Source organism: Paenibacillus sp. SN-8-1, from assembly GCF_050995535.1.
Lineage (GTDB): Bacteria > Bacillota > Bacilli > Paenibacillales > Paenibacillaceae > Fontibacillus.
Genome location: NZ_CP194782.1, coordinates 4,138,015 through 4,195,685 on the forward strand (window position 1 = coordinate 4,138,015; position 57,671 = coordinate 4,195,685).

Genomic DNA, 57,671 nt, shown 5'->3' on the forward strand with positions numbered 1-57,671 from the left:
ACCCTTATGTCAAGGAAGACAAGCGTAGAGCGGTACTTGAGACCGTTGAACGTCTGAACTATTCCCGCAATATTAATGCCCTGCATCTGCTGAAAGGCAGAACTCAGATTATCGGGGTGATCCTGCCCATGATTAATCACTCTTACTTCGGTACCATGATGGAAGGGATTGCGGAAGAGGCGCTTAAGTCTGGTTATCAGCTCATGGTATCACAGACAAGCTATCAGCCTGATGAAGAGCAGCGAATGCTGGAAATGATGCGGAACAAACAAATTGATGGTGTTATTATCTGCTCACGTGCCCTGCCTCTTGAGCATATCGAGACCTATAATCCGTATGGGCCAATTGTGCTCTGTGAGGACATTGGGGCTCGTCCGATGTCCTCGGTGTTCCTGAACCATTACCAATGCTTCCAGGAGGGGATTCGGTACTTATGGAACAAAGGCTATCATCGGATCGGTTATTCCATTGGCCGCATGGAGGGTACCAGCAGCAGCAAGCGGTATGAGGCTTATTGTGACATTCATGCCGAATTCGGCATTTCAGTTAACCCGAACTGGATTTATGACCATTGTCTGGATATTGAAGATGGAGTGCTTCTGGTGCGCCATATGCTGGAACAGTCGGACCGACCTTCTGCGCTTGTAGTCACCAGCGCCCAGGTAGCTGCTGGAATCCTGCTTGAAGCTGGACGCCAAGGGCTGAAGATTCCTGAGGACCTGGCACTGATCAGCTTCGATAATATGCCAATCTCCGAAGTACTGGGCATTACAACCATGGACAATGGAATTTATACCATGGGAGCAAGCGCAATGGAGATTATTAACGAACTAATTCGCGGTGCTGCCAGCGGTCCCCTGACTAAAGAGATCTCGTTCAAGCTGATCGAAAGATCGACTGTTTAATCAAAAGGCCTTCTATCTCTGCTAAAAGGATAATTCATGGTAACTGACGAAGTTAATATATGATCTTAAAGGAGGTTGGAATAATGGCTAAAAGCATTTCCAAAGTGACAATTAATGCTTCCTCAAGTAAAGTGTGGGATGCTCTTGTGAAACCTGAGTTAGTTAAACAATGGCAATATGGCAGTAATCTCATAACAGATTGGAAGATCGGTAACGAAATTCGTTTTTGCAGCGAGTGGGAAGGAAATGTTTATGAACAATGGGGTAAAGTCTTAGCTTTCTCACCCTATTCTTTAATTAAATATAGCCTTTTTGCACCACGCCCAGGGTTGGAAGATAAGCCAGAGAATTATTTCGTTATGAGTTACCTGCTACATAATGAAGGAGATGCAACGGAGCTTATTATTGAACAGGAAGACAATAGACCCGGAATAAGCAATCAAGAATCTTATGAGGAAGACGATAATTCGATTTTACTTGAACTTAAAAAATTGGTAGAAGCGCAGTAACTTTTCTACAAATAGTGGAACTCAAAAAGTAATACGTTAGTTGCTAAAAGGAGGAAGCCCTGATACAGAAGGCTTCCTCCTTTTAGTAAGATTAAAGTTTTAAAGAACCAACTTTATTTATTTAAATACCTTCACACGCTCTTCAATCGGCTGGAATTGTTTCTCGCCGGGTGGAGCTGCGATTTTGCCAAAAGGAAGCTGGGCTCTTAGTCTCCAGGACTCCGGAATTCCCCATTCAGCTACGATTGCTTCGTCGATAATTGGGTTGTAGTGCTGCAAGGAAGCGCCAAGACCTTCAAGTTCAAGCGCAGTCCATACTACGAATTGAAGCATACCGGAAGATTGCTCAGACCAGATTGGGAAGTTATCCGCATATGATGCGAACTGCTGCTGCAGGCCCGCTACCACATTCGTATCCTCAAAGAACAGAACAGTACCATATCCCGCACGGAAAGATTCCATTTTCTCCGCTGTTGATTTGAAATTCTCTTCATTATTTACAATTTTGCGAAGGATCTCTTCGGTATGATTCCAGAGCTTGTCATGCTGTTCACCAAGCAGGACAACTACCCGGGCACTTTGGGAGTTGAAGGAAGATGGCGTATGTTTTACAGCTTCGTTCACGATTTCTTGAATTCTTTCATCTGAAATTGGGGATTCTTTGCTGATTGCATAGATGCTACGTCTGTTTTTCACCGCGTCGAAGAATGCATTTGACATTTAAATACCTACCTTCTTTTAGTTAGTTATTTACTTTTTAATTGTAACATACGTCTTAAATCAAACACAACACTTTTTCCTGATTTTTCTAAGTCTATACTTTATTGCAACTACTCTAAAATTACCCGATCTTCCTGAATCTATGCAGCAAAAAAGAGCGTACATCCGTATTCATATACGAATAGTACGCCCTTGGTTCAGCAGATTATTGCGATTTTGGCAGCTGGAACGAGCTCTTCAGTGAGACAACCAGGTTGAATACCGGCTCACCCGGCTTGGAATGCTTGCTGTCCACATTGAAGTAACCATGACGGAAAAATTGGAATTTATCCTGTGGCTTGGCATCCTTCAGCTCTGGCTCAACATAACCCTGAACGATGGTCAGGGAATTCGGATTGATTTGGTCCAGGAAGGTCTTCTCTTCCGCTCCCTCTGTCTCAGCCTCTTCTTCACTGTCCTCTTCGAGGATCAGCGGCTCATAGAGACGGAACTCGGCTGGAACCGCTGATTTGGCGTCCACCCAGTGGATAGTTCCCTTGACCTTGCGTCCGGTGAAACCTGTGCCGCTCTTCGTCTCTGGATCATAAGTACAATGAATCTCTACTACATTTCCGGATTCATCCTTGATAACTTCATTACACTTGATGAAGTAAGCATGCTTCAAGCGGACTTCGTTACCCGGGAAGAGGCGGAAGTATTTGCTTGGCGGATTCTCCATAAAGTCGTCTTGTTCAATATACAGCTCACGGGAAAATGGAATTTGGCGGTTACCCATTTCCGGGTTCTCCGTATTGTTCTCCGCTTCGAGCAATTCCGTTTGGTCCTCTGGATAATTCGTGATGACTACTTTAAGCGGATGCAGCACAGCCATAGTGCGCGGCGCCTTGAGCTTGAGATCCTCACGAATGAAATGGTCCAGCATCGCGGTATCCACTTGCCCTTGAGCCTTCGAGATTCCGGCTTCATAGACGAAGCTCTTGATTGCATCCGGGGTGTAGCCGCGGCGGCGAAGACCGGAGATGGTTGGCAGACGCGGATCATCCCAGCCATCGACGATTCCCTCATCCACGAGCATTTTGAGCTTACGCTTACTTGTAACAGCTGAGGCCAGGTTCAGGCGGCCAAATTCATATTGATGCGGCGCATGCGGCATCTCTGTCTCGGCAATAACCCAATCATAGAAAGGCCGTTGATCTTCGAACTCAATCGTACATAAGGAGTGGGTAACCCCCTCGATGGCATCTTCAAGCGGATGCGCGAAGGCATACATCGGATAGATACACCAGGTATCCCCGGTATTGTGATGAGTCGCATGCGAGATCCGGTAAATGACAGGATCCCGAAGGTTGATATTAGGGGACGCCATATCGATCTTGGCGCGCAGAACCTTTTCCCCATTCTTGAACTCACCTGCACGCATACGAGTGAACAAATCCAGATTCTCTTCAATAGAACGGTTACGGTAAGGGCTGTCTTCACCCGGCTCTGTGAGTGTACCGCGCTTCTCACGAATCTCGTCCGCACTAAGGTCGTCCACATAAGCTTTACCCTTATTAATCAGCAGCACAGCGCGGTTGTACATCTCCTCGAAATAATCGGAAGCGAAGCGGAGCTCCTCCCATTCAAATCCGAGCCATTTCACATCTTCCTTAATCGAATTCACGTACTCAACATCTTCCTTGACCGGATTCGTATCATCAAACCGCAGATGCGTTCTACCCCCGAATTCATCTGCCAGGGTGAAGTTAATCCAAATCGCTTTGGCATGTCCGATATGAAGGTAGCCGTTCGGCTCTGGCGGGAAGCGGGTGACTATCTCCTTAACCTTCCCGTTCTTTAGATCTTCCGTAATAATATTTTTAATAAAATTTGGAGGTGTGCTCGCATGGGTCACAGTATCTCCACCTTTCCATCTGGTTTCTCTATCTGTATTTAGTTCATTTCATTTAAATATACCGATAACTGCACAATAGTTCAATGACTTCGCCTTACATGCTATCCCCTAATATGAATCCTTTGATAATCTTTGCAAACTTCGATATAGTGTCAATAAATAGGCAATAATTACGTCATAATGAATTACAGACAAAGGAGTTGGCGCGCATGGTAAAAGTTTTATTCGTATGCTTGGGCAATATCTGCAGATCGCCCATGGCGGAGGCAATGTTCAGACACCTGGTTAAGCAGGAAGGCTTAGAGGGACAATTTCAAATTGATAGTGCGGGAACAGGAGACTGGCATATCGGCAACCCTCCCCATCAAGGCACTTTGGACATTTTGAAGAAGTATCAGGTCAGCTCTGAAGGGCTTTTTGCAAGGCAGATTACCGGTCAGGATATGGAGCAGTTCGATTACATCATTGCTATGGATGAAAGCAACATTCAGAATATGTACAAGGTCTCAGGTGCGCAGGGAGAACATAAGATATTCCGGCTGCTCGATTTCAAGAAAGAGCTTCCGGTCAAGGATGTTCCCGATCCTTACTTCACAGGAGACTTCCAGGAGACCTACGACTTGTTGACTCAGGGCCTCGAGGCTTTACTGTCACATATCAAGCAAGAACAGGCAATTTCATAATTTTGTAAAAAGGGCTATTCCAGTTAGGATAAGCCCTTTTTATTATTCCCATCCTTTAGCTGTATAAGCGGGTACCACATCAGAATGTCATCGACATACCTGCCATCCAGATAGAACTCCTCCACAAGCCGGCCCTGCTCCATAAACCCGCAGCTGCGGTAGAATTCAAGCGCCCTCTCGTTCGTCGCCAGCACACGAAGACAGAGCTTGCGTACCCCCTGTGCGGCCGCATGCTGCTTCATTTCTTCCATCAATGTCCGGCCGATACCTAGCCGCTGATATGACGGATGCACGGCAATATTAATCTCGTACACGTGACAATTGCTTTGAAGAGGCGTAGGACAGGAGAATCCCAAATAACCGCATACGGTCTCCCCTATAACAGCAACCAGCTGTGAACCGGGGGGATTCTGCTGCAAAAAGCTCTCCCGGGTGACAGGCTGCAGCACAGCAGGTGTCGTCTGTGAATTCCATACAAGCTCATCAATCTCAATCAGCTCTGCCGCATCCTTAAGCTCGGATAGGCGGACAGCCGCTTGTCCTAAGTTCATCGTCTCTCGCCCTCCGATCAAGCCCTACTATATAAATTGCACTTTTGAGTTCGAGTTACACGTAAGCAGCCATGCTAATTGCTTCTCCAGTTACAAAGGCGAACGCTTCGCATCTACAGTACCATTACACCCGCATGCCTATCGGTAAATCTTTAACTCAACTAAATAAAAAAAACCAGCTCTTATGGTAAAAGCCGGGTGGATTCCCTGACAACAAGCTCCGCCGGGAAAATTTTATGAGCATGCTTGACCTTCTTATGAATCATATCGAACAATATTCGTATTGTTTCTTCCGCAATTTCTTCCACGGGCTGCCTGATGGTAGTAATAGACGGGTTATAATAGAACGAAATATCCACACCATCAAATCCGGCTACGGAATAATCCTCCGGCACCCTCTTACCGGCCTCCAGTAAGGCTTTGCAAGCCCCAATCGCCATACTGTCTGAAACGGCATAAATGGCTGTGAATTCTTCTTTCGACTCCAACAGCTCTTTCGTAACCGCATAGCCATTTTCCATCGAATAGCTCTCAATATCATCTTTCATACACAGTACCAATTGATCGTTCAGCTCGACCCCATGGTCCTCCAGCGCTTTCTTATAGCCTTCGTACCTTAATTTGCCGATACTTACATCATCCATAGGAGCTGTAATGATTGCTATCTTCTTATGGCCCAAGCCGCATAGGTAATCCACCAGCTTGTAGCTTTCCTTGAAGTCATCCACGGCTACATAAGAATATTCATCCGGATCGAATTCCTCAGTCATCCCTATGGTACTGAGTACGAAAGGCACGGTCAGCTGATTGAGCTTTTCTCTGGGATGTAAGAAGCTACCGCCGAGAAATACAATTCCCTTAAGACGCTTCTCCTTAACCAATTCTATCGCAACCTCGATCTCATCCTGATTCTCATCCACCCGCTGGAGAATGAAGGAGTATTTCTTGGTCTGGATTTCCTTCTCAAACACCTGTATCATCCGGTTGAAAAACGCATTGGTGATCCCCTTAATGAGTACGGCGATCGTCTTTGAAGCGGACCGCTTCAAATTTCGCGCGCTGTTATTAGGGACGTAATGGTTTTCTTTAATCACCTGCATAATCATAGCTTTTGTCTCTTCATTAATGTCAGGATGATTATTAATAGCTCTTGAGACGGTGGTTACACCGACTCCACACATTTTTGCAATATCTATAATCGTAATAGCCATATTTATTCTATCCTTACGTTGTAGTCTCCATAACTCATGAAGCTACATTCTTTGTTTTTTTCAATCATAAATATAGCAATTAAAGAAGCAAATGACAATAAACTGCTAGGGCTTCCAAGGCCTTCTTCCAGCCAAAATAAAAAGCAGGGTACTCTTGATAAACATTATCAAGAAAGCTACCCTACTAATTCATTGTCTTCTGACCTAACCTTTAACTGCTCCAGCCACTACACCTTCAATAATATACTTCTGACAGAATAGATAGAATATGACAATTGGCACAATAGCCAAGACGAGCATAGCCATCATAGCACCCATATCGATCGATCCATATCCACCCTTAAGGTATTGAATCGCGATCGGAATTGTCTTATATTCTGTACCGATTACCAAGTTAGGCAACAGATAGTCATTCCAAATCCACATTACGTTCAGAATTGCCACTGTAATCGCAATCGGCTTCAAGATCGGAAATACTACTTTGAAGAACGCCTGAATCGGACCACAACCGTCAATCATTACAGCCTCTTCTACTTCAAGAGGTATGGATTTCACAAATCCACTGAACAGGAAGACGGATAGACCTGCACCAAAGCCCAAGTAGATAAAGATGAGCCCGATCGGGTTATCAATGTGCAGCATGTTCGCAGTCTTTACCATCGTGAACATAACCATTTGAAACGGAACGATCATCGAAAATACAAATACATAGTACAGCAGACTGGTAAACTTCCCTTTAACGCGGGTAATGTACCAAGCTGTCATCGCAGTCAATAATACGATAACCGCAACCGAACATACCGTAATGAACAGGGACATACCAAATGCACTGAAAAAGTCTGTCTTTCCTACACCGCTGGTATAGTTATTTAAGCCGGCAGACGTCGTGCTTGTAGGTAGATCAAAGGGCGTATCGCTGATAAAGAACTTCCCTTTGAATGAGTTCATCAGAACGATAAGTATCGGAGATAAGAATACAATAGACAGAATCAGCATGATAATGAAAATAATATAATCTCTCGCACGTGTCTTTTGCATTAATTCTCAACTTCCTTTCTTCTGGTTATAACGAGCTGCACCAAGGCAATAAGTGCTACCAGGACAAAGAATACAACTGCTTTCGCCTGACCTACGCCTTCCCAACCTGTCTTACCATAGAAAGTATTATAGATATCCAGAGCCAACATTGAGGTCTGCTTTGCTGGAGCTCCGGCCGTGAGTGCCAAGTTTTGGTCAAACAACTTAAATGAATTGGATAATGACAAGAATAGACATATAGTGATGGATGGCATTACCATAGGCAGCGTTACACTGCGGAGAATTCTAAAGCGGTTCGCTCCATCAATTTGAGCCGCTTCCATTAAGTCTTTAGGTACGTTCTGGATACCTGCAATGTAGATAATCATCATGTAACCGATCAACTGCCAGTTCATGAGAATTACTAATCCCCAGAATCCATAAGTTGCGCTAGACGTAAGCGTAAGATCGAAATGAATCAGGACACCATTAATAATCAACTGCCAGATATAACCTAGTACGATACCGCCTATCAAGTTAGGCATGAAGAATATAGTTCTAAATAGATTTGTGCCTTTTTTGCCTCGGGTTAATAGCAGACCCAGCAAGAAGGCGAATACATTGATCGTAATTACGGACACAACTGTAAATTTAACTGTAAACCATAGAGCATTCAGGAACTCCTGATTAGAGAATGCCTTGACATAATTGCTAAACCCTACCCATTTGGCATCGTTCACCGTTGTGAACTCTGTTAAAGACAAATAAATACCCAGTATGAATGGAATTATAAATGCAATCAAAAAAGCCAGTATGGTTGGTAATGCAAAAAGAGCAAAATATTTTTTTATCGACTTTTGCATATTCCTTCTCCTTATCCAGGATTAATGGTTATGCCACTGTGCCCCCAAAAGGTTCACAGTGGCATAATTAATTATTTCTTTCTATATGGTTTTGTTCATTCCATATAATTATTTAGCTTTTTCGGATTTCCAAGCGTCTTTAACGACTTTCTCTACATCAGCCCATTGCAGGCCGCCTTGTACGTATTGCAGCAATGCATCACCAAAAGTATTCTTGAAGTTTTCGCTTGGGAATGCTGCGAATGTCCAAGGTACAGTGTTAAGGCCTTTGCTCATCCAGCTGCTAACTTCTTTTGCAAGCGGATCTGCTGGTCTTTCATCCTCTTTGAATGTGTTGAAAGGAGCGATGAAACCAAGCTCATTGCTTACATATTTCTTACCTTTCTCACTAGAGAACAACCATTCCAAGAAAGCGATAGATGCTTTTTGTTTCTCAGGAGATACTTTGCTGTTCACTGCGAAATAGTTCTCAGTACCAATTGCCAGACCTTGCTTCTCTTCACCTGGCATACCAGTGTAGATAGGCAGGAACTTAACGTCTTCTGCTTTAACTACGTTGCCGGATACGCCATTGATTTGGCCCCAGCCCCAGTTACCGTTTTGAACCATTGCGGATTGACCCAAAGCAAATTCAGCCATAGAGTCATCTACGCTCTTACTTCCTAGCAAAGTTTTCTTAGTAACAGAGTTGTTTGTGTACAGGTCAAAAACGTTTTGGAAGTTCTTGCCGTACTTGAATGTAATTTCGTTAGCTTGCAATCCTGCTTGAATAGGATCTTTAAATGCAGTATTGTCCTTGAACTCATAGTACAAAGGAATGTTAGCCAAGTGAGACTGCCATCTCCACTGCTCACCTGCAGCCATAGATGTAGATGAGAATACGCCTTTAATGCCGAGTTGATCTTTCTTCGCTGTCATATCTTCAACAACAGCTTTCAACTTGTCAAAGTTATTAATCTCAGCTACAGAAGTGTAAGGAACCGCTTTATCTGCCAATGCGAAGTATTTCTTCATAATCGCATCATTGTAAATGATACCGTAACCTTCTACTACATAAGGAATACCATATACGCCTTCTCCGTCTTTAACAGCCAGGCTGTTATCTGTCAGGTAGCTATACAGCTTGGTATCTTTCAGATCAAGAGTGTAATCTTTCCAGTTCTGGTAACCTACAGGTCCGTTAATTTGGAAGATCGTCGGGGCATCTGATTTCGAGATTTCCCCTTTCAGCGTTGATTCATAAGTTCCACTCGCTGCAGTTACAACTTTAACCGCTACGCCAGTTTCAGCTTCGTAATCTTTAGCGATTTTCTTGTAAGTCTCAGCAATTTCAGGCTTGAAGTTCAGGAAGTAGATCTCTTCTTTAGCCTTAGTCGTACCTGCGTTTGAACTTGATCCTGGCTCATCTTTAGCGCTGCTGCATCCTACTGCCAACCCTGCAAGCAACGTCATGGAGAGCATAAGCGTTAGCCATTTCTTCATCTTCATTCTATTTCCCCCTTATTTATTACATTTAATTCGCGAATTGAATGCGTTTCCGTGAATATTATCAGAAACTCGTGGTAACGCTTCCGATAACCTTATCGGCATCCATTCCGGTAACGTTTTCAATTGCAGAGTTATAGTAACATATTAAAATTTACTTGGCAATAATTTTATTGAAACCACCTAAGTTAATATTGGGTAGATCCCCGTCCGGTACCCGAATGTGTACATATCCTTAACTTGCCCCCTCGAGGGGTTCACATTGGATTTATCCGTTCAACTTAGAAAGATCTCAGATTCTACGAAAGTCTCTTTGCCGGTGTGTCTGCGATTCATCCATGAATGTATGCCAAAGGAACCTACAGACAATGCCGCAATAATTACCGACAACCAGGCTACCGGATTAAGTCCGCCTGAATCATAGAGAATTCCCATGGCATAAGGACCGATCACCCTTCCGGCTACCCCCATCCCGCCTACCAGTCCCAAGTAGAAGGGAGCCGCCTTACCCGTATGATCTGAGATGAAGCCAGGAATCGCCGGAGAGATCAGCATCTCTCCGAAGGTAGTGAGCACCATGGCCATGATCAGAAACGGATAGGATTGTACACTGAGAATACAGGTGTAGCCCAGCATGTAAAATACCGCGCTCCCCATCATTTGCGCCTGTGACGTTCGGGTTACCGTCTTCTTCAGCCAACTAATAAACGGCTGCCCCGCAAAGATTAGAATCCCGTTCAAAGTCCATAGAATACTGTAATTCCATTCCGGCAGTCCTTGTGAAATCGTAAATGGAGCCACGCCATTATTCCAAATGCTGTTCCCCAGCCATATGAAGAGTGAGCCTGTCCCCATGAAGAAATATACCGGATACCTCCGGATTAATCCTGTGACTCCCTGTTCATAATGAGAATCTCTGCGTCTCTCAAGATGGAGATCTCCCTGACCTTTCTCCACCTTATTCAAATACAAATAAAAAAAGACCGCAAATCCAAATGACGTCAGCCCATTCATTACAAAGCTCAAGTCATAGGAAATCTGAGCAAGCACCCCGCTAAGTGAAGTACCCAGAGCCACGCCAATATTATTGGCTACATAGATGACATTGAACAATTCCCCACGCCGATCCGCAAATCGAAAACCGACAAAGGCCTGAATAGCAGGCATGGATAATGCATTGCAAAAACCGACCATTAGCATCAAGAGCATAAATACCCCAAAATGTGCACTTGCGATTGGCAGCAGCCCCAGCGCCAGCGCATTGAGGGCAAGGGAACCTACAATCAGCCTCTTAACACCCACGCGGTAATAGAGGGATCCTCCCAGCACCTGGCCTACAATTCCGCCGAGTGATTGGATCAAAATCACAAGCCCTGCGTCGGTCATACTATGCCCAAGCTCTTTGAATATATACATCGTAATCAGCGGCCACATCAAAGCACTGCCTGCCGCATTAATCAAGCTAGCCAAGAGAAAGATCTTCACTTCTCTCGGGTAAGTCTGCAACCATCTCATAACGGGTAATACTCCTATCTGATTCCTCTTCTTAGATGAGTGAAGTTCTGCAATCAAGCAAAAAGGAGCCCCGCGGGGCTCCTCTCAAGAACGGTCTATACTATATTTCAACTGTTAGTCTTCTGCCCAGGCTATCAGTATCCTCCATAACAAGCGCCCCTGCAAGCACCTACATTGACGCTTTACATCAATAACATTGAAGGGGGGAATGATGGGACAGCTCTTTAGGTTCGCTTTACATCAACTACCGTAGAGAAGAAGGTGGCTCCTCCTGCCATATCTGCCAGACGACTCGGGGTGAGTGCGTTAGCGCGCTGCCTCCCCTGGTCTCCTTCCCACCACAGCCCCTGACTGACCACGGTACCCGGAAGCATTTTATCTACAACCACCGCTTTAACGACATAGCTGCCGCGGTCATTCCATACGATGACCTCATCCCCATCATTAATGCCCCTAAGCTGCGCATCGTCAGGATGAATCTGCAGGGCAGGGCCCTTCTCCAATGACATCAGCTTCGGTACATTCGCGAAGGTCGAATTCAGGAAGCTGTGATTCGGCGGGGAAATGAACATCAGGGGATAGGCCGCTCCCTGATCTGGACGCCTCAGTCCGTCATAACCCTCATGCAGCGGAACATAAGTCGGAAGCGGGGGCTGACCCGCCTCGGCCATCTTGGCGGAGAACAACTCGATCTTGCCTGATGGAGTGGTCAGCCGGTCCAGATAGTGTACCCGTTCCTTCACATTAAGCTGCACGAACCGGTGATCCTTCAGTGCCTCGTAAGTAACGCCTTTGAGATATGGATTATCTTCCTTCCGCAGGGCAGCCTGAATCATCTCGGATTCCGTCTCCTGGAACGCCTCATCGTCAAAGCCCATCGCCTTTGCGAGCAGCTTAAAGGTCTCCACATTACTCTTGCTTTCCCCGATCGCCGGGATTACCGGCTCCTGAAGCTGCACATAAGTATGCCAATACGATGTGTACAGGTCTGTATTCTCAAAGGTAGACGTGGCCGGCAGCACAATATCCGCATATTTCGCGGTATCTGTAATAAAGAGATCGTGAACGACGGTGAACAGATCTTCTCGCAGCAGCCCTTGCTCTACCCTGCCTGTATCTGGAGCCACAACAGCCGGGTTGGCGCAGTAGACGAACAAAGCGTGGATAGGAGGAGCGAGCTGCAGAAGAACATCTCCCAGCTGATTCATGCTGACAGTCCTCGCGTCCGGGTTCGGCCGCAAGTCAGGCCGCTCCAGAGCATCGCTGTTCACCTTGGCATAGGGTCCATTGGACTTGAAAACCCCGCCTCCCTTAACCAGCCACTGACCGGTCAGCGCGGGCAGGCAGGTGATGGTTCTGACCGTCATGCCGCCATTGTCATGATGCTGAAGTCCGTTGCCAATATGAATATAAGCCGGGGAAGTCTCACCGTACATCATGGCAAGCTTCACAATATCTTCCGCGGGCACGCCTGTAATCGAGGCTACAAGCTCAGGCGTGTACTCCCGGACATGCTCTCGCAGCTCCTCATGGCCTACGGTGTACCGGGCCAGGAACTTCTCATTTACCAGCCCCCGGTCAAACAGAACATGCATCATTCCCAAAGCAAGAGCTGCGTCCGTCCCCGGGTACAGTGGAATGAACCAGTCGGCTCGATCTCCGGTCCGGTTGCGGTGAACATCGATCACAACCAGCTTCGCCCCGCGCTTTCTGGCCTTTTCGATAATTGGAATCATATGCATGTTCGTGCTCACAATATTGCCGCCCCATACAATGAACAGTTCAGCCTCAGCAGCATCCTCCGGAATCGTCCCACCACCGAACCCCATTGTATACTTGAATCCTGCATTGCCCGCAGCATTGCAGATCCCCTGCTGGAGCTTGGTTGAACCCATACGGTTAAAGAACCTCCGGTCCATGCCATCGACACTGAGAATCCCCATATTACCGTAGAAACTGTATGGCAGAATGGTCTCTGGCCCGTGCTCAGCGATCAACCGCTTGTAGCGGGAGGCAATCTCCGTAACGGCTTCCTCCCAGGAGATCCGTTTGAAATTGCCCTCGCCCTTCGCGCCTATACGCTTAAGCGGATAGAGCACGCGCTCCGGGTGATACACTCGTTCCGTCATGTTCCGGACTTTGTTACATATAGCGCCTCCAGTAATCGGATGCTCGGGATTCCCCGTCACCTTGACAATCCTTCCATGCTCTTTATGCAGTAATAACCCGCAGGTATCCGGACAATCCAGTGGACACACAGCAGGGAATATTCCATTCTCTTGTTCTATCAAGCTCATCTCTCCCTTTAACCTGATCTAATCTATCATAAAGGGAGAGTCTGCCGACTGCAAAAAAATATTAATTAAAATCCGTTTCAATTTAAGCGGGACGAGGTAATAATGATTAAAGTTCAGCATAAAGCAGGGTTATTCCCCCAAATCCTGCTTTATGCTGAATTTTGTGTTCTTAGGCAAATTTTATACCGCGCTTTTCCGAAGAGGCTCTGCACCCCTTAAGTTCTGCTGCCCTGCTGCCTTCTCTTTGGCACCACGGAGATAGGCCAAGTAATACGCCCCCGCGACGAAGACAGATCCTCCTACAAGGTTCCCGAGCCAGACGGGAATAAAGTTCCCGAAATACTGGGCCCATGTATAATGTCCAGCGAAGATCGCAGCCGGAATCAGGAACATATTCGCGACTACGTGCTGGAATCCAATAGCCACGAAGGACATCGTAGGGAACCAGATTCCGAGGATTTTGCCGCTCATATTATCCGCACCATAGGATAACCAGACCGCCAGCGCCACCAGCCAGTTACACCCGATCCCGGACACAAAAGCCTCTACAAAGGTCGCATCCAGCTTATGCCCAGCCATCTCGACGGTCTTGGCCAGATAAGGACCGGTCTCTGTCAATCCGGCCACATGGCCGAAGAAATAAGCAACGAAAAGAGCCCCGGCAAAGTTACTAATCGTAATGAAGATAATATTAACGGCTCCTTCACGAAGGGTTATTTTCCTGGCCATACCGGCAAGAGGAACCGCCATCATATTCCCGGTCAGCAGTTCACCACCCGCAAGCAGTACCAGGATCAGGCCAACCGGAAATACAGACGCCCCGATAAACGTCGCAAAGCTGCCCCATGCCTTGGGGGCACTGGCAATTACACGAATATCAAGCAAAAATCCAAGGGCAATGAATGCACCCGCCAAAAATCCCAGAATCAACATCGTAACCAGCTTGTTGCGCGCCTTGTGTGTCCCATTCTGAACCGTGATCTCCGCAATTTGGTCCGGTTTATAATATGCCATAGCAAAGGCCTCCCTCAGTAGTGTTATCTCTCACTCCAATCCTATTGTAGTGCGTGCTCCCGGCGTATAAAGTAACAAAAGTCATAGTTAGTGAATATTTTCACATATTGTTAAGAACTATCCTTCCTCCATAAAAAAAGCTCCCTTCCCTTGGGAAGACAGCTTTATAAATGCCAAATTACAGCTTGCTTATATACTTTGTAATTTGCGTCTTAGTTAATTTGGTTCCTTTGTTGTACTCTACAAGTCTCCATGTCTTCTTGCCATTAATTACATTCTCCTTAAGGATTGCATGCCAGCTGCCTTCCTTTTCGACGTATATTCTATCCTTGATGGCCTTACTCCATTTCTCCATTGGCATATGTTCAAAATCACCAAAGGACTGCCAAAGCTTCGGGTCATAATTTACGGCTTCAATGTAATACCGGGTTAGTTCCACGTAATAATATCCTTTACCGAAGGCGTACATCCGCTCAATTTGAGGAGAATCTTCATTGCCGCCTCCAGCTTCCCAGGAGGGAAAATAATAGGCCCCGTTCTCATAGTACGACTTGCTGACTTTCTTCGGAGTTACACCAAATAGGCTCTGGATATACTGCTCCGTGTCCTTCTTCGGAATTTTGTAGTATGGCCAATCATAGGTCTTCCCATCTTGATCGGTAAGGGGACGAACCACTATGCTCTTCATTAGCTTCTTCAGTGGACCGATTCCATATTTGGTCGTATTCGTGGCCGCAATGCGGACAAGCTCATCATCTTTATAGGATTTAATATCGAAGTGCTGAACTTCTTCCGGAAAATTGCCGAGGAATTCCATCATTTGCTTCTTCTCACTCAACGACTTATTAGGATAAATGTTCGTGCCAAGCGGATCAGATATTTTGGCAGCAATCTGTAGATCAGGTACGGATTGCGCATTCGAAGTATGCACCTGATATGTATTTAGGCCCAAGGCTGCGACCAGCAGAGCCGCAACTGTTTTTCTCATTTCCCATTCTCCCTTGTCCATAGATAATCTTAACCCACCTCAATCAAGGAAGCGATTACCAGCAGATCAAAAACAACCGCCTCCCAAAGAAGACGGTTGTCAGAAGTCATATTGTTCATGTTCTAATGAATGTGATGATTATACGTGTGCCGGCTCTCTCGATGGAACAGGAGGAAGCGCCTGAAGCCCGGCCGTATTGAGGAAGTTCCATGGCTTGTTGTAATGCGGCTGGAAGAAGAAATCGATAAAGGCCAGCTGCTCCATCTTCATATTGTTCTGAACGCAGACTGAGATCGTATTGATCGATTGGGTAAGATCCGCTTTCGACATGAGCTGTGCTCCGAGAATGCGGCGGGTCTCTTTTTCAAATACCACCTTAAGCTTAACGGGTTCGTGAGTCGGCATGAACTCAGGACGGTAGTTCTCATTGATGATAACAGCTTCCGCATCAATCCCTGCCTCTTTCGCGGCAACTTCGGTCAGTCCGGTCCCTGCAATGTTGTCCTCATAAATCTTGATCCCCGAAGTGCCTTGAGTTCCCATGTAAGACACGGTAGGCTCCACCAGGTTGCGGGCTACAAGCGTTCCCATCCGAACCGCATTGGTCGCCAGCGGAATATAAGCGTGCTTCTTCGTTGGATTATAGAAGACTGCGCAGCTGTCACCAGCGGCATATACATTCTTCTTGCTGGTCTGCATGAACTCATCCACGATGATCGCACCGTTATCCAGCATATCCACTTGGCCCTTTAGCAGGCCCGTATTCGGACGGAAGCCGATACACATGATGACAAGATCCGCGTCATATTCGCCCTTGGAAGTTACGACTTTAGTGACATTGCCATTCTCCCCTTCGAACCGGGTTACCTTCTCCCCAAGAGCAAGCTTGATTCCATGCTCCTCAAGGTTCTTCTCGATGACATCCGTGAATTCCGGATCGAGGTATTTGCTGAGAATGCGTTCTTCGGCATCAATCAAGGTGACCTGCTTGCCATTCAACTGAAAGGCTTCAACGAGCTCCACGCCAATATATCCGGCTCCTACAACCACGATATTACGTGATTTCTCAGCTTTCTCGATAATGGTATTGGAATGATTCCAGTTCTTCGAGAGAACAATATTGTTAAGCTCACTGCCTTCAAATTTAGGTACGATCGGCCATGACCCCGTAGTTACGATGAGCTTGTCATAGCTGTCTTCAAATTCTTCTCCGGTCTGGAGGTTACGTGCAACCAGCACGCTCCGCTCCGTATCGACACTTACCACCTCATGAAGCATCTTCGTATTCACACCGAGCTCGGCAAGCTGTTCAGGCGAAGAGTAGAACAGACCCTGTGGGTCCTTGACCATACCACCTACATAAAGTGCGATCCCGCAAGACAAGAAGGAAATATTGTCATTGCGTTCATACACGGTGATCTCGGCCTCCGGATACAACTTGGCGGTGTTAACAATGGCTGCGGTTCCTGCATGGGTACATCCGATAACTGCTACTTTCATGATTTCTTCCTCCTCCATATTTATAAGCAAAATGTTTGTTATCAAATTGTTTCTGAGTGATTGTGAAAAAGTTCACTTTTAAAGCTGAAACCTTGTGAATTAATTCACCTTATGCTGTTATTATAGTGTGATTTTTTTCACATTACAATAGGTTAAAACGTTGTTCACGCAATGTTCACAAATAATGGCATTTTTAACCTTAACTTTAATTGCATTATTCAAAAGGCATCATATGGGGAGGTTCATGCTTGCTGCCTTTTGGCCAAAACTTCTGTAGTCCTATTCTCTCCGGGGAGCCTGCGGCCTATCCCGGCTTATATTTCTTTTAAAAGGTGGATTATGCGGGTAATGGAATGCATACAAGGGAAAGCTGAATATAATTATGTGGCGTGAATTCTGAGAAGGAGGCCGGATTCATGAAAACGATTTTTGTTGCCGGAGCACACGGAGGAACAGGAAGGCGGATCGTTCGTGAATTGATCGAAGCCGGTTACCGGGTGCATGGATTGGTAAGAACAGAGGACCAGGCGGCAGTAATTCGGGAGATGGGTGCTGAACCTTACATCGGCGATCTGAATGGGGTATTCTCAGCGGGGCTTAAGGGAGCGGATGCTGTTATCTGCGCGGTGGGCGCAGGGGCCTCAGGCAATCCGGAAGAGGTCGATCATCTGGGCACTGTACGGCTAATTGAGCAGTCTATACTAGATGGGGTGGAACGGTTCATCCTGATCAGCTCGATCGGTACCCTTGCGCCTGATCAAATGCCGGATTTACTGAAGCCCTTCCTGCTTGCAAAAAAGCGGGCCGAGAAGGTACTTGAAGAAAGCAAGCTGAATCATACCATTATTCGCCCAGGCGGGCTAACGAATGATCCCCCAACAGGCCGGGTTACCGCCTCTATTGGAGTTACCCAGCATGGGCGGATCTCCAGAGATGACGTGGCCAGGGCAGCGGTACTCGCCTTGACCCTTCCTCAAACGGAATCTTGCGAGTTCGAGATCGTTGAAGGGAACATCCCTCTGGATGAGGCACTACAACAGCTTAGCTCAGCTCAGAAGGACCGCTCTGGAATGAAATAATTCTTCTCCTACGACAAATAAGCCGTCCCCCCTTAAGGGGAACGGCTTATTACTTGATACAAAGCAGCACAAGCATCCCGTTCAACGGCCCCTGTGCTTATCCTTGGCCTTCTGCCTCGCAATTTCCCGCTTACGTTCCTTCAGCTCTTCACGCTGCGCCTTGCCAATTACCCGCTTCAGCTGCTTGCGCTGCTCCATCTGCAGCTTAATCGCCTGTTCGGCATAGGTTCCAACGCCATGGGATCTGCTCTCCTCGGCTGCAAGCCTCTGTAGCCGCTTGGGATTCACCCGGCGTGTGGGCATCCGCTTACCCTCCACTTCGGCTGTCATCGATTCCATAAGTGAAGCAAGATGCTCGCTGATAAATTCAAGCACTTCGGCATCAGCCGGTTCGGAGCCGAATACGAATCGGCCAGCCCGGACCCTGCCCTCATCTTCGTCCTGCACCACACCTACCCAATACGGACCTTCGTAATACACTGTTAACTTCATGCTTGTTAACCCCCTCTATTCATCCGAAAGCGAAGGACATCCCGAGGGGGAAGGTTACTGCTCTCTTACGGGCGAAGCGGATGACTCGCTTCCTCACCGCAGAGAGGCCCGGACTACCAACCGGACTGTGTTTTTACGCCTTCCTTATCATGATACGAAAAAGCGTGCACAGCTGCAATCCGGGTATGCAAAGAAAAAAGGATCGCTGCTGCGCAGTCAGATCCTTCATGTGGACTTCGCCGCAGCCCTGATGGATGCGGCCTTCTCTTCCCGCTGCTGACGGGTTAATTTCGGGCAGGAATAGCAGTAGCCATGGCCCGTATCGGTCCGGTAAGCCAAGCAGCAGGTTGGCTTCATCTGCGACTGCTGGCCAGGATTATAAAGATCATCAATCCACTTCGGCTTATAATGAAATGGATTTCTGCTTAGACCGAAGACAGAGGGATCCACGTTCTTAACCAGATACTCATGATCCTCCTGCAGGCGGATGCGATCCGGTTCCTGTTCCAGCTTACCGCTAATATGTCTTATGTAATATGCAACGCCAAGCGGCAGCTGTCCCCAGATCTGAGCGGCAGGCAGCCCGGATATGCCTGCGAGTACCCCGAAGACGGGACGAAGGGTCTCCTTGTAGAAACCCTCGATAGCCTCTAATCTCCGGCTGTCCCGGTCCTGGTCGGGCCAGGGATGCTCGGCCGCGTCCCGCAGCCTGAAGAATATGGACGGATACCCGTTCTTCCTGCTGAGATGCAGGGTCAAATTGGTCAATGAGAAATCAAGCCTGACATCACTCAAAGAGATCATATATTGAAGAGTGACACATATTCCTCTCCATGCCGAAGCGAAATAAGTGGCAGCGACCTGCAAATCCTGCCCCTTAATTTCGATTTGATAGGCCTTAAGGAAAGAAATTGCAGCCTCCTCTTTAAGGATGTCAGAAGCCGGAATGCTTAGAACCGCATCATGCGGATCTTCCCTCACAATGCAGAACAATTGCTCAAATAGCTCATAATTCAGTTTCACGAATGTCCCTGCCTTCCTGTAACCTGGCTTATATTCCCGGCTATATAAGCCGCAGTTAAATGTTCACATTTGTGTGTACAGTCGTAACTACGGGGAATGCTTGGACTTTCGGCCGCTGCCCGCCTCCAGATTTCTTGATTTATACCGCAAGGCGGATGAAATCCGGAGACAAAGCTTATGCTTCCGATGTAGCTTTCTTTCAGAAAGCTTGTAGGCGATCGCTTTCGCTCCTACAGTTCCAAGCTTCCCCTCCGTTACGCCTTTACCCTCAAGTCAATTTTTAACTGCGTCTTATATAGCTTGAAGATGCCACTCTCATTCCCGAATTGCCCTGCTGTGCAAAGGCTCTCTTGGCTGGCCGAGATTCATGGGACCGGAAAGCAAGATCATACGGCAGGCACAGGGGAACACCGCTGCGAGGGTCCCTCACAATATCAGCCTCAATTCCAAATACTTCTCGAAGCACATCCTGCGTGACCACTTCCTCCGGAGTGCCCTCGGCTATCGCCCGGCCCTGCTTGATGGCAATGACATGATCGGCATAACGGGACGCATGGTTCAAATCATGAACCACCATAACGATCGTACGATTAGCCTCTGCGTTCAGCCGTTCAAGCAGATGAAGAACCTCAAGCTGATGGGCCATATCCAGGAAAGTAGTAGGTTCATCAAGGAACAGAATCTCCGTCTCCTGGGCCAGAGCCATCGCAATCCAGGCACGCTGGCGCTGTCCGCCAGACAGCTGATCGAGCGGCCGGTCTGTGAATTCCAGCATGCCTGTGGCTTCAATCGCCCATTCAATCACCTGCTTATCCTCACTTCTCAAGCTGCCAAATCCCTTCTGGTAAGGGAACCGGCCATAAGAGACAAGCTCATATACGGTCAGGCCTTCAGGAGCGGTCGGATTCTGCGGAAGAATGGCTAGCTGCTTGGCTACTTCACGGGTGGATTGTTTATGAATAGACTTGCCGTTCAGGATAACACTGCCGCCTTTAGGCTGCATGATGCGGGCCATGGTCTTAAGAATTGTCGATTTGCCCGAGCCATTCGCTCCGACAAGGGCTGTTATCTGGCCGTCAGGAATTTGTATATTCAGATCTTCTACGATTAATCGATCTTCGTAAGCTATATCCAAGTGTGAGGTCTGTAAAGATACCATAATTACTCTCCCTCTCCGGTAAGCTGTAGTATATATCAGGACAACTGATAATCATTATCAATATATGTTAAAGATACTGATAATCATTATCAGTGTCAATGGGATTCTTTTCATCTGATCTTCAATTAACTCCATACATCATAGACAAAGTGCCCTTTTCAGATCATCATAGAAGCTGGTACTACAAACCCCCAAGATGCAGCCCCAGCGCTAAGAGCAGGATCCCGCAGGTTACGATATAATGTCTGCCATGGTTCTTCCCGAACAGAGCGATCCCATTCATAACACGGGAACCAACCACAAATGCCGCACTTCCCAGTAAGATTCCCAAGGGGATGCTCTTGCTCAATTGAATCAGCCCAAGCAGCAGCAATACAGTGTGAGCAATCATGAATAATGCGAGAGACCACCTTCGGGACGGGGTGAATTCTAAGGAGGAATTCCGGGTTCCGTCATACTTCCTTCGAACAATTACGGTACCCCCTCCAAACACACTCAATCCGCCAAACAGGATAAATATAAGACTACTGACCACGATACCTCAGTCCTTTCAACGATTTGGGATCAGCTTATACCGTGGGGTCAACCCCATAGCAACCTTTATATTCGGATGAGATCAAATCAGTTTGTCTGGACTGGAATTAAAGGAGTGGAGAAACTTTGAGAATAAGCGAATATATCAAGCAAGCAGGAACTACCAGGGACACCGTACGTCACTATGAAGAGCTCGGGTTAATCAAGCCGGATTGGGTTCAAGGCAGAAGAGATTATACGGACAAGCAGCTAAGAGATATGGATGCAATTAAAGAAATGAAGTCCATGGGACTTGATCTGAAAGAAATTCAAATGATCATCAGCCTTAAAAGCGACAAGGGCTGCGGGTCGGAAGCTTTAATCGAGGGGGTTATTCAAAAGCTGACAGCTCAATTCATGGTCCTGCTCCAAGAGGAAGAGAAGCTGCGAGAATCAAGGCAGGCCATCGGAGCCGTTCTACACGAACTTAGGAAGAGGCACCCGCAGAATGCAAAAGAGCAGCCTTCTCCTGAATAAGGAAAGCTGCTCTTGAGTTGAATATGTGTTAATGGATTAGCTCGCTGCTTGTGCAAGACGAACGAGCAGATGCGCAAGCTTATGGCGCTGATCCTGATCGCCGACTTTCCAGAGCTCCTGTAGAAGCTTCTCCTCGCGGTTGCGCGGCTCCTCGTTCTCTGCTAGGTAACCCGCAATTTTCTCAGCGGTCTTAGCCATCGTTTCTTCGCTAAGCCCGATATTCTGAGCGAGTTCAATTCGTTCAGAAAGATATTTTTTGAAGGATTGGAAGTTACTCAAAATCTCATCCTTCTGCTCTTGATCCATCCGATCCAACGCATTATCGACCTTATTCAGCGCAACTTCGCCTTCCTTGTTAACAGCATGTTCTAGTTCAGACATGGTACTGCCTCCTTTGGCTGATTGAATGAGTTGTGCGTGTACATACCTTCATAACCCATAGGTTTGATGGATGAATCATTTTCCCGTTATGGAGTCTTATGGAGTCCCCGATACCTTTACAGCATCATAGTACTCTTCGAGCGTAATTCCTTTGCTGGTCACATCCTGGGCAATTTCCTTACCGACATAACGGATATGCCAAGGCTCGTATTTGTATCCTGTAATGGACTCTTTGCCTTCCGGATAACGGATTATAAAGCCATACTCCTGAGCATGCTCCTTCAGCCATTCGGCTTCTTTGGTTCCTCCAAAACAAGATTCAGCCGCACACTTCCCATCGCTTCCGGACACGTCAATAGCCAGGCCCGTCTGATGTTCACTGTAACCGGGGACTGCACTGTAGGTTTTGGCCTTCTCCAAGCCGTCCTTCTTCACATAACGGTTAAACAGACTGGTCTGTGTCTTCTTGGAACGGTATGCCGATACCCCAGCCAGATAGACGCCATCCTCCTTGGCACCAGCGAACATCTCCTCGAGAGCTGCTGCTGCCTCTTTGCGCATCTTGCGCTTGTCAATCTTCTCACTGAACGTGAACGGCACATTCGGATATACCAGGTCCTTCGGCTCGTAATCGTCCGGCAGGCCAAATTGTTTGTTAACGAGAACGGCTTCGCTTTCCGGATCGGTTGCGGCCTTCTTAAGGCCGTCACTTGTTCCCTCGGACTTTGTGGTATCCGACTTTCCCGTTCCCTCAGTAGTATTTCCCGTTTGTGTATCTGAAGATTCAGAGGGAGCTACTGCAGGTTCTGTAACTGCACTTTTAGCGCCCCCTGTTCCCGTTGTCTGCTGGGCTGAAGTTGATTCAGGGGTCTTGGTATTGGAAGCTGCGTTATCCTTGCCGCATCCTGCGGATAGGGCAGCTGTGAGCATAAGCGCGGCCGCCGCCAGAGTCAGGCGGGCCATACGGCTCTTCTTACCAAATCCCGCCTCTTGAGACTGTATCTCCTCACGTTGGTTGTTCATTCCTTGTGGTTCCTCCTGTCATCCGGATGATCCGGTTCTCTATATTAGTTTAGACTGTTCCATGCGGCAAAAGGTTACAAAGCTGCATAGGCTGGGACCAGTTGCTCGGGGTTTCACTGCTATTGGCCCCCGCCAAGGCTGGGTCTGCTTCTCCTGACTAGCACACAAGCAAAAGCCGGCTCAAAGGATGAGCCGGCTGCATGCACGGGCCTTACCGCTTGCCGCCTCTGCGGCTGCGGTCACTGCCGCTGGCACGGCCGCCTCGGCCGGCCTGCCCGGCGGGCCCGCCCTGGCGCGGCTTCGAGCCGCCGCGCCCACGGGAGTCGCCGCCGCCAGGGAACGGCGGCGCGTCACTCCGGCCGGCGGAGCTGCGCCGGCCGCCGGATTGCCCGCGGCCCTCGCTGCCTGGGCCGCGGCTGCCTTGGCGGCGCTCGCCGCTGACGCTGTGCTCGCTGCCGCGGGCACTATCGCTGCGCTCGCCTCTGCTGCGCTCGCGGCCCCCGCTGCTTTGGCTGCGTCCGCGCCCACCGCTGCCGCCTTGGCTGCGCTCGCGTCCGCCGCTGCGGCCTCCGCTTCGACCTCCGCTGCGCTCACCGCGGCGGAAGCCTTCCCGCTCACCGCCTGATCTTGCGCGGCCCTCGCCCTCCTCGTGGCTCACCGAGGACTTCTTCACCGCCGTGAAGGAATGGCTTGACGGCTCGTAACGCTCGCGGTCGATCCGCTGATTAATACCGCGCTCGATATCCCGTAGCTCCGGCATATCCTTCGGAGCTACAAAGGTAACTGCAAGTCCCTTCTCCCCGGCACGGCCTGTCCGGCCAATCCGGTGAATGTAGCTCTCATGATCCTGGGGAACATCATAGTTATAGACATGGGTTACCCCCTCAACATCGATCCCCCGGGCAGCCACATCCGTAGCCACAAGGAACTGCAGCTTCGCATTCCGGAAGGAGCGCATGACCTGCTCCCGCTTCGCCTGGGAGAGATCGCCGTGTAATTCACCAGAGATATAGCCTCTTTCTTGCAATGCTTGATTCAGTGCCTTGGCCCGGACCTTCGTCCGGCAGAAGACTACGGCGAGATAAGGATGATCGCGCTCCATCATATCAACAAGAGCATCTTCCCGGGTACGGTCCGTACATTCAATGACCAGCTGGCGAATATTGCCGCGCGGGATATGATCCTGCTTGGAGGCAATCCGAACATCCTGCGGTTCTTTCATATACACCTTGGCCAGGTTCCTTACCTTCTCCGGCATTGTTGCCGAGAACAGCATCGTCTGCCGGCTTCTTGGGATTGAGCGCATGATGCTCTCCACTTCCTCGAAGAATCCCATATGCAGCATCTGATCCGCTTCATCAAGCACCAGCATTCTTACCTTGTCCAGCTTCAGTGCCCCGCGTCTCATATGATCCAGCAAGCGTCCCGGTGTCCCAATGACAAGCTGACAGCCTCCCGCGAGCTTGCGCAGCTGGCGTTCCACATCTTGTCCCCCGTATGCGGCCAGCACGGATACACCTTCACGACCGGCGGCAAGCCTGCGCGCTTCAGCTGTAATCTGGATCGCAAGCTCTCGGGTCGGTGTAATCACCAGAGCCTGAGCGTTATCCAGCTCAGGGCGAATCTTATGCATAATCGGAAGAAGGAATGCAAGCGTCTTGCCTGTACCCGTCTGGGCCTGGGCAATCAGATCATGCCCCGCGAGCAGCTTTGGAATAGCCGCCTCCTGAACAGGCGTAGGGTTCACAATCCCCTGTTCTTGCAAAATATCATAAAAGGCGGGCAGAAAGCCCCAATCTCTAAAAGTTGCCAAATCCATTCACCTCATAATTCAGATAGCCCGTCATCCGGACTTCAGCCCGTTCTCCACCGTACACCCGGTACAGCTTAAGAAGGGGTTACTATTGCTTCATGTGTATTGCACAGACAGACCGTGTTCGTCATACGCGCCTTACGCCCATTGTAACAAGGATTGCCATTACAAACAAAAGACCGATCCGCCTCTTGCCAGGCGTTCCGGCCTATTCTCTATTTCCAGTATAACACGGTTTAGCTATGATCAAGCCTCAAATTACACTTATTTGATGCTTATCCCGAAATCCGCGCAGCCCACTTCGCTGCTTGAAGCAGCAGCTTACGGTATACAGGATGCTGGAAGGCAGGCTGATCATTACCTGGCATCAAGTATACGACACGTCCAAGGCCATAGGAATGCGCCCACGCAGCCGGATGCCATTCCCCGTCGGCACTGTACTCAAGCAGAATCGTCTTCTCCGTAAAAGGATCAAATTCGAAGCGATAAGGCTCGTCTTCGATCTTGAAGCCCTCAATTCCCTGAGTAATATCATGCCCAGGCTCGGTCACTCTAAGCTCCAGGGTTTGTCTTGTGCGATGAGCGGTGTGCTTGGCCCCAATGAGCTGGGCAATCTCGTAACGGGTATCCATAATTATACCATTATGCAGGATAACAAGGCCCCCGCCTCCGCTGACAAATGACAGCAGGCCGCCGGTCTGCTTCAGTGACAGCTTCTCAGTCCAGCTGTCCAGATAGGATATACATAGATCAAATGCACCGAGGTTGTTATATTCGAACATATGATTATTCTCACTGCACTGCACACTTAAATAATCCTGCAGGGTATGGGTTATTTCCGCGTCCACACCTTGCAGAGGGTGAAATTTGGGATGGGTATAGTCCCCGATTAACAGCGCTTTTTTCCTATTCAATAAGTCTCCTCCTCACGCAAGGGGTCTTGTAAACACAAGATCAAGCAGTACTAATTCAACTTGTTGTCACGCTCAAAAAATGGATGGCTTTCTCCCGCATAATACCGGGCCAGCTCTACCATCATGCTGCCCATTCGTTCCTCTCTAGGGGCAATAATCCGCGGAATTCCCGCTTCCACAAGGCCTTGTGCCGTTACTTTCCCAACAGCCACAGCTACGACCGGCCCGCTGAGCGCTTCGATTAACTCGGTTAACCGGCCGCTTCGGGCCGCATGGTCCATCAGGAATCTGACCTGCGGCGTACTCGTGAAAGTGACCGCATCAATCCGCCCTCCAAGTAGATCGGCTAACAGGAGTTCCAGACTCTCGTCTGCGGGCTGAATATGACGATAGGGCAGGATTTGCAGCGTCCTTGCGCCCTGTTCCTCCAGCCACTGGATCAGCTTGGGCGCAGGATCACCATGAAGCTGAATCATGACGGTCTTACCTTTTAGATCATATGTGGAGAATGCCCGTATCAAGCCCTCTGTGCTGCCATCATCATCTCTCACCACGGGTTCAAGCTGCCGTTTCTTTAGCCCGTTCACGGTCTTGTAGCCTCTCGCGGCGATCAAGGTATTGCGCAGAAGATCCCAGTACTCCTCGGCAATTCCCATGTCTTCGGCCATCTCGAACAGTGCATCCAGACCAACACCAGTTGTGAATACGGCCCAATCAGGACGATTCTCCACCCAGGCGATCAGTCCGTTACGCAGATCAATATCATCAAGGAATACGGTTCCCTGTGCCAGACGGATTAAGGGGATTCCTCCCATATTCTCGACCAGCTTACTGAGATCCTCCGCTTTCCTAGGACCTGTAAGTGCGATTCTCTTCCCTTCAAGTCTCCTTGCCATCGTTCTCCCCCCAGTGCTTAACCGCGGCTATAAGCTTGTCTACTGCTATCAGCTTATACGAGACCGAAAAGGTTGTAAATCGTTCTAAGGTATTCTTTCCGTTATTCGCAACTTTTAATATGCTCCAGAATGACCAAAAAGAACTGCTCTCAGGTTATCCTGATAACCTGGCGAACAGTCCTTTTGATCGTATCTTCAAAAAAGGTTTATGAGATTTTGAACTTACCTACGAGCTCCTGAAGCTGCTCCGCCATCCTGCTGAGATCGGCCGATGAGGAAGCAATCTCCTCTACAGAAGCCAACTGTTCCTCTGCTGCCGCGGAAATGGTCTGTGTGTTCCCTGCCGATTCTTCAGAAATCCGGCGAATTTCGGTGATCGAGTCATTCACTGTTCCCGCATTGCCAGCCAGTTGAGCTGCTGCCTCATTCACTTCATTCACTTTTCCCGCTACTTCCTTAACCGCCTTACGAATCCGCGAGAACGAGCGTCCTGTCGAATCTACCGCCAGGATCCCCTCTTCCACCCGCTTAACCGCATTATCCATGGAAGCCATTGCCCGCCTTACTTCACCTTGAATTCCTTCAATCAGATCACCAATCTGATGCGCGGATTGCTCAGAATCTGTGGCCAGCTTACGTACTTCTTCAGCTACTACCGCAAATCCCCGTCCATGTTCTCCAGCTCTGGCTGCTTCAATGGACGCATTCAGAGCCAGCAGATTCGTCTGCCGTGCGATCCCTGTGATGACGCCGACTATTCCTCCGATATGCTCGGTATGACCGCTCAAGGTGTTAATAACCCCGTTCAGTTCCTCCACCGTCTGGCTAATGTTCTCAATCTTCTCAACAACGCTGATTACCGCCGTATTCCCGTCTTCAGCGGCTTGAATCGTCTGCCCCATCTTGCTGGTCACATCCTTCAGATTGTCGGACATGTTAAATACCTGATCTGTCATGTCCTCAACCCCTTCAGTGCCTGTCTCCACACTTTGGAGCTGACGCTCGCTCCCTGCGGCTACCTCCTGAATGGTAATCGTCACATGCTCAATCGCACGCGTAGTCTGCTCCGCACCGGCAGAGAGTACTTCTGCAGATGTGCTTACGTTATTAGTTGTCTCTTGGACATGAAGAATCATATTCCGCAAATTCTGCACCATGATGGAGAAGTTCCCCGCCAGGTCACCGATTTCATCATTGTGGGTCAGGGCAACCACTGTCGTAAGATCTCCCCGGCTCACGCTCTCTGTCTCTTGCTGCAAGCGGTGAATCGGTTTGATAATGGAGCGGATAATGAAGACAATGACAGCACCAGCCAGTGCAAGAGAACCCAGCAGCACAGATATAGAGACTATCAGACTTGTGGATGCGGAGTCGTTAATCTCCTTCTGATCCCGGATCCCCGCGATTCTCCAGCCCGTTGACGCATTCTCCACCGTCAGGATCTTAAGGGTCTTGTCTTCTCCAACATAATTGATCTCGTCCATATTTCCATCGGACTTATAGATCTCATTGATATAAGCTTCCTTCGCAGCTGCCCCCTGCTTACCCGTTGGATTCACCACATACTGCTTCTTGCTGTCGAGAATGACAACGTATCCTGTCAGTCCGAGCTTCATCGCTACAGATCTTTGGAGGACCTGCAGATTGATCGTTAGGCCCAGTATGCCAGCTCCGTCTTTCAATTGACGGGATATGTATACAACAGGGGTCTTCTCTTTAGTGACGAATACCGGGCTAATGAACGTAGTGTCCGCTGTTTTCATAGGATTACTGAACCACGAGCTCTTCAGAATCTCAGCAGGGGTATCTGTCATTTTCCCATCTGTCGTCTGGATCAGGTTGCCTTTCGGTGTGGCCACAAAGACATTATCCACATCTGTATTAAGCCCCAGATAGTTATCCAGTTCGCTTACCAGCCGCGGCTTGCTCGAATCCGTTAACATCTCCGGTGTAATGCTCCTTCCCAGAAATTCAACATTAAGTGTCTTGTCAGAGATCTTCTCATCGACCAGCTGATTGATTAACTTAACGGTCTCCTTGGAATTGTTCGTAACTTCCCCGATCAGTGAACCGGCAGAGGTAACGAAGATCACCGCACCAATAAGGATGCTCGGAACCAGCAATATTCCTGTAAAAGCAATGATTAGCTTCTTCCGGATTGTGAATCGAGTACTTTTCTTTTTCTCTCTTTCTTTCTTGTTCTCTTTTTCTTTCTTTTTCAAGAGAAGTCTCCTCCTATCCTTCACTTCTATAGTTCATTCTCCGACTCCTCATTGTATATCGGCAGATCACTTCATATTTTTGACAAAAAATAGGCAGGGCCCTAATTGGACCAAAGACGAGAAATGGCGCCACAGATGTAAGATCTGTGACGCCATTTATACCTTTTTGAAGAATCGCCTAGCTTCAAAGATTAGTACTTACCCTTTCCGGGTCAGTCTCTGACATCAATTAGTCAGCCATTCGGTAGCCAACACCACGCACCGTAGCTATATAGGTCGGGTTCGAGGCCCGATCGCCCAGCTTTCTGCGCAAGCTTTTGATATGAACATCAACCACGTTGCTTCCGCCAAGAAATGAAGTATCCCATATATCGCTTAGCAAATCCTCGCGGGACAGTACAGCTCCATCACTAAGCAGAAGCTTCAGCAGCAGATCGTATTCCGTCTTCGTCAGCTCAATCCGTGCACCGTTCCGGTAGACGGACATCTTCTTGCGATCAATCCATAAATCCTTATAAATGGCAGGTGAAGTGCCGCTCATAAGCAGGGAGGCTGGTGCTTTCTTAGTACTGGTTCGGATAATACGCTGGGCATGATATATAACCTCTTGTGGTCTTGCAGGCCATACAAGCAGCTCCTGCTGACGTAGCCGTTCGTCCATCCGGGGCAGCATGCACTCCTTAATAAGCAACAGGGTAGGAATCTCTTCAGTATGCTGCATCATCAAGGTCTTCAGTGCAGCTTCTTCCTCCTGTTCACGGTAGGCTGTAAGATCAAGAATAAGAAGATCGGCAGACTGGGCATTCCGAATTCCCTGCTCCAGATGATGGAATACCATCACATCGAAGCAGCCGTCCGACAGATCGCGTACCAATTCATGAAGACCACGGGGGAGCGGACTGACAACAATCACCCGCTGGGTAACCGGACAGAAATCCGACTGCGGGCCTGGCTCAGCTACCTTCATTTCTTCTGAAGACATTGTGCACATACCCCCCCAAATACGACATGAGCGTGATGGACATCGTACCCGGTCTCCTTCGCAACTTCAGCACTCCACGCATCCGGAATTTGCGTCATCACTTCATCTACACGCCCGCATACCTCGCAAATAATATGCTGATGATCATCCAGCTTGGCATCATAACGGCTGGCAGCCTCTCCAAGCTTAAGCTCCCGGATCATTTCTTTATCCGTTAGATATCTAAGTGAGTTATATACAGTACCATAGGCAAAATTATGACCCTGCTCCACCAGGCGATTCATAACCTCGGCAGCCGTAGGGTGATCATTTGAATTCCGAACCACTTCATAAACAGCCCGGCGCTGTGTAGTTAGATTTAGTGATCTCATACTTATTCATTCCCTCAATTGTATTTAGAATAAGTATAAATATAAATTTTGCAAATGTCAACGATCTGCCTACCTGGCTGAATGGCTGTTCCCCAGTCCTCACATAATACAGATATAAGACAAGAGTTTATACCCCTGCATATCATTCTCTACCTGCGCTTATATAGTCTTATGACTAGTACCAGGCAGTTTATTAAAGGAGGCCTACTCTTCATGTTGCGAAAGTATGTTGTAGTTGCTATGATGTCCGTCCTCTCCGTGGGCATGATGCTGCTGATGGATGTCATCACAGGACAACGTTGGCAGGACACGCTGACTAATATGAAATATCAACTGATGGCTGGGTCAGAGCAATTAATGGTCGTCATTCTACTTGCAGGCTGGCTTGTCCCTGATCTCATCAAAGTGATTATGAACATGCGGAAAAGGCGTTCCGGCGGCTAAGTTCCGCGAATTGTGGATTCAGCCATTGTCTGTGCCAGGGGTTAGCTCGTCCTGTGACCCTTGGTCAGGAACTGATCCCTGTTCCATGCCCGGTTCCCGCTCAGGACCCGAGAGCTGTCCCTCCTTAGACATCTGCTGTACAACAGATCCCTGAGGACCGTCCTGCGGTTGTTCGGCATTTGCCCCCTGCTGACCGTCCTGCGGTTGTTCGGCAGTTGCCCCCTGCTGACCATCCTGCGATTGTCCGGCATCCGCCCCCTGATGACCATCCTGCGATTGTCCGGCATTCGTCCCCTGCTGACCATCCTGCGTTTGTTCGGCACTCGTCCCCTGTTTACCGTCCTGCGTTTGTTCGGCATTCGCCCCCTGCTGACCGTCCTCCGATTGTCCGGCATTCGTCCCCTGCTGACCGTCCTGCGATTGTCCGGCATTCGTTCCCTGCTGAGCGTCCTGCGATTGTCCGGCATTCGCCCCCTGCTGACCGTCCTGCGATTGTTCTAGGCCTGGAGCTTGTCCTTTACCGGAGGCTGCTTTATTCCTGGAAGCAGTACGCAGTTTGTATATCCACGCCGCAACACATAATAATAGCGGAATAACAACAAAGAACAGAGGATCGATCCGGTACAGAATTACGGCCCCTTCCTCCAGATGCTCAGGCAGGCTTTTCGCTACCACTAAAGAAATGAGCAGAACTAATAGGGCCATCGGATAGATCAATTTACGATAAGCAATCTTGAATAGATCGGCGGTTCCTATTAGAGCAACATAGAAATATACCGCTACCTTAAAAAAGTCATCAATAATCAGGGTCATAACAATGAGGATATCGTTACGCTGGATGAAATCAGATATCGAAGCCTTGCTGATTGTCGTCATTAAGGGCAGCGGGGAACGCTGAACCATATCTACGCCCAGCACGGCCACATTAATGACCGAGGTGTAGCTTAGAACAATCCCGGACACCAGAATCGCTATATAACCGGCCTTTACCCCAGTCTTTGCATTTCCCAAGTAAGGCAGAATCATAGCAAAGCAAACAATCTCGCTAAATGGAAATGCGTAGCTTTGACGATAAAACGTCTCAAGTACGGGGCCAATCCCGTTCCCCAGGATCGGGAAAAGCCGCTCCATTTCAATAATCCCGGATAATAAAAGCAGGAGTGTACTGAAGCTACCAATCAGAATGACAACCATGGCAAATATAACCGCCGTTCTGGCAAGCACCTCAATCCCCTTATGAATGACATAAGCCACTGACATAATCATCAATGCATTTGCAACAATTAACGGCGTCTGCTTAAGTGCAGTGGACAGCACCAGGGCACCACCATCTCGCAAATCACGGCCGGTCTGGTAGACGAAGAACACCGTATATAATAATCCGATGATCCAGCCCACATACTTGCCGAATAGCTTTCGGGCATATGCGGTTGGGAGCAGACCAGGGAATTGCCTGTAGAGATAGGCGAATATCCAGAATAACAGTAGGCCATACCCCATCCCAAGCAAAATGGATATCCATGCATCTCTTCCAGCCCGCATCCCCAGATTAACTACCAGTGAAGTTCCCAGCTGGAACAAGAGCATCAGCGAGAAGAATTGAAAGGAGGTTATGCGGTTCTTTTCCATGCTGCTACTCCTCTCCTCCTGTGATTTGGCTGCGGTAAGAACGGTCTCGCATACCCGAGTAACGAATCACGGTCTGGACATTGTACTCCACGTCTATGTGCGCAAAAATATCTGCCCATCTGGATTTCAGAGATTTCCATGCCTTGGGGTTAGTACGCTCAACCACCGAGCCAAAACCGAATACATCGCTTTTGATCTTCTTGGCCTCTTCTACCGCAGATTGCATCTCTTGTTTGATCAATTCGTTAAGCTCCTTATCGAGCTGATCCAATACAGAGTCCTTTCTGACATCCAAATCACAATTTAATTCTTTTATGGATGCTTGCGGCATAACCGAGATCTGAATAACCGGATGCTCCGGATCTTTAAGCTGGGCCTTCACTTTGGTTCGCGAGCGGATAATCTCATAAGCGATCAGCCCCTTCTTATCCGCGCATCCGGTGACTAAAGCGGTTTGTTTTATTTTATCGCTCACCCAGATGAGCCCCCGACTTTGGTGCGGACTCAACCAGGTTATCAATTTATCTCCGGCGAAGATCCCTATTCCCTCCAGCTCAAGGATTGCAGGCGTATTAATCTGCTCAATATTAGACTTGGTTGGTGCAGTCTGCAGGTCCCCCGCAACTCGGACTCCGTTAATAATAGGCCCACCGCCGGGGATCTGCAGTGCCCGGATGACATCATCGATTTCAACCCTGTAATTATTGCCCAGTATCGTAGATGATGCTTGGGATTTCTGAGACAGATCACTGGAGGGGATCTTGCCAATAGGCGTCATGACCTTCACGACATCCGACGCCTCCTGCCCTTTCGCCAAGTACACCTGGGAAGTTGTTCTGATCTGGGCATCACGCTCCATATAATCCAGCACATCCTTGATCCCCGATCTCGCTAGCTCTTCAGAAAAAATAAGAGCATTGATATGTCCCAGGGAAAGATACCTTGGAACTTTACGGGAGGCTTCACGAACCGCTTCAAATATAGTTCTTCCCTCGCCATAGTATACGGAGACTGGGGAACCGCCGCGGCTGTATTTTCCGGATATCTCATCTGCAATAATAACCTGAAGGGACACCTTATACTTCGGCTTGTCCCCCTGCTGGATGTCGATGCCCATACCCGATACCACTGCCCGCCTGTTCAGCTCGATACTGTCCCAGCAGCCGGAGAGAAGCAGCAAGAGCGCCGCCAGCCCAATCAAACCAATCCATCTTCTGATCATGATGTCTGATTTCCTTCCTCTTTGGTATTGGAAGAATTCGAGCTGTCACCATCTGGCAGCTCGTGAACGGCCTTACCCCACCTGCCTGGCTTCCCGCCTTTTTGACTACCAGGGGGCTCTACCTGAAGCTTATTCTCTGTCTCTCGCTCATCTTTAGGGTTAAGCGGTTGGTTCTGGTTCTGGTTCTGGTTCTGGTTCTGGTTCTGGTTCTGGTTCTGGTTCTGGTTCTGGTTCTGGTTCTGGTTCTGTCCAGAACTTTGTCCGTCGGCCTGCTTGCTTCCCGTCGAAGAGCTTGGGTTCTTCGCTGATCCAGTTTTTCGCAGTGCCCAAAAAGGAAAGATGAGAATCGTATCCTTCTGACTGGACAGCACGAATGGACTAAACGGCGTCAAATACGGTAGACCAAACGATCGCAAGCTGTTCAGATGAGCGACCAGCACTATAAGGCCTAGCGTGATTCCGTAGAAACCAAACATCCCGGCAAGAATCATGAAGAAGAAGCGGACCAGCCGCCCGGCAATGGACAGATTGTAGGCGGGAATGGCAAAGCTCGCAATCCCTGTCAGCGCAACCACAATGACCATGACAGGTGTGATGATCCCAGCCTCCACCACCGCTTGTCCAAGTATCAGGGCACCTACAATGGATACCGTCTGGCCTATCGCCCGGGGCATTCGTACGCCGGCTTCCCTGAGAATTTCGAATGCCGTCTCCATCAAAGCCGCCTCTACAAAAGCCGGAAAAGGTACACCTTCACGCTGGGCCATCAGACTGATCAGCATCTGTGTTGGAATCATCTCATAGTGAAAAGTAGTCAGCGCAATATAGACCGCGGGTCCGAGAATGAGAACAATAAAGCTCATAAAGCGAACCAGCCTCATAAGGATACTGATATCAAACCGCTGGGAGTAATCCTCAGCTGAATGGAAGAACTGGGGGAATGCCGCCGGCATGATTAATGCGAAAGGGGTACCGTCGATAATTAACACTACCCTGCCTTCCAAGAGGTTCCCTGCAGCTACGTCCGGTCGCTCTGTATTAAAGATGGTTGGGAAAGGGGTAAAGGTATGATCCTGGATAAATTCCTCGATATAGGCTGATTCAAGAATGGAGTCGGTGTCAATACTCTCAAGTCTTCGGCGCACTTCATCCACCAGCCGCTTCTCGGCAATATTCTGGATATACATGATCGACACCCGGGTATTGGTGACCTTGCCGACCTTTATGTTCTCCAGCCGCACATCCGGAGATTTAATTCGGCGTCTGATCAGTGACACATTCGTGACTACAGACTCCACGAAGCTGTCCTTAGGACCCCGAACGACGAGCTGAGAGGTAGGCTCTGTAACGGAACGGGCTTCGCCTCCCTGTGTACCCACAGATATGACTTTCTCACATCGATCCAGAACAATAATGGAGTTCCCTGACAGAATAGACAGGAGCATATCCTTCCATTCAGTGATAACCTGCACTTTCCCTGAGGTAAGCGCCCTGTTAAATAGAAACTGAATCCATCCATCAGCATCATTTGAATCAGGTTCAGCCCCGGCTGTATCCAGCAAAGAGCTTGTAACGAATTCGTTAACCGATTGGTGATCCACCAGTCCATCCATATAGACCAGAGCAGCATGCTTGGTTGCCTTTTGTCCAATCACCAGCCTACGGATCACGATATCCGAGCTATCCCCGAAATTCTGTCTTATCCTGTCCAATATCTGGTCAAGCTCACCTGAGGCCGGGAAGCCCGCCTTAGGGGGATTCTCATTACCTTTTGGCTGATCTGGCTCCACTGTATAACTGCGAATGCCTCTTCCGCCTCTTCTGGAAGTCCTGCTGCGATTCATGGATGCCTCCCGTTCCTTTCATGCTCTTTAATTCCATTATTTACTTAGGCGGGCTCTATTATACGACCTATCCCAGTGCACAGAAGTCCCTTCACTGGTGAATTCGGTTCCGGGCGTACCGCTCCCGCATCATAGGACATCCGTTTCTAATGTATGAGAAATGGTAATAAATGAGTAATAAGGTACTGACATTCGATAGGAGGCTAATGCTCATGAACAGTTCCATTCCACCGCACAGTGATCTCCCCAGATTCCCTGAGTCTCTGTGGAGAAGCACAACGGACCTTCCAAGCTTCGATAAATTACAGGAGACGATTTATACCGATGTTGCGGTCATCGGGGCAGGGATTTCCGGGATTACAACCGCATACTTGCTCGCCAAAGAGGGTGTAAGAGTTACTCTAGTCGAAATGAACCGGGTTCTCGAAGGCACCACCGGCTATACAACTGCCAAGATTACAACACAGCATGGGTTAATCTATGACAAGCTGCTTCATCATTTTGGCGAGGATCAGGCCCGGCTGTATCACGATGCCAATCATGAAGCTTTGGAGTTCATCCGGAGCACTGTCTCCGAGCATGGTATTGATTGTGATCTTGAGAAGCAGGACGCCTATCTATATGCCGATACAGACGATTCTCTCAAGCAGCTTCAGAAGGAATGGTCTGCCTATAAGAAGCTGGGTCTGCCTGGAGAATGGTCCGAAACCGTTCCAATTCCCCTTGTAGTCCAAGGGGCTATCAAGATGCCGGATCAAGCCCAGTTCCATCCACTTCATTATTTAGTAACTATGCTCGATTACATCGTGAAGCACGGCGGCACGATCTACGAGCAGACAACCCTTAGCGGTGAGTTGCAGAAGGAGAACGGAATCCTCCACCTGAAGACCTCGGACGGGCATACGCTTAAATGTAATCAAGTGGTCGCCGCTACCCACTTCCCCTTCTATGACGGGGGCGGTCTCTTCTTCGCCCGCCTTCATGCCGAAAGATCCTATGCCGTAGCCATCGAACCGGAGACCTCCTATGCTGGCGGTATGTATATAAATGCCGGCACTCCAACGAGATCACTGCGTTCAGCCAAGCTGGATGGGCGTGATGTCGTTATAGTCGGCGGAGAGAACCACAAGACGGGACAAGGGCTATGTACGATTAAATATTATGAGAATTTAGAGCTGTTTGGAGGAGAGCTGCTTGGCGCAAAGCGGATTCCTTACCGCTGGTCCGCCCAGGACCTGATCACCTTGGATGAGGTCCCTTACATCGGGCGGCTTAACGACAAACACTCGAATATTTATGTGGCGACCGGATTCGGCAAATGGGGAATGACGAACGGAACCCTGTCCGCGCTTCTCATCCGGGATTTAATTCTGAACCGGGAGAACAGATATACGGAGCTGTTCGATCCATCAAGATTCAAGGCAGACCCAAGCATCAAGAATCTTGTTGTGCAGAACTCGAATGTTGCCAAGGAGCTTATCGCCGGCAAGATAGATATCATTCACCGCAAGGCGGAAGATCTTCAGCCGGACGAGGGAAGTCTGGTTCAGCACCTCGGGAAAAAGGCTGCTGCCTACAAGGACAAGGACGGCAAGCTGTTCATTGTGGATGCCACGTGCACCCATATGGGCTGTGAGGTAAACTGGAATGAGGGTGAGCGTACCTGGGATTGTCCATGCCACGGCTCCCGGTATGACCATAAAGGCAAGGTCATTGAGGGCCCGGCTACAGAGCCGCTAAAGCCGTATGACTCACAGCAGCATTAAGCTGGAATGCTTGACGTAAGGTTCCCTTACTAAAAAATGACGTACAGCACGGATTCGTGTGTACGTCATTTTATTTTTCCATATTTATGATTCAATTCCCCTCAATTGTCGGCCTGATCCCCATATTTCTCATCCCACTGATCCTTCCAGTCTGTATAGGTCAGTCCCGTCAGTTCCTCAAGCTCCTTACCCTCCAGGGAATAGGCTGCGCCAGTCATCTGATCGGAATGGGGGAAAGAATACCCTCCTATAGCCCTGCCATCCGTCACCATAATGTTCACTTCGGTGGGAAGATGAAGCTTCTTTGACAAAGGGTGCTTTTCCACAACGAATCCGTAGGTGGTTATCTCTCTGCCGAAATAATTCTCCGGCGGCTCACTCTGAACCGACCAGACCTGCGCGCACCAGGTCTCCCGGAGCAGGGACTTCTGCAAGGTATATGTATTCAGTTCCCCCCTATAGCTTGTAATTAGATAGCCCTTCGAATGGATATATGCCTCTGCCGCCTTCTCATCTCCCCGATATAGATGGGGCTTATGCGTACCTGGTCTGAAAGAACACCCTATAGACATAAATACCAGTACCAGCAAGATTCCGAAGCATAGTTTTCTCACTTTTGTTCCCTCCTTACTCTGACTCCTATAACGTCCTCCTCACCGCCAAAGTTGCAAGCATCAAATCTTACGGAATTATTAATTTATAATCAGTATGTTGCATTGTTCAGTAGTGCATGATACTATTTAGCTCAGATACTAATTAATGTTCAGTACTAAGGATTACACCACACATGAAAAAGAGGGGATGTCCCTTGGATATTAGCATCCAATTCAAGAAAGGTGCTCTGGAGCTGTGCGTACTCGTGCTCATACATGAGCGCGACCGCTACGGATATGAACTAGCTCAATCCGTCTCCGAGCATATTGAAGTCGCCGAGGGCGCTCTATATCCGCTGCTTCGCAGATTGGTCAACGATGGATACTGCACCACGTATCTGCAGGAATCCACTGGTGGGCCTCCACGGAAATATTACAAGCTTACATCAACCGGTGAAACCCACATGAAGACACTAGTCACCGAATGGAAGCAATTCGTATACAGCGTATCGAGATTAATCGAGAGAGGGCCACTATTATGAAAAAACATGAATTTCTTAACCAGCTAAGTGCGCAGCTATCCCAGCTGCCTCCGGAAGAAAGGCTGGAACTGCTTGAGGATTATGAAGCTCATTTCGTCTTCGGCAAGCAAAATGGCAAATCGGAGGAAGAAATCGTAAGCGAGCTCGGCGACCCGCACGAGCTTGCCAAGGAAGCGCTCGGAGAGCGGTTCATCACCCAAGAGCCCGTGTACTGGTACCATGACCCCAAGAAGCCACAGCAGCAGCATGCGGCCGCTCCCGCACAGCGCCGGGGAAGAAGCGTTACAGCCCAGGTGTTCATTCTGGTCGGCATGTTCTTCATGAATATTGTGCTCGGTCCGCTGATGATTGCCTTCTGGGCAGTCGTAATCTCCATTATGGCGGGGGCTTTGGCGGGGATCGTTAGCCCTGCGCTTCTGGCTCTGGATATGGTATTCCACAGCGTGTCACCAGCCAAATGGTTCGCGAGTATCTTCATGGTCGGCCTCGGAATTCTGCTTGGTGTAGGTTCCAAAGGTCTACTTAAGGGAGCACTCTTCACAACGCGGAAATACCTCAGCTGGAACTACCACCTTGCCAAAGGAGATGCATAATCATGAAAAAATTCATTGCGCTAGCCATCCTTCTTATGATTATTGGGGCCGGAGGAATGGCTGCCCAGAAATTCGCGTTCGGTGACGAGCTTCCTTCTTACCATAAGAAGTGGACCTTCAGCGCCGGGGAACTTAAAGAGCTTGTGATCAACAGCAGTTCCGCTTCTATTGAAGCGGAATTCATCCAGAGTCAGGATGGCAGCAATTACGTGGAACTTTCGGGGAATTTGAATCAAAATGTAATCAATAAGCTTGACCAAGTCAGCGTGAGTGGAGGAAGATTTAAGCTTGACCTGCAAAATGATTCCGAATTCCGGTTCTTCAACGTGAATTTCCAATCTACCCAGCAGCATATGATCGTTGCCTTATCCGATCCGGCCGAATTAGCCAAGCTTGAGGCCACCGTGGACTCATCCGATGTGGAGTTCAAGGGAGCTCAGGCTGATCAAATTAATATTTCAGGCAGCTCAGGCGTGATCAAGCTGAGTTCTGTCAAAGCCAAGAAGCTGCAGGCATCAGTAGAATCGGGCATTATTAAAGCGGAGAGAGTTCAAGCCGACGTTGTACTCAGCGCGGAATCAGGTAATCTTGAGCTTGATCATTGGGTGGGGAACGGCAGCTTGAAGACGGAATCAGGCAGCATCCGGATTCAGGACCAGAAAGCCACACAGCTTGATCTGGAAGCTGAATCAGGTACTATTGAGGTGGAGGCCAATCCGGACTTCAAAGGGTTCTACGACGCGCAAGCAGAGTCGGGAGTGGTAAAGGTTCCTGACTCACCGCGGACAACGACCGATGTTATCAAGGCTCGCGTAGAATCTGGCCTTATCTCTATCCACGATTAGGATCTAGAAATCTGATCCTGATTGCTTACACCTGAAAGTAGTTTGCCGGAAATATTCCGCTCTAAGTACGTGGATGCACTACACCCGGAGTTTCTGTCAGGAGTACTCTGCTGAGCCAGCAGCAACACACTTACCGTTATATGAAGAAGGAGGACGCCTGTATGGCGTCCTCCTTCTTCATGCTGATTCATTATGCAATTTCTTGTGCAATAGCTTCCCGGTATGATTGAAGCGAGACATAAATCATGGTCTGCAGCAGACTTTGATCCACCTCGGGGAGAATCTCCTCCGCATAATGCCAAGCGTTCTCCTCAATCAGCAAAGCAATCTTCTTCCGCTCAAGCTCATCCTCACACATATCGAACCGATCGGAAAGCATCGATAGATCACGATCTGCGGAGTGCCCTAGCTCATGGGCAAACACTATTCTCAGCACTTCCTCATATCGTTCCAGTGATCCGAAAATATTCTGGCACTGCTTCCTAATCTCATCCAGGTACATCGTAATGCCGTGCTCATTCATGCTATATTTGCCGCCCACATTCCGGCCACCGGGGAACCGGCCCCGAATGCGGACGGTGACTTGACTGCCTGTTCTCGCCACCAGCTCATCAAAGATTTGCTTCGCTATCGTTCTGTTCAATATACTCCCCTTATTTCTCGTGATTTACAATTAACACTGACTTATTGTACCTATTATAATGTAAATCAAAGGGATTTAGAACAATAAACTATCTTTTTACCCAAAAAAGACATATATAAAACAACTAGGCTAGCCGGTGCCGTTATACGAGCGTAAGTCTAATGCGAAGCAGCCCATTGCTGGCCGTATTCCGAGATCGCCGAGAGAGATCCGAAGCAAGATTTCTGTTTCTGCTCAAGATGGGGCATGGAGCAGCAGTTCAGCACCTGATCAGACTACCCGTCAGGGATAAAATGCACGCGTTAAACCACGGCGGACACGCTTGAAATACGGTTTCAATCCGGCTAAAATAAAGGTACTAGGCAAGTAGACGGATGGCATGAAGAGGGTTGCAGGGTGATCTGCAGCCCTCTCTTTAGGTTGTTAGAACCCCGTTATCGCGGAAGTTCATCTTATCCTCAAATCTAATGGAGGTGCCTGACATGAAATTCGATGTACTGGACCCTAGAGCCGCGGCGCTAACCGCATCAGATCCCCGCCTCGGTGAGCTGATCCGGAGAATTGGAGCTCTTGACATTCGTGTGGAGGACGATCCCTTTGTCTCGCTGGTCAGATCGATTATTAGTCAGCAAATCTCCGTGAAAGCCGCGGCTACGATCCGCGGCCGTGTGCTTGAGCTGACGGGGGAATTCACACCGGAAGCCATTCACCAGCAGGAGGATCAGGCGCTGCGGGCGGCCGGTCTGTCCGCCTCCAAAGTTACCTACCTGCGCGACTTGTGCAGCCGGGTTATGTCTGGAGAGCTGAACTTCGCCCTCTTCCCTTCCATGACCAATAATGAAATCATCGATGCGCTTACGGCTGTTAAGGGAATCGGCAAATGGACAGCGGAGATGTTCCTCATTTTCGCCATGGCCAGGTACGATGTGGTATCCGGCGGTGACGCGGGTCTTCAGCGCGCAGCCAAATGGCTCTATGGCCTTGAAGAACGGAAGGATACGAAGTACCTGGAGCAGATATCCCATCTCTGGACACCTTACGGGGCCATTGCGGGCCTATACTTATGGGAGGCAATCAACTGCGGGGCGGTGGACTCGGCCCCGACTCTGGAGGAATGGATTCAGACTGCCCAGCAGCAGTCCAGCCAAGATTTAAGCTGAGCAGCGGAATAAGAATACAGTAACTTTTTACAATTATAAAACGTCTTGAAAGATAAGCATGGAACTTTCACGGATTTTGAGATAACATGGACAATGGGCTAACTACGGTAAATCCTGTAATTTTCCATATAAAATAGAGTGGGGTTGAAATTAAATTGTTCTCATTATCCGAGGTCAGCCGTCCTGCAAAACGGTTCCTTGCGGTGTGCATCGCTTTGGTGCTCGTTCTCTCCTGTATCATTGTGCTGAGCTATAACAATTACTTTCTGCTCGGCGATCTGGTTAAACGCAACAATGATGATGTCAAGTACATTCACAGCGCCAAGCTGCTGCTGAATCAGGGGATACTTGCCTACAATTCGGGCGAGCAGCCATCTGCGTTCATTATGCCGGGAATGCCGATTCTGCTGGCAGGTGTCATGGCTATTTTTGGACAAGATGATGTCGGCATTAATGCCTTCCGTATTCTGCAGTGTGTCATGCAGGCTTTCTCCGTCTATCTGATCTTCATTATTGGACGCCGCGTATTTAATACCCGAATTGCCTTGATCACCGCAGCGATCTGCGTCGTCTATCCACCGGACTACTTCTCTTCGGGCAGCATTCTGTCCGAGACCACGTTCCGTACGATTCAGCTGCTGCTGATCTGTCTGGCTTTTGTCGCCATGGATAAGCGGAAGACGGTCTGGTATATTCTTATAGGTCTGCTTGTTGCCATTGCAGCTTACTTCAAGCCGCACGCGACCTTGTATCCTGCGATCTTCCTCATTCTGTGGTGGAAGCAGCGGACACCCTGGAAGGACATCGTCAAATACGTAACGGCCATGGCTGTAGTCTACATCGTGTGCCTTCTGCCCTGGTGGATCAGGAACATGATCACCTTTGACAAGTTCATTCTGTTCACCAACTCGGGAGGAAGCCCTTTCCTGCTGGGAACCCGAATTCATGGGGCGCTGCCTCCGGCCGGATTCTTCGTAGAGCACCCGGAGTATGATCCGAAGACGGTCTTTCAGGGTTCGGACAGCGCTGCGGTCACCAAGGGTCTCGATATTATCAAGTATGGCTTCGTGCACGACCCGCTGAATTATATTTATTGGTATACTTTAGGCCGTTGGGTCGAACTTTATAGTCATCCGTTCTATTCCCGGCCTTTCTGGCCGATCACCCGTCCGGTGATGAATGTAATTCAAATCATTATGATGGTAGTAAGTATGATTGGTCTTGTACGGGCGCTGATCAAGCACCGGGTGGAGCGAATGCTGCCACTGCTGCTTACACTGGCTTATTTCACACTGATCTATCAGCCGTTCGTAGCCTTTAACCGTTATGGTTATCCTAATGAGATCCTATTGTTCTTATTTGCTGCTTATCTGATTGACCAATTTATTGTTATGAGAAAAAAAGAACCATTGCTTAACGCAAATCAGGGAGGAACAGGCATCCGATGAAGATACTCATCATTATTCCGGCATATAACGAAGAAGGAAGTATTGTGCGGGTTATCCGTGATATTAACAAACATGCGCCAGAGGCGGACATTGTCGTCGTGAACGACGGGTCCACAGATCGTACCGAGGCGCTGGCACTGGAAGCGGGAGCACATGTGCTGACTATGCCTTTTAATGTGGGAATCGGAGGTGGCATGCAGACCGGCTACATGTACGCGCGCAACAACGGCTACGATGTAGCGATCCAGATGGATGCGGACGGTCAGCACCCTGCCGAGGAACTGCCCAAGCTGATCGCCAAAGCATCCGATCACGATCTTGTGATCGGCTCAAGGTTCGTGGAAGCTACATCTTACCGCTCGTCGAGTGCGCGCCGGGTCGGCATCATCTTCTTCTCCAAGCTGGTGACCCTGGTGACCCGTCAGAAGTTCACGGACACCACCAGCGGCTTCCGCGCAGCGGGACGCAAAGTGATCAATCTGTATTCCAACTACTATCCGATGGATTATCCTGAAGTTGAATCGATCGTATACTTGAAGCGCAGAGGCTGCAAGATTACAGAGGTCTCCACCGAAATGCGCTCCAGAGAGACCGGGAAATCTTCGATCACACCGATCAAATCCGTCTATTATATGATAAAGGTTACGCTCTCTGTGCTTATGAGCGCGGTCCGCTATGATAAACCGAAAGCCGGTGAGATCGGATGACTATCTATTTCCTGTCCGTAATTCTATCGTTCTTATTCCTTGCTATTGTTCTTGAACTGGTCCGTCACCAGAAGCTGAAGGAGCAGTACTCCCTGCTCTGGATTCTGTTCGGGGTACTCTTGTTCATCATATCGCTTAACGTGCGCTTCATTGAGACCATTGCTTCCTGGCTCGGTGTCAAATACGCGCCTGCCATGCTGTTCCTGTTCGGGCTGCTCTTCTGCTTCGCCTTCATTCTTCACTTGACCCTTGTCGTGACGAAGCTGTCTAACCAGGTGCTTAGACTGACCCAAGAGCTGACGATCCGCAAAGAAAAGGAGTCCCGTCATGGACAAGATGATTAGTTATGCCTATCTGCTCGGCAACATTCTGCTGCTGGTTACCGGGCAGATTCTGTTCAAGATCGGTCTGCAGAAGAATGGCGGCCTGTCCGGTATGGGGCAATGGGCGAAGCTCATCTTCTCGCCGACCATCCTCGGCGGGCTTGCCCTGTACGGCATTGCCACACTGCTCTGGTTCGCGGTACTGAACCGGCTGCCGCTTACGGTGGCCTACCCGATGCAGAGTCTGGCTTATGTCTTCGCGATGGTGGCTGCTTACTTCATCTTTGGTGAAGTAATTACGGTGACCAAGATTGCGGGTGTAGCTGTGATTCTAGTAGGTGTGTATCTACTGGCGAAGTAATAGGTATTACTCCTCCCTGCACGTCAATTTAAATAACTGGTTTATATAGGTTAGCAAGAACACACAAACAAGGCGCTCCCGGGTAACGGAGCGCCTTGTTTAATGCTGTTTACACTGCTTACATTCCTTGCTTTACATGTGAGCCAGCCCGTTCTTCCACCGCCTCATGCTTACCCGGCCAGAAAGCCCACCGGCCTAGCAGCACGGTAATGGCTGGAACCAGAAACGGCCGCACGATGAAGGTATCCAGCAGCACGCCGACGGCCGTGATGATGCCGAAGTGAACGAGCACCTGGATCGGCAGGCTCGCTAGAACCGCGAAAGTGCCGGCCAGTATAATGCCGGCTGAGGTGATCACGGAGCCCGTCTCGCTGACGCCTTGCCGGATCGCTTCCTTAAGCGGCATATGCTTTCTTTTCTTCCAAATGCTTGAGATCATGAAGATGTTATAGTCCTCACCCAGTGCCACAAGGAAGACGAAGGAATAGAGCGGAATTGCACCCTGTATAGCGTCAGCGCCCATTCCATAGTGAAGAATAATCCACCCTAGGCCAAGCGCTGAGAAGTAGGAGAGAATGACCGTAAGGACCAGATACACCGTAGCTACCACAGAGCGCAGATAGATGAGCAGCAGAAGGGTGATTAGACCAATAACAACAGGAATGATGATTCGTGTGTCGCGGTCACCAGTGACTTTGGTGTCATACTGCGTTGCTGTAGCTCCGCTGATCCAGACGGATTGATCAGGCGGGGTGACGCCTGCCGCCTTAAGGGACTGCTCAGCGACAAGACGCAGGTCCGGAATGTGATCCATAGCTTCCATGGAATAAGGATTCAAATTGAACTGAACGTCATAGGCAAGAATCTGAGGATTCTCCTTGCCCTCCTTAGGCTCACCAACCTTATCTACATAATCCAGGCCTTTCAGCTTCTCACTAAGATCGGTAGGATTGCCTTTCGTATCCACCATCAATTTAACCGGAGCAAGCTCACCCTTCGAGAACTGCTTACCGATCATATCGAACCCTTCTCTGGAAGCCATATTCTTCGGAAATGAGGACAAAATGTCATAAGTAAATTTGATCTGTGAAGAGAACAACGCGAGTATACCGAGCACGAGAACCGTGATGATCATAACAGCCCACGGTCTGCGTACGACAAAGCTGCCAATCCGCATTTTGCCTGGCTTCCGCTCCCGTACGGATGTACCTTTGGCACGCGCGCGTTCCTGTTCCATTTTCGGTGTACGCGGAATGAACGGCCAGAAGGATACCCTCCCGAAGATGGCAAGCAGAGCCGGCACCAGCGTAAGGCTTGCAATTCCCATAATAAGAATTGAAATGCTGAACGGTACGGCGAATCGATGGTAAGCTCCATATTCAGCAAGCAGCAGAGCGAACAGGGACAGCACCACGGTGAATCCGCTCATGGCAATCGCACCGGAAGAGCCTGTAATAGCCCGAAGCAGCGCCTTACTTTTGCTGTCTTCTTCATGAAGCAGCTGACGGAACCTGGAGATCAGGAATAGGCAGTAATCTGTTCCGGCACCGAACAGAAGTACCGTCATAATGGATATCGACTGGGAGTCGGCCACAATCCATCCTTTGTGAGCCATAATCCCAAGAATAGGGCTGACTACGCCATATGCAAATCCCACCGCAATGAGAGGGATTAGAGCCAGTATAGGTGAACGATAAATCAGAAGCAGGATGACAAGCACCAGCACCACAGTGGACATGAGCAGCGAGAAGTCTGCATTCTTGAACAATCCGGTCGCATCAATAGAGATTCCGACAGGTCCTGTAACCCTGGCTGTCATCTCCCCGCCCGCGGTGTTCTCTACCGCAAAAGGATCGCTGCCGAACTCCGAGGCAGCCTGACTCTTGAACTGATCCAGGCTCGCCTTGAGCTGATCCGTCTCTGCGGACTTATTAAATACAATTGGCGCAGCCAGTGTGCTGCCATCTTTGGACAGCTGCGCCTTCAGAGCAGGCAGCGGCGCTTTATGGAGCGGCACGATGAAAGTCTGCTCAGGCAGAGGCGACATCTCAGCCTGCTCAGTGAGCTTTTGGATATGTAGCAGATCTTCATCCTTCAGGCCACCCTCCCGATGCCATACGATGATGGCTGGCACACCTTTCCCTGTAGGAAATTCACGGCTTGCTACCGCTTCGGCCTGAACCGATGGCTTGCTGTCAGACAAATTCGGAGAATTGTTAATCTCCTCTTTGTTCACTCCCGGCCAAATCACGCTCAGAATCGCAGCCAGGATCACCCATATCGCCAGAACGATCCATTTACCTCGCCGGCCCGAGACCCAGGAACCGAAACCTTTTTTAGGCTGATTCACTTGTGTTCCCTCCCCATTATTCGATGATTTCTAAAAGATTCAGAAATTCTTGTCCTTAATTCCAACAAGAATGACCCTTCGGTCATTTCTGAGTCATATTATATATACCCACTGCGTGTTTCCGCAACCCAGGATCTATAAAGTACACTGAACTTTCAAATATAAGCTGCCAGGTTGAATGAACTATAGATAATCACAGGTATATATTGACAAAAATATCTACAGCATTTATTGTTGACTTAAAGTTAAGTCAAAACAAAAGGAGACACCATGCCACGATCAAAAGAAGACAACCAGAAAATACGTGAAGAACGGATAAAAGGAATTAAACATGCAACCATTCGTGTATATGTATCCAAAGGATTTTTGGGGACCCAAATGGATGATATTGCGAAGGAGGCCGGCCTTGCCAAAGGACTGCTGTACTACTACTTTAAGAGCAAGATTGAGCTGTTTCAGTACGTGTTCAACTCTCTTATGGATAAGGCCTTTCAGTTCTCGCAGGCACAGACTTCTGAGGAAAGGAATCTGGAGCAGTCGCTTGAGGCCTTCATTCATTTCTTCCTCTCCTCAGCCTTCGAGAGGCCGGTATATCCACTGGTCTACAAAATGCTGCCCGAGGATTTAAGCCATGTATTCCCCGACAACGCTCAGGAAATGCAGCAGGCCTTCTTTAATCGTTTTAATAAGCCAATGATAGAACGGTTCAGATCCGCTATGGACAGAGGGGAAATTCCGGAGGGGAACCCGATGCTGAAAGCACTGTTGTTCACAAGCGGAGTTCTGACGATTTCTCACCTCATCGCAAGCAAGCCGTCCATTACGGAGGGGAAAGATCAAGAACAAGTCATTGAAGAAATGAAACAGCAATTATTTCACGGAATATTTGGTAGGGGGAATAGAAGTGAGTAAACCTTTAAGAGCAAAAGGCTCCATTGTGGTATTTGCCATGGCATTAGGACTCTTGATGGCATCGCTGGACAATACGATCGTCTCGGCATGCATCAGCAGTGTCATTCAGGATTTGAGCGGATTCGAATCGATGAGCTGGGTATTTACAGCTTACATGCTGGCCTCGACCAGCACGATGCTGATTTTTGGCAAGCTGTCCGATATCCTGGGCAGAAAACTATTCTATCTGATCGGCATTGCCTTTTTTCTAATCGGGTCTGCTTTGTGCGGTCAAGCGCATACGATGGGTGAACTGATTGCATTCCGCGCGGTTCAGGGCATTGGTTCAGGCGCATTGTTCCCGATCAGCTTCTCGATAATTTATGCCTCATTTCCCGATCAAAAACAAGCGGCTAAGCTTACTGGCGTATTTGCCGGAATATTCGGGATTTCCTCCGTCTTCGGACCACAGCTGGGCACCTATATCACGACGCACCTTAGCTGGCGCTGGTGTTTCTATATTAATGTTCCACTTGGCTTAATCTCGTTCTTGCTCCTGCTGTTCGCTGTCAAGGAGTCTAAAGCGGCCAGAAAACCGTCGATCGATTATCTCGGCACCTTTCTGCTTGTGGTCTCCACGATATCCTTGATGCTGGCTCTTAATTGGGGCGGCAAAGATTATGCCTGGAGCTCATGGCAAGTTCTCGGACTGTTCGCTGTAAGTCTTGTAAGTATCGTCCTGTTTATTATTACGGAAATGAAAGCGAAAGAGCCGATCCTGCCGCTGGCCATCTATAAAAACTCTGTGGTCCGCGGGATCAGTATCTTGTCCTTTATTCAAGGCGTTGTTATGTTCTCGGCGATCACGTATATTCCTATATTCTCTGTTGCTGTCTTGGGGCAAAAGAACTCCAACTCTCTTTTGACACCGCTCATGCTTTCCCTCCTGGTTGGTGCCATTCTGGCCGGCGGACTCATGTTCAAACTGTCCTACCGTGCCTTGCTCGGAGGATCGTCTCTACTAGGCGCCGGAGCGATATATTTCCTTATGACAGCAAGCCATTCGGCAAGCTCTTGGTACATGATCTCCATTATGATCGTGATGGGCATCTGCTCCATTGGTCCGCTCATGAGCATTTCCCAAATGGGCATCGCCCAAAATGTAAGCCCCGAATACATCGGCCTATCTTCGTCTCTGGGCGGTTTCTGGCGCAACATTGGCGCGGTCGTTGGAACTTCCATTACAGCTACTGTAGTCAACAACCAATTCAAGTCCATTCTTGAAGGAAAAGCAGCTTCGGCACACATCCCTTCTGACAAAGTAGATTCACTTGCGAATCCGCAGCTGATTATGAATGCCAAAGGTTCACTTCCTGCACCCTGGATCCATACTCTCCAGGACTCACTGGGAACAGCGATCAATCATGGCTATATTGTAGCTTTCTCGTTCGCGGTACTGGCTATCTTCATTTCGCTTATGATTAAGGGTAAAGCCGCACCGCGCGCTTTGGAATCCGATGCGGCTGCCAGTCCTTCCTCATCATAATCGAGTCTAGTTGAGTAAAAGCCTAACAAGGTGTTCTGGGCAACGCCGCGCGAACGGAGCGTTGCTCCCCTTGCTGTTGTTTCCAGATTTATTGATATAATAGCCACCCATCCATATTAATAAAAGCCGACATAGGCTATAAACGCCAAACAGCAAGTCTCCAAAACCTTGGAAACTTGCTGTTTGTTTAGTTTCAGGACTGAGCTGTAAAATGAAGACTAGCTGTCTTGTTCAGAGAAAAGGACTACTTATACCGGCCTCTTTTAACTGAGCAGACCTTAGTTATATATTAACCATTACCATAACCAAGTCGTTACCCAGCTACCTCTTGAGTGCTTCTGTTATTGAACTGGCTGTTATACAAGTCAGCATAGAAGCAGCCCTTCTGCAGAAGCTCGTCATGTGTGCCCTTCTCGATGACTTTACCATGGTTCATCACCAGAATTAGACTCGCATCCCGGATAGTGGATAGACGGTGGGCAATAACAAAGCTGGTTCTGTTCTTCATCAGCTCATTCATCGCTTTCTGGATTAACACCTCTGTCCGGGTGTCCACGCTGCTCGTCGCTTCATCCAGAATCAGTATGGACGGATCGGCGAGAATGGCCCGCGCAATGGTGAGCAGCTGCTTCTGTCCCTGGGATATGTTCGATGCCTCTTCATTAAGAATCGTATCGTATCCATCAGGCAGCGTGCGGATGAAGTGATCCGCATGCGCAGTCTTGGCTGCCGCAACAACTTCCTCTTCCGTAGCTCCAATACGTCCATACGCAATATTATCCCGAATCGTCCCGTTAAAGAGCCAGGTGTCCTGAAGGACCATGCCGAACAAGTTGCGTAGATTGCCCCGCTTGAAGTCGGTAATATTCACCCCATCTACGGTAATTCGGCCTTCATTCACTTCATAGAAGCGCATAAGCAGGTTAATGAGGGTGGTTTTGCCTGCCCCAGTTGGTCCGACAATCGCAATCGTCTGTCCTTGCTTAACGTCTATATTCATATCCTCAATTAGCATTTGCTGATCATTGTATCCGAAGCTTACATGTTCAAAGGCTACATCTCCACGAACTTCCGCAAGCTCCACAGGCCGTGTGGCCTCCGGTACTTCCTCCTCCTCATCGAGCAGCTCAAACACCCGTTCAGCCGACGCGACTGTAGATTGAATGATGTTGGCGATGTTGGCGGTCTGCGTAATCGGCATCGTGAACTGGCGTACGTACTGGATGAAGGCTTGAATATCCCCGATGTCCATCGCTTTACGAGTGACCATAATTCCGCCAATGACACTAATCAGAACATAGCCGATATTTCCGATGAAGCTCATGATCGGCATGATCATCCCTGAGATGAATTGGGCCTTCCAGCCGGACTCATACAGCCGCTCATTGATCTGGTCGAATTTCTCGATTGACTTCTCCTCGCGTCCGAACGCTTTGATTATCCGGTGACCCGTATACATTTCCTCTACATGTCCGTTAAGTTCCCCCAGATTATGCTGCTGGCCAATAAAATGCTTCTGCGACCTCCCGCTAATCTTCTTAATCGCCAGAAAGCTGACAGGAAGCGTAACCAGGGCGATTAATGTCAGCAAAGGGCTGATCGTCAGCATCATCACGATAACCCCAATGATGGTAAGTACCGAGGTAATCAGCTGGGTTAAGCTCTGCTGGAGCGTGGTGCTGATATTATCCACGTCATTCACGGCACGGCTTAGAATTTCCCCGTTCGTACGGGAGTCGAAGTATTTCAGCGGCAGTCTACCCAGCTTGTCATTCACATCCTGCCGAAGATCATAGACCGTCTTCTGCGCCACCCCAGCCATTAATAATTGCATAATATAAGTGAATGCAGAGCTAATGATATACAACACAAGCAGGAATAGAATAATTCTCCATATATATCCGAAATCGATATGTGCTCCGGCCTCATGCATTAACCGGCCTTTAATTCCTTCAAACAGCTCGGTTGTGGCCTTCCCCATAATCTTCGGGCTTATAATACTAAATATCGTACTCAGCACGGCCATTGCAATAACGGCGATGATCTGGGCGCGGTGCGGCTTCAGATATTTAAGCAATCTACGTAGTGTGCCTTTAAAATCCTTGGCCTTCTCTCCCGGCAGAACCATGCCCGGCCCCCCTGGTCCGTGACCTCTGCCGAATCCCCCGCCTGGAGGCCCTTGTCTGTGCGACGTACTCATGCGATCTCCTCCTCTGACAGCTGGGAATATACGATCTCACGATAAACTTCACTGTTCTCAAGCAATTCACGGTGGGTACCCATGCCTGCAATCCGGCTCTCATCCATTACAATAATCCGGTCGGCATCCTTGACCGTACTTACCCGCTGAGCCACAATAATCACGGTGGATTCACCCGTCTCCTCCTTCAAGGCTGCCCTTAGCTTGGCGTCTGTCTTGAAATCCAGAGCGGAGAAGCTGTCGTCAAAGATATAGATCTCCGGTCTTCTGACGAGCGCTCTTGCAATGGATAAGCGCTGCTTCTGACCACCGGATACATTGTTCCCGCCTTGGGAGATTGCAGCCTCATAGCCTTTCTCCATCTCTGAGATAAACTCCTCAGCCTGCGCAATACGCGCCGCCTGCTCAACTTCTTCATCCGTCGCCGCTTCATTCCCATAGCGGATATTCTCCGCAATGGAGCCGGTGAACAGCACGGCCTTCTGCGGCACGAAGCCGATCTTCGCCCGAAGCTCCTCTTGGGGAATGTCACGAACATCCTGACCGTCTACCAACACACGACCGCTGCCCACGTCATAGAAGCGCGGGATCAGGCTGATCAGCGTGGTTTTCCCCGAACCGGTACCTCCAATAATAGCGGTAACCTCGCCCGGCTCGGCACGGAATGAAATACCTGACACCGCAGGCTGCTCCGCTCCCGGATAGCTGAAGCTGACATCCTCGAACTCAACGTACCCTTTCAAGCTTGGGGCAGGGGCAGCATAATCTCCAGATTGCTCAGATTCGTCAAATCCCCTAGACTCCGCTCTCACTGCGGAAGCAAGCCCCGTACTGCCAGCTGCCTGAGCAGGCTTCGCATCCTTGATCACTGGCAGGGTATCCAGCACCTCATTAATCCGAACAGCCGATGCCGACGCTCTTGGGACCATGACGAACATGATCGACACCATAATGAACGAGAACATAATCTGCATGGCATACTGAAGAAATGCAATCAGGTCGCCGACGGCCATGCTGCCGTTATCAATCCGGATGCCTCCGTACCATATGATCGCGATGGACGATACGTTCAGGACGAGCATCATCGTAGGCATCATCGCAGCCATGACCTTATTTACTTTGATCGAAGTTTCCGTGAGGTCAAAATTGGCCTTCTCAAATCGCTTCGCTTCATGCTCGGTCCGGTTGAACGAGCGAATGACACGAATCCCGGTCAGTCCTTCACGAAGAACTAAGTTCAAGCGGTCAATCCTCTTCTGGATAATCTTGAATAACGGAATTCCTCTCCCCGCTATCAGGAGTATCGCACCCACCAATACCGGAATAATCACCACAAATACGAGCGAAAGCGTCTTATCCTTCGACATCGCCATGATAATGCCGCCGATCGCAAGCAGCGGCGCACTTACCATCATGCGCATCATCATCAGCAGAACTTGCTGAATTTGAGTAATATCATTCGTAGTACGCGTAATGAGCGAGGCGGTGCCAAGCTTATCGAACTCCTCCAGCGAGAATCGCTCTACATGTGAGAACACCTTACTCCGCAGCGTCTTGCCGAATCCCGTAGCCACACGTGAGGAGAAATAGCTGGCCGCGATGGAAGTAATAATGCCCCCTAAAGCAACAGCCAGCATAAATAACCCGATTCGCCAAATGTATCCGATATCTCCTTTGACAACCCCGGTATTCACAATATCCGCCATCAGTGTTGGCAGATACAGCTCAGACAGAGACTGTAGAAACACAAGTACAATCACGAAGATGAGTGGAATACGGTATGGCTTCAAAAACCGAAATATTTTGATCATATCTGCTGTCCCCTCCCACGATTCAACATCGTGTATCTATTGATTACGCTTCTCTTCCTCTCCCCGTCCCTGATGATCACTCAAGAACCGGGTAACCTTCTCAAGCAGCTCTGCCAGCTGCTCGCTCTGTTCCTCACCCAAATGCTCATATAATTCATAGAACCTTCCAAAGAAAGACTCCATCGCTTTGTGTGTTAACTCGGCACCCTCGGGGGTCAGCTTGACACGGACAACCCTGCGATCGTTCGGGTCCATCCTACGTTCCACTAATCCCCCCGCCTCCACACTATTAATCAGCTGGGTAACCGTGGGCGAGGTTACCTCCAGCGCACTGCTGAGCTCTGATACTGTGAATCCCTCCTCATGGTTCTTCATGCCTCTCTTGATATAAAAGAGCAGCTTCATCTCACTTGGCTTACACTGCCCTACTGAGGGTCTGCGCCAATCCGCCCTGCGGGCACGGTTAAAGGCCTCGAACAGCCTTTGTACCTTCGGATTCTCATTGATGTCCATTTATTCACCCTCTTTGGATTTGTTTGCATTGTTTAATAATTAGGTAACCTATTATATTGCAAAGCTAATTATATTCCTCCCGCCAAGCCAAGTCAATTATGTTTATTCCATCTTAAATAGATACCAAAAAGGCCCCCAATTGGAGGGACCTTGTTATATGCAATCACAATATATTTGCCCGGTCGCCTGTCTGGGCGTGACTCAGGTTTGGCTGCAATTAGGATTGCTAATTGCTTAAGGCTCCTTGCTGCGTCTTCTGATTAGGTTCTGCGGACGGCTTAGGAGCTGGCGGCGTCTTCTGCTGACCAGGCAGGTCCTTCAAGCTCTTGAACGTGTAGCCTTGTCTTCTGGCTTCATCGATGATAGCCCCAAGCGCATCCGTATTATCTTTGGAAATCGCATGAATAAGCAGTACAGCGCCTGGATGCAGCTGACTGGTCACTTTTCGGAACGCGTAGTCCGCGCCCTTCTGGTCATTCACATCCCAATCCTTGTAAGCCACAGACCAGAAGACATTCGTATATCCGTACTGGCGGGTAACACTCAAGGTACGATCATTGAATATCCCCCTTGGCGGGCGCAGGAAAGTCATTTCCTTCCGTCCGGTAACTTCCGACACGGCCTGCTTCACCTTATCCAGCTCTTCTTTAATGCGCTCATCGGATACCGTTGTCATATCCGGATGGCTCCAAGAATGGTTACCGATAATATGTCCCTCCGCGGCCATTCGTTTGACCAGTTCAGGCTGATCTTTCACATAGTGGCCGGTAATGAAGAACGCCGCAGGCACCTTCTTCTCCTTCAAGGTATCCAGAATCTTGGAGGTATAGCCTTTATTCTCATAGCCATTATCAAAGGTTAGGAAGATGTCCTTCTTGGTGGTGTCGCCAGTGAAGATAGCTCCATTCTTATCGATAATGTCCTTGAATCCTTCCTCGTTGATAGAGGGGAGACTTCCATTAACACTCTTCTTGAACCCGAAATGAAACGGTCCATCTGCCCTGACCGTATTACCTGATGTAGCCAAGCTTATTCCCAAGCACATGCATATGGCTGCCGCCACCCATACCTTACGTTTCATTGATGTTCTCCCTTGTGTATATTCGTGAAGTACCCTTTGTTTATACCAATATGATCTTAACTTTTGTAAATTAGGCCGCTTCTATACCCGAATCGCAGAATTTACTAATCCCATTACAGAAAGTAGGAAGGCAATTGGAGGAACAACAAAACCAGAAGACCCAGAAGAAGAGCTCCCTCTGGTGGCTGGGCAGTCTGTTCGCATTAATCCTTGCTAAAGGAAAGACGCTGCTCGCGCTCTTGAAATTCAGCAAACTGGGCGGTGCCCTTATCTCCATGGCGGTGTCCATAGGAGCTTACGCCATCATTTACCCTTGGGGCTTTGCTGCAGGTCTTGTCCTGCTCCTGTTCGTTCATGAGCTTGGTCATGTGCTCGCCGCCAAACGGAAGGGACTGCCGGTATCCGCGCCGTTATTCATTCCTTTTCTCGGTGCATTAATCACAATGAAGCGGAATCCGCGGGATGCCCAGACCGAGGCCTATATCGCACTGGGCGGCCCTATCCTTGGAAGTCTCGGCGCCCTGGTCATGTTCGGCGCTGCGTATTACCTGGACAGTCCTCTGCTGTATGCACTCGCTAATGTGGGCTTCTTCCTTAACCTGATTAATCTGCTGCCCATTCATCCGCTTGATGGGGGCAGAATTGCCACGGCAGTAACCCGCTGGCTATGGCTAGTTGGTCTCGTTGGCGGTCTCTACGTCATCATTTACCTGAAATCATACTTATTGCTAATTATTTGGATTCTGTTCGCCATTGAACTGTACCAGAAATACGCACGCAAGAAGAAGCAGGATCCACGTTCACATCGGGGTACCTTCCAGGTTCCAGTAGAGCATCTGCGGGAACAGGGGTACCTTATCCCTGGAACTGGGCACCGGAGAGACCTGCCTTTCACCACGTACAGCGAACTGGACGGTCAGCAATATGTTAAGGCGGTATGGGAGGGACTGGATTTCGAGGGATTGATCGCCCTGCCTCAGCAGGGGCTGATCCAGCGAGTGCAGGTTGTTCACATCGATCATATAGAAAAGGAAGACGGCCTGCATCTGGGCATACAATGCCAGGTCGATTACGAGGTCTTTGAGAACAACAAATATTATGATGTCCCGGTAGCTACACGCATAGGCTACGGAATTACCTACGTCCTGCTTGCAGGAGGCTTGGCTGGAATGATGTATGCGGTTCATCAGGTTAGCAATCTCACATGATCAACCTAAACAAACAGAGGCTGGTCACCCGTCTTCACGACAGGTGCCAGCCTCTTTGTCTATTTCTTATTCGTCTTGCCCAGGCTTTGTAAGCCCGCTGTTTCTTACACTGTAGGTAAAATAAACAATCAACCCAATCACCATCCAGATCAGGAAAGCTTCCCAGGTCACCAGCGGCAGGCTGAACAGCAGATACCCACAGAAAATGATCGCCAGCAGTGGAATCACCGGTACCCATGGTACCCGGAACGAACGCTGCAGATCCGGCCGAGCCTTGCGCAGAATAATAATGCCGATGGCCACCGAGATGAACGCGAAGAGCGTTCCGATGCTGACCAGATCCGACAGTTTGTCCAGAGGAAGTACGCCTGCGAAGAACGCAACGATAATTCCTGTTGCCCACGTACTGACCGTAGGCGCTTTGGTCTTAGGATTCAGCTTGGACAGCCTCTTCGGAAGCAAGCCGTCGCGTCCCATTGCATAGAGCAGACGGGTCTGTCCGTATAAGAGCACGAATAATACCGTAGTGATCCCGATAATGGCTCCGAGTGAAATAAATCCGGCAATCCAATCTTGATGAATGAACTGAATGGCGAAAGCCACCGGGTTCTTCACATCGAGCAGATGATAAGGCACAATGCCTGTCAGCACGGCAGTTACGAGCACATACAGCAGGGCGCACACAATAAGGGAAGCTATAATTCCGCGCGGGAGATCTCTCTGCGGATTACGTACTTCCTCCGCCGCGGTAGCGACTACATCAAAGCCGATATAAGCGATGAACGCGGTAGCCGCGCCCGTCATCACACCACTGAACCCAAATGGCATGAATGGCGTCCAGTTGGAGGGCTTCACGTAGAAGACTCCGACTACGAGGAACAGCACGATGACTGCGATCTTAATTACCACCATGATCGTATTTAGCCGGGTTGATTCCTTGGCTCCCCGCGAGACCACAAAGGTCAGCAGAAGCGCAATGAGAATGGCTGGCAGATCAATATAAGTGCCCTTGCTTGTATCAAAAGCACTCGTGAAGGCATGCGGCAGATGAATACCAAAGCCGGACATCAGGCCCTGAAAATATCCCGACCATCCGCTAGCTACCATTGAAGCAGCAAATCCATATTCCAGGATGAGGTCCCATCCGAGGATCCAGGCGATGATCTCTCCGAAAGTGGCATAGCTGTAGGTATACGCACTGCCGGAGACAGGCACCATCGAGGCCAGTTCCGCATAACAGAGAGCACAGAACGCACAGACCAGTCCTGCTATTATGAACGACAAGATCAGGGCAGGACCTGCATGCTGGGCTGCTGCCACCCCGGTCATTACAAAGATCCCGGTTCCCACCACGCAGCCAATACCAAGCATCGTCAGGTCAAATGCGCCCAGCT

56 protein-coding genes (2 of these 56 only partly in view) are annotated in these 57,671 nt (G+C 49.1%); 20 read left to right on the top strand and 36 right to left on the bottom strand.

What is annotated here, in order from left to right:
• Together ACRRNK_RS20245 and ACRRNK_RS20250 are read left to right on the top strand one after the other, a co-directional pair.
• Positions 1-905: the 3' portion of a LacI family DNA-binding transcriptional regulator gene (locus ACRRNK_RS20245; RefSeq protein ID WP_433944394.1), read on the top strand. It extends 73 nt beyond the left edge of the window; only the last 905 of its 978 coding nucleotides appear in the window; the start codon falls outside the window, past its left edge; it ends in the stop codon at positions 903-905.
• 83 nt (positions 906-988) lie between these two features.
• Positions 989-1,414 carry an SRPBCC family protein gene (locus ACRRNK_RS20250; RefSeq protein ID WP_433944395.1) on the top strand — a complete coding sequence of 142 codons (426 nt, stop codon included), beginning with the start codon at positions 989-991 and terminating at the stop codon, positions 1,412-1,414.
• 117 nt (positions 1,415-1,531) lie between these two features.
• Here ACRRNK_RS20250 and ACRRNK_RS20255 read toward each other — a convergent pair whose 3' ends face one another.
• Positions 1,532-2,134, bottom strand: a complete 603-nt coding sequence (locus ACRRNK_RS20255) for a nitroreductase family protein (protein WP_433944396.1) — start codon at positions 2,132-2,134, stop codon at positions 1,532-1,534.
• A 205-nt stretch (positions 2,135-2,339) separates the two neighbouring features.
• Positions 2,340-4,028 (bottom strand): glutamine--tRNA ligase/YqeY domain fusion protein, encoded by a 1,689-nt coding sequence (locus ACRRNK_RS20260; protein WP_433944397.1) that lies wholly within the window; start codon positions 4,026-4,028, stop codon positions 2,340-2,342.
• Positions 4,029-4,237: 209 nt separating this feature from the next.
• Here ACRRNK_RS20260 and ACRRNK_RS20265 point away from each other — a divergent pair, with 209 nt between their 5' ends.
• A complete protein-coding gene (locus ACRRNK_RS20265; RefSeq protein ID WP_433944398.1) occupies positions 4,238-4,711 on the top strand; it encodes a low molecular weight protein-tyrosine-phosphatase in 474 nt (157 codons plus the stop codon).
• 23 nt (positions 4,712-4,734) lie between these two features.
• Here ACRRNK_RS20265 and ACRRNK_RS20270 read toward each other — a convergent pair whose 3' ends face one another.
• The 10 genes from ACRRNK_RS20270 to ACRRNK_RS20315 form a co-directional block, all read right to left on the bottom strand.
• Complete coding sequence (locus ACRRNK_RS20270) at positions 4,735-5,262, bottom strand: N-acetyltransferase family protein (protein ID WP_433944399.1); 528 nt, start codon at positions 5,260-5,262, stop codon at positions 4,735-4,737.
• Positions 5,263-5,444: 182 nt separating this feature from the next.
• Positions 5,445-6,473: a LacI family DNA-binding transcriptional regulator gene (locus ACRRNK_RS20275; RefSeq protein WP_433944400.1), complete on the bottom strand. Its 1,029-nt coding sequence runs from the start codon at positions 6,471-6,473 to the stop codon at positions 5,445-5,447.
• A gap of 204 nt (positions 6,474-6,677) precedes the next feature.
• Entirely contained in the window at positions 6,678-7,511 is an 834-nt protein-coding gene (locus ACRRNK_RS20280) for a carbohydrate ABC transporter permease (protein WP_433944401.1), read from the bottom strand.
• Positions 7,511-8,353: a carbohydrate ABC transporter permease gene (locus tag ACRRNK_RS20285; RefSeq protein WP_433944402.1), complete on the bottom strand. Its 843-nt coding sequence runs from the start codon at positions 8,351-8,353 to the stop codon at positions 7,511-7,513. Before ACRRNK_RS20285 ends, ACRRNK_RS20280 begins: the two co-directional genes overlap by 1 nt.
• A gap of 108 nt (positions 8,354-8,461) precedes the next feature.
• Positions 8,462-9,841, bottom strand: a complete 1,380-nt coding sequence (locus tag ACRRNK_RS20290) for an ABC transporter substrate-binding protein (protein WP_433944403.1) — start codon at positions 9,839-9,841, stop codon at positions 8,462-8,464.
• 273 nt (positions 9,842-10,114) lie between these two features.
• Positions 10,115-11,353 carry an MFS transporter gene (locus ACRRNK_RS20295; protein ID WP_433944404.1) on the bottom strand — a complete coding sequence of 413 codons (1,239 nt, stop codon included), beginning with the start codon at positions 11,351-11,353 and terminating at the stop codon, positions 10,115-10,117.
• Positions 11,354-11,577: 224 nt separating this feature from the next.
• On the bottom strand, positions 11,578-13,650 hold the full coding sequence (locus ACRRNK_RS20300; RefSeq protein WP_433944405.1) for a molybdopterin-containing oxidoreductase family protein: 2,073 nt from the start codon (positions 13,648-13,650) through the stop codon (positions 11,578-11,580).
• 180 nt (positions 13,651-13,830) lie between these two features.
• Positions 13,831-14,664 carry a formate/nitrite transporter family protein gene (locus ACRRNK_RS20305; RefSeq protein ID WP_433944406.1) on the bottom strand — a complete coding sequence of 278 codons (834 nt, stop codon included), beginning with the start codon at positions 14,662-14,664 and terminating at the stop codon, positions 13,831-13,833.
• A gap of 178 nt (positions 14,665-14,842) precedes the next feature.
• Entirely contained in the window at positions 14,843-15,652 is an 810-nt protein-coding gene (locus ACRRNK_RS20310) for a hypothetical protein (RefSeq protein ID WP_433944407.1), read from the bottom strand.
• A gap of 138 nt (positions 15,653-15,790) precedes the next feature.
• Complete coding sequence (locus ACRRNK_RS20315; protein WP_433944408.1) at positions 15,791-17,152, bottom strand: FAD-dependent oxidoreductase; 1,362 nt, start codon at positions 17,150-17,152, stop codon at positions 15,791-15,793.
• A gap of 416 nt (positions 17,153-17,568) precedes the next feature.
• On the opposite strand from ACRRNK_RS20315, the gene ACRRNK_RS20320 reads away from it, so the two are divergent.
• Positions 17,569-18,231 (top strand): SDR family oxidoreductase, encoded by a 663-nt coding sequence (locus ACRRNK_RS20320; RefSeq protein WP_433944409.1) that lies wholly within the window; start codon positions 17,569-17,571, stop codon positions 18,229-18,231.
• 81 nt (positions 18,232-18,312) lie between these two features.
• Here the strand turns inward: ACRRNK_RS20320 and ACRRNK_RS20325 are convergent, their stop codons facing one another.
• Complete coding sequence (locus ACRRNK_RS20325) at positions 18,313-18,723, bottom strand: YjdF family protein (RefSeq protein WP_433944410.1); 411 nt, start codon at positions 18,721-18,723, stop codon at positions 18,313-18,315.
• On the opposite strand from ACRRNK_RS20325, the gene ACRRNK_RS20330 reads away from it, so the two are divergent.
• Positions 18,722-19,003 carry a hypothetical protein gene (locus ACRRNK_RS20330; protein ID WP_433944411.1) on the top strand — a complete coding sequence of 94 codons (282 nt, stop codon included), beginning with the start codon at positions 18,722-18,724 and terminating at the stop codon, positions 19,001-19,003. The two genes, ACRRNK_RS20325 and ACRRNK_RS20330, sit on opposite strands and share 2 nt — an antisense overlap.
• Here ACRRNK_RS20330 and ACRRNK_RS20335 read toward each other — a convergent pair.
• From ACRRNK_RS20335 to ACRRNK_RS20345, 3 genes are all read right to left on the bottom strand, one after another.
• Positions 18,949-19,746, bottom strand: a complete 798-nt coding sequence (locus ACRRNK_RS20335) for a hypothetical protein (RefSeq protein ID WP_433944412.1) — start codon at positions 19,744-19,746, stop codon at positions 18,949-18,951. The genes ACRRNK_RS20330 and ACRRNK_RS20335 overlap by 55 nt on opposite strands.
• 280 nt (positions 19,747-20,026) lie before the next feature.
• The gene (locus ACRRNK_RS20340; protein ID WP_433944413.1) at positions 20,027-20,905 is read right to left on the bottom strand and encodes an ABC transporter ATP-binding protein; all 879 of its coding nucleotides are present in this window, start codon (positions 20,903-20,905) and stop codon (positions 20,027-20,029) included.
• A 181-nt stretch (positions 20,906-21,086) separates the two neighbouring features.
• Positions 21,087-21,296, bottom strand: a complete 210-nt coding sequence (locus tag ACRRNK_RS20345) for a hypothetical protein (RefSeq protein ID WP_433944414.1) — start codon at positions 21,294-21,296, stop codon at positions 21,087-21,089.
• Positions 21,297-21,565: 269 nt separating this feature from the next.
• On the opposite strand from ACRRNK_RS20345, the gene ACRRNK_RS20350 reads away from it, so the two are divergent.
• Positions 21,566-21,955, top strand: coding sequence for a MerR family transcriptional regulator (locus tag ACRRNK_RS20350; protein ID WP_433944415.1), 390 nt, complete (start codon positions 21,566-21,568; stop codon positions 21,953-21,955).
• A gap of 36 nt (positions 21,956-21,991) precedes the next feature.
• Here ACRRNK_RS20350 and ACRRNK_RS20355 read toward each other — a convergent pair whose 3' ends face one another.
• From ACRRNK_RS20355 to ACRRNK_RS20390, 8 genes are all read right to left on the bottom strand, one after another.
• Positions 21,992-22,336 (bottom strand): DUF3243 family protein, encoded by a 345-nt coding sequence (locus ACRRNK_RS20355; RefSeq protein ID WP_433944416.1) that lies wholly within the window; start codon positions 22,334-22,336, stop codon positions 21,992-21,994.
• A 96-nt stretch (positions 22,337-22,432) separates the two neighbouring features.
• Entirely contained in the window at positions 22,433-23,299 is an 867-nt protein-coding gene (locus ACRRNK_RS20360) for a D-alanyl-D-alanine carboxypeptidase family protein (RefSeq protein WP_433946960.1), read from the bottom strand.
• A gap of 271 nt (positions 23,300-23,570) precedes the next feature.
• On the bottom strand, positions 23,571-25,178 hold the full coding sequence (locus ACRRNK_RS20365) for a DEAD/DEAH box helicase (protein WP_433944417.1): 1,608 nt from the start codon (positions 25,176-25,178) through the stop codon (positions 23,571-23,573).
• 269 nt (positions 25,179-25,447) lie between these two features.
• Positions 25,448-26,086 carry a ThuA domain-containing protein gene (locus tag ACRRNK_RS20370; protein ID WP_433944418.1) on the bottom strand — a complete coding sequence of 213 codons (639 nt, stop codon included), beginning with the start codon at positions 26,084-26,086 and terminating at the stop codon, positions 25,448-25,450.
• 50 nt (positions 26,087-26,136) lie between these two features.
• A complete protein-coding gene (locus ACRRNK_RS20375; protein ID WP_433944419.1) occupies positions 26,137-26,982 on the bottom strand; it encodes a uroporphyrinogen-III synthase in 846 nt (281 codons plus the stop codon).
• A gap of 206 nt (positions 26,983-27,188) precedes the next feature.
• Entirely contained in the window at positions 27,189-29,204 is a 2,016-nt protein-coding gene (locus ACRRNK_RS20380; RefSeq protein ID WP_433944420.1) for a methyl-accepting chemotaxis protein, read from the bottom strand.
• Positions 29,205-29,433: 229 nt separating this feature from the next.
• Entirely contained in the window at positions 29,434-30,186 is a 753-nt protein-coding gene (locus ACRRNK_RS20385) for a winged helix-turn-helix transcriptional regulator (RefSeq protein WP_433944421.1), read from the bottom strand.
• A complete protein-coding gene (locus tag ACRRNK_RS20390; protein ID WP_433944422.1) occupies positions 30,168-30,557 on the bottom strand; it encodes a Fur family transcriptional regulator in 390 nt (129 codons plus the stop codon). Before ACRRNK_RS20390 ends, ACRRNK_RS20385 begins: the two co-directional genes overlap by 19 nt.
• A 213-nt stretch (positions 30,558-30,770) precedes the next feature.
• Between ACRRNK_RS20390 and ACRRNK_RS20395 the strand changes: the two genes are divergently transcribed.
• Positions 30,771-31,001 (top strand): hypothetical protein, encoded by a 231-nt coding sequence (locus tag ACRRNK_RS20395; protein WP_433944423.1) that lies wholly within the window; start codon positions 30,771-30,773, stop codon positions 30,999-31,001.
• A gap of 18 nt (positions 31,002-31,019) precedes the next feature.
• Here the strand turns inward: ACRRNK_RS20395 and ACRRNK_RS20400 are convergent, their stop codons facing one another.
• From ACRRNK_RS20400 to ACRRNK_RS20410, 3 genes are read right to left on the bottom strand one after another with little or no spacing between them, the layout of a single operon-like run.
• Positions 31,020-32,630, bottom strand: coding sequence for a GerAB/ArcD/ProY family transporter (locus tag ACRRNK_RS20400; protein WP_433944424.1), 1,611 nt, complete (start codon positions 32,628-32,630; stop codon positions 31,020-31,022).
• A 4-nt stretch (positions 32,631-32,634) separates the two neighbouring features.
• Positions 32,635-33,852, bottom strand: a complete 1,218-nt coding sequence (locus ACRRNK_RS20405) for a Ger(x)C family spore germination protein (protein WP_433944425.1) — start codon at positions 33,850-33,852, stop codon at positions 32,635-32,637.
• On the bottom strand, positions 33,849-35,696 hold the full coding sequence (locus ACRRNK_RS20410) for a spore germination protein (protein ID WP_433944426.1): 1,848 nt from the start codon (positions 35,694-35,696) through the stop codon (positions 33,849-33,851). Before ACRRNK_RS20410 ends, ACRRNK_RS20405 begins: the two co-directional genes overlap by 4 nt.
• Before the next feature lie 212 nt (positions 35,697-35,908).
• Between ACRRNK_RS20410 and ACRRNK_RS20415 the strand changes: the two genes are divergently transcribed.
• Entirely contained in the window at positions 35,909-37,462 is a 1,554-nt protein-coding gene (locus ACRRNK_RS20415; RefSeq protein WP_433944427.1) for an FAD-dependent oxidoreductase, read from the top strand.
• Positions 37,463-37,563: 101 nt separating this feature from the next.
• Here ACRRNK_RS20415 and ACRRNK_RS20420 read toward each other — a convergent pair whose 3' ends face one another.
• Positions 37,564-38,076, bottom strand: coding sequence for a hypothetical protein (locus tag ACRRNK_RS20420; RefSeq protein ID WP_433944428.1), 513 nt, complete (start codon positions 38,074-38,076; stop codon positions 37,564-37,566).
• Between the two features lie 194 nt (positions 38,077-38,270).
• Between ACRRNK_RS20420 and ACRRNK_RS20425 the strand changes: the two genes are divergently transcribed.
• The 3 genes from ACRRNK_RS20425 to ACRRNK_RS20435 are packed head-to-tail and all read left to right on the top strand — an operon-like array spanning position 38,271 to position 40,035.
• Complete coding sequence (locus tag ACRRNK_RS20425; protein ID WP_433944429.1) at positions 38,271-38,597, top strand: PadR family transcriptional regulator; 327 nt, start codon at positions 38,271-38,273, stop codon at positions 38,595-38,597.
• Positions 38,594-39,190, top strand: coding sequence for an HAAS signaling domain-containing protein (locus tag ACRRNK_RS20430; protein ID WP_433944430.1), 597 nt, complete (start codon positions 38,594-38,596; stop codon positions 39,188-39,190). Before ACRRNK_RS20425 ends, ACRRNK_RS20430 begins: the two co-directional genes overlap by 4 nt.
• Before the next feature lie 2 nt (positions 39,191-39,192).
• Complete coding sequence (locus ACRRNK_RS20435) at positions 39,193-40,035, top strand: DUF4097 family beta strand repeat-containing protein (RefSeq protein ID WP_433944431.1); 843 nt, start codon at positions 39,193-39,195, stop codon at positions 40,033-40,035.
• On the opposite strand, the gene ACRRNK_RS20440 is transcribed toward ACRRNK_RS20435, so the two are convergent.
• Both ACRRNK_RS20440 and ACRRNK_RS20445 read right to left on the bottom strand, forming a co-directional pair.
• Entirely contained in the window at positions 40,032-40,226 is a 195-nt protein-coding gene (locus ACRRNK_RS20440; RefSeq protein WP_433944432.1) for a hypothetical protein, read from the bottom strand. The two genes, ACRRNK_RS20435 and ACRRNK_RS20440, sit on opposite strands and share 4 nt — an antisense overlap.
• Positions 40,226-40,678: a hypothetical protein gene (locus ACRRNK_RS20445; protein ID WP_433944433.1), complete on the bottom strand. Its 453-nt coding sequence runs from the start codon at positions 40,676-40,678 to the stop codon at positions 40,226-40,228. The genes ACRRNK_RS20440 and ACRRNK_RS20445 overlap by 1 nt, the downstream gene beginning before the upstream one ends.
• 136 nt (positions 40,679-40,814) lie before the next feature.
• Here ACRRNK_RS20445 and ACRRNK_RS20450 point away from each other — a divergent pair, with 136 nt between their 5' ends.
• The 6 genes from ACRRNK_RS20450 (at position 40,815) to ACRRNK_RS20475 (ending at position 44,677) form a co-directional block, all read left to right on the top strand.
• Positions 40,815-40,970: a hypothetical protein gene (locus ACRRNK_RS20450; RefSeq protein WP_433944434.1), complete on the top strand. Its 156-nt coding sequence runs from the start codon at positions 40,815-40,817 to the stop codon at positions 40,968-40,970.
• Positions 40,971-41,160: 190 nt separating this feature from the next.
• Positions 41,161-41,838, top strand: coding sequence for a DNA-3-methyladenine glycosylase family protein (locus ACRRNK_RS20455; RefSeq protein ID WP_433944435.1), 678 nt, complete (start codon positions 41,161-41,163; stop codon positions 41,836-41,838).
• Positions 41,839-41,993: 155 nt separating this feature from the next.
• The gene (locus tag ACRRNK_RS20460; RefSeq protein ID WP_433944436.1) at positions 41,994-43,286 is read left to right on the top strand and encodes an ArnT family glycosyltransferase; all 1,293 of its coding nucleotides are present in this window, start codon (positions 41,994-41,996) and stop codon (positions 43,284-43,286) included.
• Positions 43,283-43,993, top strand: a complete 711-nt coding sequence (locus ACRRNK_RS20465) for a glycosyltransferase family 2 protein (RefSeq protein WP_127198492.1) — start codon at positions 43,283-43,285, stop codon at positions 43,991-43,993. The genes ACRRNK_RS20460 and ACRRNK_RS20465 overlap by 4 nt, the downstream gene beginning before the upstream one ends.
• Positions 43,990-44,337 carry a DUF2304 domain-containing protein gene (locus ACRRNK_RS20470; protein WP_127198493.1) on the top strand — a complete coding sequence of 116 codons (348 nt, stop codon included), beginning with the start codon at positions 43,990-43,992 and terminating at the stop codon, positions 44,335-44,337. Before ACRRNK_RS20465 ends, ACRRNK_RS20470 begins: the two co-directional genes overlap by 4 nt.
• On the top strand, positions 44,321-44,677 hold the full coding sequence (locus ACRRNK_RS20475) for an EamA family transporter (protein WP_127198494.1): 357 nt from the start codon (positions 44,321-44,323) through the stop codon (positions 44,675-44,677). Before ACRRNK_RS20470 ends, ACRRNK_RS20475 begins: the two co-directional genes overlap by 17 nt.
• Positions 44,678-44,795: 118 nt before the next feature.
• Here ACRRNK_RS20475 and ACRRNK_RS20480 read toward each other — a convergent pair whose 3' ends face one another.
• A complete protein-coding gene (locus tag ACRRNK_RS20480; RefSeq protein ID WP_433944437.1) occupies positions 44,796-47,027 on the bottom strand; it encodes an MMPL family transporter in 2,232 nt (743 codons plus the stop codon).
• Between the two features lie 270 nt (positions 47,028-47,297).
• On the opposite strand from ACRRNK_RS20480, the gene ACRRNK_RS20485 reads away from it, so the two are divergent.
• Positions 47,298-47,939, top strand: a complete 642-nt coding sequence (locus ACRRNK_RS20485; RefSeq protein WP_433944438.1) for a TetR/AcrR family transcriptional regulator — start codon at positions 47,298-47,300, stop codon at positions 47,937-47,939.
• Positions 47,932-49,464, top strand: a complete 1,533-nt coding sequence (locus tag ACRRNK_RS20490) for a DHA2 family efflux MFS transporter permease subunit (protein WP_433944439.1) — start codon at positions 47,932-47,934, stop codon at positions 49,462-49,464. The genes ACRRNK_RS20485 and ACRRNK_RS20490 overlap by 8 nt, the downstream gene beginning before the upstream one ends.
• Before the next feature lie 313 nt (positions 49,465-49,777).
• On the opposite strand, the gene ACRRNK_RS20495 is transcribed toward ACRRNK_RS20490, so the two are convergent.
• The 4 genes from ACRRNK_RS20495 to pdaA all read right to left on the bottom strand — a co-directional run bounded on the left by ACRRNK_RS20495 (position 49,778) and on the right by pdaA (position 55,033).
• Complete coding sequence (locus ACRRNK_RS20495) at positions 49,778-51,664, bottom strand: ABC transporter ATP-binding protein (protein WP_433944440.1); 1,887 nt, start codon at positions 51,662-51,664, stop codon at positions 49,778-49,780.
• The gene (locus ACRRNK_RS20500) at positions 51,661-53,475 is read right to left on the bottom strand and encodes an ABC transporter ATP-binding protein (RefSeq protein WP_433944441.1); all 1,815 of its coding nucleotides are present in this window, start codon (positions 53,473-53,475) and stop codon (positions 51,661-51,663) included. Before ACRRNK_RS20500 ends, ACRRNK_RS20495 begins: the two co-directional genes overlap by 4 nt.
• A gap of 36 nt (positions 53,476-53,511) precedes the next feature.
• Positions 53,512-53,988, bottom strand: a complete 477-nt coding sequence (locus ACRRNK_RS20505; protein WP_433944442.1) for a MarR family winged helix-turn-helix transcriptional regulator — start codon at positions 53,986-53,988, stop codon at positions 53,512-53,514.
• 226 nt (positions 53,989-54,214) lie between these two features.
• Positions 54,215-55,033, bottom strand: a complete 819-nt coding sequence (gene pdaA / locus ACRRNK_RS20510; protein ID WP_433946961.1) for a delta-lactam-biosynthetic de-N-acetylase — start codon at positions 55,031-55,033, stop codon at positions 54,215-54,217.
• Positions 55,034-55,203: 170 nt separating this feature from the next.
• Here pdaA and ACRRNK_RS20515 point away from each other — a divergent pair, with 170 nt between their 5' ends.
• Positions 55,204-56,277 carry a site-2 protease family protein gene (locus ACRRNK_RS20515; protein WP_433944443.1) on the top strand — a complete coding sequence of 358 codons (1,074 nt, stop codon included), beginning with the start codon at positions 55,204-55,206 and terminating at the stop codon, positions 56,275-56,277.
• A gap of 66 nt (positions 56,278-56,343) precedes the next feature.
• Here the strand turns inward: ACRRNK_RS20515 and ACRRNK_RS20520 are convergent, their stop codons facing one another.
• Positions 56,344-57,671, bottom strand: partial view of an amino acid permease gene (locus ACRRNK_RS20520; protein WP_433944444.1) — the 3' portion only. 73 nt of this gene lie beyond the right edge of the window; only the last 1,328 of its 1,401 coding nucleotides appear in the window; its start codon lies beyond the right edge, outside the window; the stop codon is at positions 56,344-56,346.

What these genes read in the sequence shown, in the direction of transcription:
- ACRRNK_RS20250 (WP_433944395.1), top strand. Translation starts at nt 989, where the DNA reads ATGGCTAAAAGCATTTCCAAAGTGACAATTAATGCTTCCTCAAGTAAA.
- ACRRNK_RS20255 (WP_433944396.1), bottom strand. Translation starts at nt 2,134, where the DNA reads ATGTCAAATGCATTCTTCGACGCGGTGAAAAACAGACGTAGCATCTAT.
- ACRRNK_RS20265 (WP_433944398.1), top strand. Translation starts at nt 4,238, where the DNA reads ATGGTAAAAGTTTTATTCGTATGCTTGGGCAATATCTGCAGATCGCCC.
- ACRRNK_RS20270 (WP_433944399.1), bottom strand. Translation starts at nt 5,262, where the DNA reads ATGAACTTAGGACAAGCGGCTGTCCGCCTATCCGAGCTTAAGGATGCG.
- ACRRNK_RS20275 (WP_433944400.1), bottom strand. Translation starts at nt 6,473, where the DNA reads ATGGCTATTACGATTATAGATATTGCAAAAATGTGTGGAGTCGGTGTA.
- ACRRNK_RS20280 (WP_433944401.1), bottom strand. Translation starts at nt 7,511, where the DNA reads ATGCAAAAGACACGTGCGAGAGATTATATTATTTTCATTATCATGCTG.
- ACRRNK_RS20285 (WP_433944402.1), bottom strand. Translation starts at nt 8,353, where the DNA reads ATGCAAAAGTCGATAAAAAAATATTTTGCTCTTTTTGCATTACCAACC.
- ACRRNK_RS20290 (WP_433944403.1), bottom strand. Translation starts at nt 9,841, where the DNA reads ATGAAGATGAAGAAATGGCTAACGCTTATGCTCTCCATGACGTTGCTT.
- ACRRNK_RS20295 (WP_433944404.1), bottom strand. Translation starts at nt 11,353, where the DNA reads ATGAGATGGTTGCAGACTTACCCGAGAGAAGTGAAGATCTTTCTCTTG.
- ACRRNK_RS20300 (WP_433944405.1), bottom strand. Translation starts at nt 13,650, where the DNA reads ATGAGCTTGATAGAACAAGAGAATGGAATATTCCCTGCTGTGTGTCCA.
- ACRRNK_RS20305 (WP_433944406.1), bottom strand. Translation starts at nt 14,664, where the DNA reads ATGGCATATTATAAACCGGACCAAATTGCGGAGATCACGGTTCAGAAT.
- ACRRNK_RS20310 (WP_433944407.1), bottom strand. Translation starts at nt 15,652, where the DNA reads ATGAGAAAAACAGTTGCGGCTCTGCTGGTCGCAGCCTTGGGCCTAAAT.
- ACRRNK_RS20315 (WP_433944408.1), bottom strand. Translation starts at nt 17,152, where the DNA reads ATGAAAGTAGCAGTTATCGGATGTACCCATGCAGGAACCGCAGCCATT.
- ACRRNK_RS20320 (WP_433944409.1), top strand. Translation starts at nt 17,569, where the DNA reads ATGAAAACGATTTTTGTTGCCGGAGCACACGGAGGAACAGGAAGGCGG.
- ACRRNK_RS20330 (WP_433944411.1), top strand. Translation starts at nt 18,722, where the DNA reads ATGCTTGTTAACCCCCTCTATTCATCCGAAAGCGAAGGACATCCCGAG.
- ACRRNK_RS20325 (WP_433944410.1), bottom strand. Translation starts at nt 18,723, where the DNA reads ATGAAGTTAACAGTGTATTACGAAGGTCCGTATTGGGTAGGTGTGGTG.
- ACRRNK_RS20340 (WP_433944413.1), bottom strand. Translation starts at nt 20,905, where the DNA reads ATGGTATCTTTACAGACCTCACACTTGGATATAGCTTACGAAGATCGA.
- ACRRNK_RS20345 (WP_433944414.1), bottom strand. Translation starts at nt 21,296, where the DNA reads ATGATTGCTCACACTGTATTGCTGCTGCTTGGGCTGATTCAATTGAGC.
- ACRRNK_RS20355 (WP_433944416.1), bottom strand. Translation starts at nt 22,336, where the DNA reads ATGTCTGAACTAGAACATGCTGTTAACAAGGAAGGCGAAGTTGCGCTG.
- ACRRNK_RS20360 (WP_433946960.1), bottom strand. Translation starts at nt 23,299, where the DNA reads ATGGCCCGCCTGACTCTGGCGGCGGCCGCGCTTATGCTCACAGCTGCC.
- ACRRNK_RS20365 (WP_433944417.1), bottom strand. Translation starts at nt 25,178, where the DNA reads ATGGATTTGGCAACTTTTAGAGATTGGGGCTTTCTGCCCGCCTTTTAT.
- ACRRNK_RS20375 (WP_433944419.1), bottom strand. Translation starts at nt 26,982, where the DNA reads ATGGCAAGGAGACTTGAAGGGAAGAGAATCGCACTTACAGGTCCTAGG.
- ACRRNK_RS20385 (WP_433944421.1), bottom strand. Translation starts at nt 30,186, where the DNA reads ATGTCTTCAGAAGAAATGAAGGTAGCTGAGCCAGGCCCGCAGTCGGAT.
- ACRRNK_RS20390 (WP_433944422.1), bottom strand. Translation starts at nt 30,557, where the DNA reads ATGAGATCACTAAATCTAACTACACAGCGCCGGGCTGTTTATGAAGTG.
- ACRRNK_RS20395 (WP_433944423.1), top strand. Translation starts at nt 30,771, where the DNA reads ATGTTGCGAAAGTATGTTGTAGTTGCTATGATGTCCGTCCTCTCCGTG.
- ACRRNK_RS20400 (WP_433944424.1), bottom strand. Translation starts at nt 32,630, where the DNA reads ATGGAAAAGAACCGCATAACCTCCTTTCAATTCTTCTCGCTGATGCTC.
- ACRRNK_RS20405 (WP_433944425.1), bottom strand. Translation starts at nt 33,852, where the DNA reads ATGATCAGAAGATGGATTGGTTTGATTGGGCTGGCGGCGCTCTTGCTG.
- ACRRNK_RS20410 (WP_433944426.1), bottom strand. Translation starts at nt 35,696, where the DNA reads ATGAATCGCAGCAGGACTTCCAGAAGAGGCGGAAGAGGCATTCGCAGT.
- ACRRNK_RS20415 (WP_433944427.1), top strand. Translation starts at nt 35,909, where the DNA reads ATGAACAGTTCCATTCCACCGCACAGTGATCTCCCCAGATTCCCTGAG.
- ACRRNK_RS20430 (WP_433944430.1), top strand. Translation starts at nt 38,594, where the DNA reads ATGAAAAAACATGAATTTCTTAACCAGCTAAGTGCGCAGCTATCCCAG.
- ACRRNK_RS20435 (WP_433944431.1), top strand. Translation starts at nt 39,193, where the DNA reads ATGAAAAAATTCATTGCGCTAGCCATCCTTCTTATGATTATTGGGGCC.
- ACRRNK_RS20440 (WP_433944432.1), bottom strand. Translation starts at nt 40,226, where the DNA reads ATGAATCAGCATGAAGAAGGAGGACGCCATACAGGCGTCCTCCTTCTT.
- ACRRNK_RS20455 (WP_433944435.1), top strand. Translation starts at nt 41,161, where the DNA reads ATGAAATTCGATGTACTGGACCCTAGAGCCGCGGCGCTAACCGCATCA.
- ACRRNK_RS20465 (WP_127198492.1), top strand. Translation starts at nt 43,283, where the DNA reads ATGAAGATACTCATCATTATTCCGGCATATAACGAAGAAGGAAGTATT.
- ACRRNK_RS20470 (WP_127198493.1), top strand. Translation starts at nt 43,990, where the DNA reads ATGACTATCTATTTCCTGTCCGTAATTCTATCGTTCTTATTCCTTGCT.
- ACRRNK_RS20475 (WP_127198494.1), top strand. Translation starts at nt 44,321, where the DNA reads ATGGACAAGATGATTAGTTATGCCTATCTGCTCGGCAACATTCTGCTG.
- ACRRNK_RS20485 (WP_433944438.1), top strand. Translation starts at nt 47,298, where the DNA reads ATGCCACGATCAAAAGAAGACAACCAGAAAATACGTGAAGAACGGATA.
- ACRRNK_RS20495 (WP_433944440.1), bottom strand. Translation starts at nt 51,664, where the DNA reads ATGAGTACGTCGCACAGACAAGGGCCTCCAGGCGGGGGATTCGGCAGA.
- ACRRNK_RS20500 (WP_433944441.1), bottom strand. Translation starts at nt 53,475, where the DNA reads ATGATCAAAATATTTCGGTTTTTGAAGCCATACCGTATTCCACTCATC.
- ACRRNK_RS20505 (WP_433944442.1), bottom strand. Translation starts at nt 53,988, where the DNA reads ATGGACATCAATGAGAATCCGAAGGTACAAAGGCTGTTCGAGGCCTTT.
- pdaA (WP_433946961.1), bottom strand. Translation starts at nt 55,033, where the DNA reads ATGTGCTTGGGAATAAGCTTGGCTACATCAGGTAATACGGTCAGGGCA.